Below are 57,671 nucleotides of genomic sequence, written 5' to 3'. Positions count from 1 at the left end.
GCATCTAAGAAATTAATTGACGGATTATCCGCCCATCTTGCATATAAAGTTAAATTCTTATCAACGGCACTTTCATCAGAAATCCGGTCAGTAGAAAAATCCCATAAATCTTCTTCATTAAAATTATAAACCGTTCCATTCTGTGTTTCTTCTGTTGTATACTTGGTATACCATCCAACTAATGACTTATCACCATTCTTGGGCTGTACCAGCATACCAGAAGTTCCGCTTGGCTCAAATAATAAAGAATTGTCTGCATAATAAACGACTCGCTTCTTTTCTTGATTGATGTGACCACCTAAAGTATCGTATGTAACTACATATTCATAACCCTGTTCTTCCGGATGTACGAACAGAGAACTGGTCCCCACACTACAACCGCCAAGCAGTAATGTTGAAGCGGCCAACGCCAATACCATAATTCCTTTTTTCACCTTGTACATATGTCCTCCCAAAATTATCCAAAATCTCCGAATGTAAAAAAAGAGAAACCACCCCCATACCCAAATATAAGAATGCTTCTTCGCAGATTTATTTATGTAAATTTTACTAATTCAACTGATTATAGCAACTTTAGATGGAAAAGTCAATATTATATACCAAGAAGAATAATATTTTCCAATAAGAATTTTTGACTTATAAAGCAAATAATTTTTGCTTGACTTTTTTTCTAAAAAGTATCATAATGTCTTTGGCAAGGTTGATAGTTATTAGTTCTTTGTCATTAAATTCGAGGTGTGGCTCAGATGGTAGAGCGCTGCGTTCGGGACGCAGAGGCCGTGGGTTCGAATCCCGTCACCTCGATCTTTATTTTATTATATCATGAACGAAAAAACCGTTCATGATCTTGGCACTCCACTCAGAAAATACAAGCAAGCTTGCATTTTCTTCATTACGTTTTTATTATATCATATTAGTAAGAATCTACTTCTTAAATCTTTAAGAAGCAAATTTGTACCAGATATATTCTGCTGGAATAGCTCAGTTGGTAGAGCAACTGATTCGTAATCAGTAGGTCGTCGGTTCAAGTCCGATTTTCAGCTTACAGAAGGCTCTTAGGCCTTTTTTTATTGCAAAAATATAAGTCATTAAAATAAATATCATTCTAAATCTTTATATTAAACTAAATTTGATAAAAGTTCAATGTAATTATATCCAAAAAACGTCATTCAGAGCCATACATCCCTATTCCCACATTCAAAAGATTCTTTTAAATTCAACTTGGTTGAACTTATGCTCAGAATGACAATTTTTTGTTTTATAAAAGCATCTTTATTTATAAATACTATTTTAATATATTTTAGTTTATACAATTTTTTCTTAGTGGACTATTCTCTGGTTTCTCCCATAAAACATATTCCTACTGCACCTGGACCGGAGTGCGCTCCTATACTTGGACTTACGGTATTCACTATCACATTGTCAGTGTGTAGTCTTTCTTTTATTAATTTTACTATGTACTGAGCATCCTCCAGAGCATCTCCATGAACAACACAGATTACATTGTCTTCTTCTTTATATTTACCCATTTGTTTTTCCATATTGTCTACAATCGTAGTTAAGGATTTTTTACGCCCTCTGGCAGTACCGGAAGAGACTAAGGCTCCTTCTTTATTTACAATTAACATTGGTTTTATATTAATAATACTTCCCACGATGGCAGTCATCTTAGATACTCTTCCTCCTCTTTGAAGATGGAATAAATCATTTACAGTAAACTGGACGCAAAAGTTTAATTTGTTAGCTTCAATCCACTCTGCTATCTCTTCCAAGGTCTTGCCCTGTTCTTTTAACTGAACAGCCTTCATAACCACCATGCCCTCACCCATGGATACATTTAGAGAATCTAATACTACAATTTTTACACCGGGATTTTCTTCGGATATTTCTCTCGCACCGGTTACAACGTTACTGTGGCCTCCGCTAAGAGCAGAAGAAAAGCTAATATGTAATACATCCAAACCCTGATCCGCATATTTTTGAAATGTTTCCCTTATTACAGCCGGATTACTTGCCATAGTGGTAGGCATTAGACCTCCACGCATCTTATCATAGAATTCTTTTGGGGTCAGGTTGATTTCATCACCATAAGTAATACCTTCCAAATCATAATAATGAGGTATGATACCAATCTTTTTTTCTTTTATGTAATCAGGTAATAAATCGCAATTAGAATCTGCAGTAATAACAAAATCTCTCATTTACAACTTCTCCTTCTATATGTTTTTTTCAGCCTTCCACAAGCAAAATGTTACTTCGTCCCATCTTAAATAATGGATGCTTTGCTTCACACTTCTGGTATATTGCATTATAAAAATTCTATCCCATAATATTAGACCTTCTTTATGACAAAATATAAGAAATCAGGCCTTATAGTTATATTTTAACCGATTTAACACTATTAAGCTACTATTATCTTATATTTTTTTTATTTAAATTTTATTTATTTTTAAGTATTTTAATAATCATAACGAATATGTTTATATTTTCAGGAAAGTAACCTAACAATTTTGCCTTCATATAATACTATATAACTAAATATGGAGGAATATATGGGCGAATTTTTAAGAATTGACCACGTCAGTTATAACTACCATAATCTTGAGAGTGAAACTCCTGCATTAGATGATATTTCCCTTTATGTAAATGAAGGTGAATTTCTTGCAATTGTGGGACCTAGCGGATGTGGAAAATCGACTCTTCTATCGCTGATTGCCGGACTTATTACTCCTGACAGCGGGGATATCTATATAAATGGTAAAGATATTAAATCATCTGGGAAAAATATTGGTTACATGCTGCAAAAGGATCATTTGTTAGAATGGCGTTCTACTCTTAGAAACCTTACTTTAGGCCTGGAGATTCAACATAAACTGACAGATCAGAGTTATTTGTTGATTAATGACATGTTAACAACTTATGGGCTAATTACATTTAAAAATGCAAAACCATCAGAACTTTCCGGAGGTATGAGACAAAGAGCAGCTTTAATTCGAACTTTATTATTAGAGCCTGATATTCTGCTCTTGGATGAACCATTTTCTGCTTTGGATTATCAAACCAGAATTGAAGTATCTGACGATATCTGGAGTATTATACGCAAAGAAAAGAAAACTGCCATATTGATTACACACGATATATCTGAGGCAGTCTCCATGGCCGACCGGATTATAGTGCTAAGCCACCGCCCGGGAACCGTAAAACGTGTTATCCCTATAAATTTAACCGTGGAAGACAAAACTCCTTTTCGTTCAAGAAGTGCTCCTGAATTCAGGGATTACTTTAATTTAATATGGAAGGAGCTAAATAAAAATGAGGAAGAATAAAAGCAAATTAAATGCTACTGAACTGGCTATTTCCGCTTCCCATCAGGCCTTTGTAAAACGACATATGAAGAAAATGCGCATTATACGAATCTATCAGATTCTCATTATCACTTGTTTCATTGCATTATGGGAATTAGCGACTCGGGCAAAAATACTTAACTCTTTTATTTTCAGTAGTCCCTCAAGGGTTGTAAAAACATTTCTGGATATGGCTTCTGACGGAAGTGTATTTTATCATATGGGTATTACTTTAATGGAAACCTTCATCAGCTTTGCTTTGGTGATTATCATCGGCTTTCTGGCTGCAACTTTATTATGGTGGAATGACAGTGTGGCAAAGGTATTAGAGCCCTATCTCGTAGTGCTTAACAGTCTTCCTAAGTCAGCATTAGCACCGGTTTTTATCGTATGGCTTGGAAATAACGTCAAAACTATTATTATAGCAGCAATTTCTGTAGCAGTATTTGGTACCATTATTACTTTATATACCAGCTTTACTACTGTAGAAGAAGATAAAATTAAGCTAATCCGAACATTAGGAGGCAGTAAGAAAGATATACTGCTGAAGGTTATTATACCAAGTAACATTCCCGCCTTGATAAGCATCATGAAGGTTAATATCGGATTGTCTTTGGTTGGTGTCATTATTGGAGAATTTCTGGCAGCAAAAGCCGGACTGGGATACCTGATTATTTATGGAAGTCAAGTATTTAAGCTGGATTGGGTTATAATGTCCATTGTTATACTTTGTATTATGGCAACATCTCTTTATCAGTTATTAGCTTTCGTGGAAAAAAAATACAAATAGAATATAAGCCTTAGTCCACCATAAGCCTATTTATTAAAGCTATTCTTATAGCAATTTGATAAATAGGCTTTTTTATTACATCAATAACGTTCTACAGGTGCAGCCAGAACTGCTGTTTCTAAAGCACCTTCTAAATTCAAAATACCATATCCCCATTCCTGATTTGGATATGTCACATTAGGATCCCTATATGCCCCCCTGATTAACAATCTGTTTACATCAATACCATTCATAGTAAGATGATTTCCTCTTATAATTCCCCATTCAAGAAGCTGTGCAACTGTTCCCGCTGCATATGCGGCAGCTATTCCCGTGCCGGATGCATTAATGAAAGTCCCTGCTACACTGGGTGCATAAATATTTTGACCGGGTGCTGATACATTAGGTTTAATAAGATCGACCTTGGTAAATCCTCTGCTTGAAACCGGATATATATTTAAATCTACGGGGTTATAAGCAGTTACTGCAAATAACCATTCTGCATTAGCAGGAGCTGATAAAGTTGTGAAAGGGTTTGGAAGTATAAAGCGGGTTTCTCTTGATATAAACTTTTCCATTGGAAGCCAAATGTGATAGTGCATGTTTAAAAAACCTTCCTCAAATACATGCAGCTGCCATACTCCTTGCTGTGGACTTCGAAAACGGAATAATAAGAAACTATCTCCTATTCTGGGAACCCTCACTTCATTATCTACAAATATGACTGTTTCACCATACTCCAGCCGAATAGTTTCCTGTTTTAATATTGTGGCAGGTATTCGGGCTATAAACGTACCGTCCGGTGCAATAATTTCGGCTCCAAATATACTTGGAGAATCTCCCCAAAGTTCCATGGAAAATCCATATTCGTTTGGAGCAACATTAAGCTCTACTATTTGGTAACCAACTTCCGGATCAACTACACCAAAGAAATGATGCTCTGAAATCCCTTCGTTTCCTGCTCCTACTACTACAGAAAAACCAATCGCTTCATTTACCTGCATTAAATAACTACTTAAAATATCTAATCCCATATGTGGTCCCTGGGATGTCCCAATTCCCAGACATATTACCATCGGTTTTCTTAGATTAATTGCAACCTGCTGCAGAAATGCAATAGCCATCATAATATCATTTTCCTGATAACATATAGCTGATTCAGGTATGCAAAAGAATTCTTTTAGATAGGGTTTAGCAGGTTTTAATTTCACAACAGCAAATTCAGCCAAAGTTGCTACACCGGTAAAATCCGGATTGTTAGGATCATATCCCCCTGCAATTCCTGCTAACATAGTTCCATGTCCAATTTCATCTACACTAGGTACAACAGAAAATGGGTCTTCACTTAATAGAGCATCATTAATCTCTTCTCTTCTGTACTCAGTGCCATAAAATAATTCTGCAGGATATCTGCCTGTTTCTATAGTTTGATCCCATATGGTGACAATCCTGCTTGTATTGTTCTCATTTTTAAATAATGGATTCGTATAATCAATTCCTGTATCTATCATTCCAATTAATACCCCTTCACCATGAAGAGTGTTGGCTTGTAAAGCATTAAGAGTAGTATTATTTTCCATTTCCATCTTGCCTGATGAAAGCAGACCATAACATTTTGGAATTGCTTCATAAGAAAATTTATATACACTATTATAAGTCATATAGGAAACCGGTATAAAGATTGTTGAATATTGATTATTTATCCTGTTAATAGAATAGGGAATATCTATTACAATAGGCTGATCATTATCTATTATTAGGTCTGCATAATCGTTACTGGTTATTTTAAATCTTTCATTGTCAGTCATCTTAAAACCTTTATTTTCTTTTTACTAATATATATGTATTATAATGAAAAAAATTAACATTAATAAGAACTATTCCTAAAACTTTTACCCTCCTATTCCTTTACTGAAACTGTGCAAGTATCTTACCGTCTAAATCAGCCACATACCAGGTGACACTACATCTGCCTCTCCATCCATAGCTGGTATCATTATAATCCATACAGGTCACAGGAATTAACAGATAATTACCATATTTTTTTACACTTGCACTATAGTCAAATTCCTTTTTTTGTTTATAAGAAAGATTAATAAAGGATTTGATCAAATTCTTCTTATTAGTTCCAGAGGTAAAGCGGGATACTGTAATTAAATCAGACACCGCCGGAGAGGTTCCCTCCGTTTCACTCAACTTAGTCTTATCTGTGGTCAGAACAGTTAACTTTTTCTGCCCCGGCAGCAGTAACGAATAATACTACTTTCGAAGAGGCTTCATTAAATTGACTAAAATACAAGGTGTTATCCAAGTTTTTCACAAAACTTTAGGTCATGTAACAAAAAACAGATCTGAGACAGAGCATTAAAACGCCCTATCCAGATCTGTTTTTGACGATACTTTCCCATTATTCTATTATGGCAATGAGGATAAATGATGTTACCTCAACGTTAATACAGTGTACATGCACATATTTTGAACTAATAACTAACAATTACTCCTCCGCGATTGGCATACATGGTACTGATACCTGCTGTATTGACTATAAACCAGTCTTTAAAGGGTAATCTTTTTAATATCTCATCTTTAACAAATATTGCTCTTTCTAAATTATTACAATGAGCAATACCCAATGTTTTATTAATGACACTTCCTGCATCTTCTTCTATAAGTTTTGCCATTAAACTCAACGCCTTTAGAATACCTCTTGCCTGACCCAATTTGTTGATAGTTCCTTCCGGTGTTGATCCCATAACAGGTTTTATATTCAAAGCACTTACCAGTATGGCTTGCAAACTGGTTAATCTTCCATTCTTACGTAAGGTATCCAAATTCTCAAGTACAAATTTAGTATTCTGTTCATCCCGGTATTGTTCTACTAATTTAACAATCTCCTCAAAACTTTTTCCTTCTTCAGCATATTCATAAATCTTCTTAACAATTAGTGTCTGCCCAACAGAGGCACTTCGGGAATCAAATACTGCGATATTCTTATTAGGATGTTCTTCCAAATATAATCTTTTTGCAAGTAAAGCGCTATTGTAAGAACCGCTTAAACTTGAAGAAAGAGTAACCACATATATATCTTCTTCCCCTTCATATAATTTCATATAAGTATCAGGTGATGGGCAGGATGATTTAGGACAGTTAGGGCTCTTTTCTAACTTGTTCAAAAAATCCTCTTGGTTAAAATTAATATCGTCATAAATGGTCTCTCCATCTATTTCTATGGATAAAGGCACTAATTGAACCTTCATTTGATTTTTCATTTCCTCTGTTAGATCAGTGCAGCTGTCTCCTATAATTCTATATGCCATATCCTATTCCTCCTAAAGTCTATATCATAATTATTCCACTAAATTTTAAGTATAGTATTCCATATTATAGTTTTTATCTCCAAAAAGTTTACAAAATCCCATATATTAGAAACATTAACCATATAGCATTTGCTTCCTCACTATATCATATGGTTTTTATTACTACTAATCATAGCACAAAATATTACATTTGAAAAGACTTTTTTTATAATTATAGGATGTCTTTGCTTGAACAAATAAAAGAGATGCTGCATATTTAAATTGCTAAAAACCAGTCCGTATTTTACTGATTTATAAATTTAAATATACAGCATCCCTTAAAATCTGCCTTAGGCAGTTATTTCTATTTTGCTAAAAGCATCATGATTTCATTGCTTCTTGCTATAAATTTAGTCATAGACTCACCATCCAACGGTTTGTGACTTAGCATAGCCAAATCATATAGTTGTTGGCAAATCATTGGTACATTTTTACTGTCTGTATTTTCAAAAATATATTGTACTAATTTGTTGTTTGCATTTAGAACCAGAGTTTGCTCATTACCAAACATGTCGGGATTCATTCCATACATGTTATACATTTTCATCATTTCCTGCATTCTTCTTCCTTCCTCTGAAAGAGTGATCATTGAGGAAACTTTATCATTCTTTAATTTCATGACTTTCACTTCTAGTTTGTCATTGTTTAAAACTTTTCGGAATAGTTCAGACAATTTGTCATGTTGTGCTTTTAATCCTTCTTCATCATTGTCCTCTTTAAAACTGTCTGTAATATCCGCATCAATTCTTTGGAAACGATATGACCTTTCATGTTGTTCCAATTGTGTGATGAATGGCTGGTCAATATTATGTGTTAAAATAAGTGCATCAATGCCTTCTTCTTTAAACATGTTAATGTACTGGCTCTGTTGCTGTTCGTTGGTAACATAATAAATAACATGCTTTTCTTCATCCTCTTTTTTATCTGAAGCCTCTTCTGACTTCTCTTTAGAGGAAGTATCTTCTGCTTTATCCTGTGCTGCATTCTCTTCAGCTGTTTCGTCTGTATCTGCTTTCTCACTTGCTTTAACATACTCAGGCAATGTTATATATTTGCCTTCTAAGTTCTTAAAGATTATAAAATCTTTCATTTTTTCTCTGAATTTATCATCTTTTAAGCAGCCAAATTTAATAAATGGACTGATATCATCCCAGAAATTTTCATAGCTTTCCTTTTCAAGTTTATACATCCCAGAAAGCTTGTCTGCAACTTTCTTGGTAATATAGTCAGAGATTTTTTTAACAAATCCATCATTTTGCAAAGCACTTCTGGATACATTCAATGGCAGATCCGGACAATCGATGGTACCTTTCAAAAGCATTAAAAATTCCGGAATTACTTCTTTAATATTATCTGCTATAAACACCTGATTGCAATATAGCTTAATGGTTCCTTCCAAAGAATCATATTCTGTATTGATTTTAGGAAAATATAGAATACCTTTTAAGTTAAATGGGTAATCCATATTTAAGTGAATCCAGAACAACGGTTCTTTATAGTCATGGAATACATTCCGGTAAAACTCTTTATATTCCTCTTCGGTACAATCATTTGGATGTTTCATCCATAAAGGAGTAGTATTATTAATAGGCTCCGGCTGCTTTGGAACTTTCTTATCAACCGCCGTACCATCTTCTTTTACTTCTGCGTCAATGATATTATCATCTGCTGCATTTTCTTCTGGGTCTGTAGTTTCTACACTTTCTTCAAACTCTTCCGGGGCATTGGCATTTTTAAAATATATTTCTACCGGCATAAAGGAACAATATTTATTTATTACTTCTTTTGCTCTGTATTCGTTAGAGAATTCATAGCTTTCTTCATTCAGATACAGAGTAATCTCTGTTCCTCTTGTATCTCTGGTTCCCTGGGTCATTGTAAATTCCGTACCGCCTTCTGACTCCCAATGAACACTTTCCGCTCCTTCCTGCCAGGATAAGGTGTCAATGGTAACTTTGTCAGCAACCATAAAAGCAGAATAGAAGCCTAAACCAAAATGTCCGATAATTTGATCTTCGTTGGCTTTGTCTTTGTACTTATTTAAGAAATCTGTTGCACCGGAGAATGCAATCTGGTTAATGTATTCTTTTACTTCATCAGCAGTCATACCAACACCGTTATCAATGAATTTCAGTGTCTTTTCTTCCGGATTAACGATTACATCAATTCTGAATTTATTATCATCCGGAAGTGTTGCCTCTCCCATTAATTCTAGTTTTTTTAATTTAGTAATTGCATCACTGCCATTTGAAATTAACTCTCTTATAAAAATGTCATGATCAGAATATAACCATTTTTTAATAATAGGAAATATATTCTCTGAATTAATAGACAAACTACCATGTTCTTTATTCATTTAAATCGCTCCTTTTATGTTAATGTTTTTTATTTATATAACCATGCTCTCTTCAAAGTCTGAAGACTTTTTATGTAGCATTATTTCCGGTTGAAATTCTTTCAACCTTTGAAAGGATTCCAACCTTTCGACATGATGTCGCTTTGGAAACATACTTTTCTTTCCTCGTTAGTAATTATATTAATACTGTAACTTTTATTTGTCAAGAGAAAATTAGCACTCATCAAAAGAGAGTGCTAGTAATTTGTAAATTATATTATATTTTCATGTTATAAATTTGCTTTACCGGATAATTTTTCTATTTACATTCAGATTTCTTCCACTGCAATTTCATAGTATTTCAGGAAGTCCTTCACATAACCGTCCCATACTTGATCTAAGGTTTTATCTAAGGTAAAGGTTTTTATTGATGTTCCTGTAATGATGTTGAGATTTTCTTTTTCGTATCTAAGGTTCATAAACAATCCGTTTATTTCCTCTTTCTTCATGGGTATGCCTGATTTCTGAATTACTTTTTCAATATTTTCAGGAGATAACGCAAATACTGCTTTTATGAATATTGGCAGTTTATTGCCTTTTATTATAGTAAATGCAAAGGGTTTTATTTCACTCCACTTGGAATAATTTCTTTCACCTAGTATCTCTAACTCATCCTTAGAATAAAACTCTTTATTTAATTTTCCATCAATGTGAAAATGTGTAAAGGTATTTATATCTAATTCGTTTATTAAAAAATTATCGAAAACATTGGATATTAAAAATTTAGACATAAAGTCCTTCACATCAATTATTTTTAAAGAAATCATGTATATTTCCCTCCATTTTGCAAAAACTAGTATAGCATGATATCACCCTGGTTCCAATGCATTGTATGCAATTTTATGCATTAACCGTTATTGCATAGAACGCTGTCAGATGGATACTTCGTATCCTAAGATCATGCAATAAGATTTTGACATCAAGGAGGGATATTTATCATGTATTTTGATCATTCCAAGAGAAGCTACTATCGCTTCCCAAGTAAAAATAGTGTTGTAGACTTCGATGAACCGACTTCTTATTATTTTCCTGATAAGAATTCGATTTCAGCCGAAGACTTAACCGGCAGCTTCTTAAACTCAAATTACAATTATTATGATGATCTCCATGATTATTCTCATGGGAAAGGAGAAACCTTATGAGAGCTAGTAATAAAGCTTATGAAGATGTAGCAATACATTGCAGCGGCTATGAAAAAACATCTGATAATTCATTCACAAATAAAACAGATGATGAGGATTCTGTATCCTGCTTAAATTGTAAACATTTTGATGAGGATGAACACTGTGTTCTGGATTTATATGATAAAGTAGCTGAAAGCAGGGGCATTAGTCCTCGTAATTCAGAAGAGTAATTTCCTTCTTTCATGATGTCATTCTGAATTTATTTTTGTCTCATACCAAGTAGTCTTTTCCCATTTGGTTATATTGGACGAATTAGTTCAGAATGACATTTTCATTTATATTACTGTGCTGATCCAATGTAATATAAGTATGTGCACCGGATAAAAAGCGTAAAATATATATTTGTTGAGTTTAGGTCCTCTTTCTCCATTATAAAGCCATATAAACAATAAAGAAATAGTACCGAATCCCTGAATGGATAAAATAGTTTGATTTACTAGAAAGATTGTCAGTAATAGTAACCATTTATTATTACGGAATAAATAAAAGCATACAATCATTAATATACCCATTGCACCATAGTCAGTTCTTAAAAACTCAGCCATTTGACATCCTGTTAGAATAATAACTATTGTTAAAATGAATGTCATTGTACTGCTGTATCTATATTTATTTTCAACCAATTGAATAAGAAGTATTACAAATAAACCAATAAATAAAGTAAAATAAATATTTTGACCGCTTAAATTATCTATAAAATTTTCACCTTTTATAAATGCTATATCAAAAGGTATTTCTGATATCAGAGCAAAGATTCCAAGCCGGATCAGATAATTTCTTACACTCCTTGTATGTAAAAATCCCTCTACCAACAAGAAACAAAAGATAGGAAATGCAAGCCTGCCAATGCTTCTTCCAATAAACCAAAGAGGTGAACTGCCGGGTATTAATTGAGCTGTTGCATGATCAATCAACATGGTAAACATTGCAATTAATTTCAAACTCAAACCATTCATGAAATATATTTCTCCCGTTTTATATCTTAATTTAATCTATATTACTGCTATTTCCCAATTAAAACAACAATGGATCTTTCTTTCACCTTACATTCCTTTTGGCTGTTGGAAAGTACCAGTTCTTTCTCTTCTGGTTCCTTATCAACTGTTTTTTTATCTGCTGATAAAGAGCTGACTGTTCCCTTCTCTTCCGCTGTATCAAACAATACATACCACTTCATATTTTTAGGAAGACCGGGCAAATCAAAAACATGCTCCTCCCAGTGCATATTACATGCTATATATAAATTCACATCATTTTCTGCCGGACTTACCTTTGCATATTGTCCTGCCAGCATAATGCCCAACATTCTGCTATAAAAAGAATAATCCGGATACCAGGCTTTAATCCCATGATAAGACAGGTCAGGATAACCACTTGAAATGTAATCCATGCTTTTTAACGGATAATCCATATGCAGGATAGGATGGCATTGTCGAATTGAAATAAGAAATTTTACAAATTCAAAAATGTCTTTATTGGTATCTATGTCATCCCAGTTTAGCCAGGATATCTCATTATCCTGACAGTAGGGATTATTATTGCCCCATTGGGAGTTTCCAAATTCATCTCCGGCTAATATAAGGGGCGTACCCTGGCTTAATAAAAGAACAGTAAAAGCATTTCGTATTTGTTTTCTTCTAAGGCTTAAAACTTTTTTATCCTTTGTTTTTCCTTCCCTGCCACAATTCCAACTGTAGTTATATTCCAAACCGTCACGGTTGTGCTCACCATTTGCTTCATTATGTTTTACATCATAAGAATACAGATCCATTAAAGTAAAACCATCATGATTGGTAATATAATTAATGGCACCCCACTTATCCGGATTATATTTAAATCGGGAAGCGAAAGAGGAAATTTTAGATTCATCTCCTCTTAAAAAACCTTTTATGTCGACGGAATACCCATCATTATATTCTGCCAGATTCTTAAAAGAAGGTACAAATCCTCTGCTGTATACCTGCTCCTTATCCCATCCTGCTGCAAACAATTTGGTTCTTCCTAATATGGGCTCCATTGCTATGGTTGTTCCCGGAACCCTTTCACCCATTAAGCAAAAACCATCTATGTGATATTCCATAACCCAATATTTTAAACAATCCAAAATTAGGATGTGGTTTGTTCCATAGGGAAAATACATCTCCATTATAACTTCTATCTTTTCTTCATGGAGCTTCTTAATCATTGTCTTACACTCTGTATCTGCTTGTACTGGATTTGCTGCATACGATGCCTTAGGTGCAAAATAAAAATTGTCTTCACTATAACCCCAGTAATTAACTTTAGTTCCTTGTTCTCCGATTCCTTTAAAACGTATATTTTCGTTGAATTCATATATTGGCATAAACTGAATGCTATTAATACCCAGTTGCTTAAAATAGGGAATTTTTTCTGTTACCCCTTGAAAGGTTCCGGGATTTTGTACTTTTGAAGATGGGTGTTTGGTAAAACCTCGTAAATGTAACTTGTAAATAATTAACTGTGAATAGGGGATATATAGAGGTTTATCCTCCTTCCAAAGATATTCCTTTGGAAGTAAACCACCCCTTAATTTGTGTTTGCCGCTTAAGGTTCCTTCTCCGTAGATTTCTCTGCCATAAATCAATTTGGCATAGGGATCTGCAAGTTCTCTGCCATTTACTTCATAGCCATAGGTATATTCATAGGGTTTTTCAAATAAATAAATTAATTTCTGATTCTTTTTTACCATCGATTCGGACAGAATACAGGAGAAAACATTACCTGTTTTATATTCAGAAGTAAGAAGAAAAGATACCGCCATTTCACCTGTTTCTTTGTGGAATAATTTTAGTATACATTCTTCTTCATTGGGTATGGATACAGCAAAATTTATTCCATTAATAAGCCTGGTAACGCCTAAAGGTACAGGCAGCCCCTTTGATAAAGTTGATTTAAGATTCATCCTTCTTCACCCATTGCATACATATCTGTTTGCTGACGCCATAATTTTTCAGATATCTTACTGCCACAAAAACATAACTTAAAGAAGCGGCAGGCAAATTGATCCTTTCTTCTTATTTTTTCATACTTTCCAACTTAGTTCCCCCGAAAGCCGTAAAGGCTGGTAAATCCAAGGCCATTGTTAAGCATCCTCGGCTTAATTAATATTTGCGCTTCAACTATAAATGCATTCTTTTATTCAGCTCTTCCTTTATATTCTCACCTTCAAATATTATAATTGCCGCTAAAGATATGATACTGACTGTGGTACAAACGATGGAAGGATACCGGTATTTTAAAATATCTAACAATAAAAATGCAAAAGGAATAATACCAAAGATTCCGTCCATTAACATATATATGAGAAAATTTCTCACACTTAAATGCATGATCTTTGCTGTAACATACATTACGATCATAGCCACTACACAGGCAATAGGAATAACAAAATCAATTGACCATCCCTTCCAGCCTGTACGCCAGTCCCATACCACTGCCAATATTGAGATAATAGCAACCTGCCAAACAATACTTTTAGGGATGTTATTTCTCTTTTTAATAACAACTCCCAAACTAATCCACATACAAAAAATACCCGAAATAACCAGCATGGACCAGTTAACTTCTGTTGGAAACATAGCATTAACTGCAAAACTCATAACAATTATGCTGATAGACAGAAATATTAACATTCTAAAGATAACGTTATTCTGATAGGTTACCGGTATCTCCGGAAATACTTCTTCACTGTCATTACCATTCATCTTTAATGAGTTCTGGCATAAGGGACATTTTTTTCTATTTCCACGTAAATAAACTTTACAATGTTCACAATATTGCATATTCTTTACTCCTCTCAAGTCTATTGATTTCCTTCAAATCCATAGATTTGCTACTATTCGTTAGATTTGTCACAATCGTTAGATTCGTTACGTTCCTTATAGATTTGTTACAATCTTTACATCTATTCCTTTATGAGAAAGGGTCTGAAAGAATGTTTTCTGAATATCTGTTTCGTTATAAGGTGACGTAAAACTAACTACCAGCTTATCTTCAAAGGAACAAATAGTGATCTGAGGTCTCCTTGCACTTGTAAAAACAGAAAACTGTTTGATAAAGGGTTTTAATTCTTCTGCCACAGTAATCTTTCCAACATTGGAAATAGAAGAAGTAATGCCCCTTTCAGCTACTTGATTGGCAATTTTAAGAACCATATCCTTTATGGGTAAGGGAACAATTCGAATTAGTCCGTTTTGTTCTAAGGAAGCCAGACGATTCAGATGAATTAATAATCTTTCTTCCTCCAATTCCCGTTTAAAACTTTCACTGACACTTTCGATAACCTCATTAAGACTAATATTCTTTTTTCCAAAATGGAATCCAACATTGACGGTACTGAAAAAGTTTCTGGCAGATTCTGATTCAAAATAATTCCTTAAATTAACCGGAACTGACAAAACTACCGGACGGTTCTTTCTTCTTGCAGGCATACCTTTATAGATGGAATACATAAACAGTGCCGTTAAATAAACCGTTAAAGTAGTACCATATTCATGTGCAGCATCTAATACCTCTTTAACGGACATAGTACCTTCCACCAACTTATAACGATTCTCTTCTCTTCTGGTTTCATGTATATGATAGGCTTTAGGATGCTTCTCCCTTTTGGGCAGTTTTCTTTTGGTATAGTGCTTTAAAAAGCTGTCGTCCATCTTCTGGCTTAAGGAAGCATCATAGTCCAGCTTAAAGTTTTTATCACCTAATATATCCTTATACTTTTTCATTAAATAATAATACACCAGAGTTTTTACAAACCACAATGCACCGGTTCCATCGGAAAGAGCATGAAATATTTCTACGTTGATTCTGTTTTTATAATATAAAACCCGAAATAACAGATTTCTCTGACCTTCAAAATAGATACGGTCACAGATAGGTGTTGATTCTAATTCTACAACAGGATGTATATTACTGGTTTCAAAATAATACCAAAATACTCCTTTTCGAAGTACGGAGTTATATAAAGGAAAGTTTTCTATTGTTTCATCTAAAGCCAACTGAAGAATATCAGGGCTTACATCCTCCTGTAATTCACAAACAAATCGAAATACTTTCGTATCTTTGTCATTACTGGTCGGTGGAAATATTTTTGCAGCGTTATCAAGTCTGGTCCACTCTACCCTTTTACCACGTTTCATCTGAAGTCTCCTTTAATTTCAATAAAACTAAGATAACATATACTATTTATTTTTTAAAAATTCATTCACTATTTTATAACATGCAGTAATATAGGCATCTTGCCTTGGCAGCGTAAGGAACCCATGAAGGGCATCTTTGATCCGGTTTACAACTACATCATTGCCCCATTCTTTTAACCTCATACCATAGGCTTCTCCCTCGTCTCTTAGAGGGTCATACTCAGCTGTTATAATTAAGGTTTTTGGCTGATTACTTAAATCTTTTGCCAAAAGTGGCGCAACATAAGGATTAAACCTATCTTCTTCCTTGCTGATGTATAAATCCATATAATCCTGAATTCGTTTAGAAGTCAGTATATAATCTGTCCCATTCTCCAATATAGAAGGAAATTCTGATCTGGAATCATGATAATTATTAGTAGCAGGATACAATAATATCTGCTTGCCCGGTAAGAACTCCCCTTTATCTCTAGCCATTAAGGATACTGCCGCAGCCAGGTTAGCTCCTGCGCTATCGCCGATTAAGACTATTTCTTCCGGCTTACTTGAAAAGAACAGTTGATTTTTATATAACCGTTCCGCAACATGATAACAATCCATTAACCCGGAAGGAAAGGGATGCTCCGGTGCCAGACGGTAATCTACAGAGACCACTGCATATCCGGTCTGGTTTGCCATATTGGCACACATATTGGTATAACTGTCAATATTGCCGATAACCCAGCCCCCTCCATGAAAGAAAAGCAACACTTTAAAACCTTCTGCTTTTTTCGGCTTAAAAATCCGCACAGGGATTTCATGGTTTTCAAAAATAATCTTATGATCCAATAAATTATAAAGGGGTTTAAAAAATGGATGAAAAGCTACCAACACCTTACGGTGTATTTTGTAATTCTTCTTCACATTTAACTTAGGATAGGACAAAGCTTTTAAAGCCATTTTTCGTAAAGGGCTAATTGCCATGGAAGTCTCCTTCTAAACTATAATAATTCTCGTTTTTTATAGTAATTTCATTGTATTCTAGTTGCCTATAAATGTCAACGTATGAAATTACCGGGCAGTCAGTAAGAAAGCTAACTCTCATACGTTCAAAGCGGATATCAATCCCCTTACGCTACTTGCTTATAACCTCATTGCCACTACGTGGCATTTCACCAGTAGCTTGAACTCCTGCTGAAACAAGCAAGGATTTACATATGAGGTTAAATTACAAAATTTAGCTTGCAAAATAGACAATATACTGTAAAATAGATATGAATGTTAAAATGACTATTTTTTGATAGAGAGGTAAATCATGATACAAGCAAGCAACGTAACTTTAAGGCTTGGTAAAAGAGCCTTATTTGAGGATGTTAATATTAAATTTACAGAAGGTAACTGTTATGGTTTAATCGGTGCCAATGGTGCAGGTAAATCTACATTTCTTAAAATTTTATCCGGACAGATAGAAGCAACCAAAGGTGATATTATTATAACTCCCGGACAAAGATTATCCTTCCTGCAACAGGATCATTTTAAATATGACCAATACGATGTACTCAGTACTGTAATTATGGGTAATCAACGCCTATACGATATAATGAAAGAAAAAGATGCCATTTATGCAAAAGAAGATTTCACAGAGGAAGACGGAATCAAAGCCAGTGAACTGGAAGCTGAGTTTGCAACTTTAAATGGTTGGGAAGCAGAATCTGATGCTGCCACTTTACTAAACGGCCTTGGAATTGATACAGCCATTCACTACAAACAAATGAGTGAATTAAATGGTAGTGAAAAGGTAAAAGTTCTTCTTGCACAAGCATTATTCGGTAACCCCGATGTTCTCCTTCTGGACGAGCCTACTAACCATTTGGATCTGGAAGCTATCCGCTGGTTGGAAGAATTCTTAATTAACTTTGATAATACCGTTATCGTAGTATCCCATGACAGATACTTCTTAAATAAAGTATGTACCCATATTGCGGATATCGACTATGCTAAGATTCAGCTTTATGCAGGTAACTATGACTTCTGGTATGAATCCAGCCAGTTAATGATTAAACAAATGAAGGAAGCCAACAAGAAGAAAGAAGATAAAATTAAGGAACTACAGGAATTTATCCAAAGGTTTAGTGCCAATGCCTCTAAATCCAAACAAGCTACTTCCCGTAAAAGAGCCTTGGAGAAAATTGAATTGGATGAGATCAGACCATCCAGCAGAAAGTATCCTTACATCGACTTCCGACCAAATCGTGAAATTGGAAATGAGGTTCTTACTGTTACAAACCTGTCAAAAACAATTGATGGTGTAAAAGTACTGGATAATATCTCATTTACCGTTAACCGTGAAGATAAAATTGCTTTTGTAGGTCCTGATACTTTGGCAACCACTACATTATTTAAGATTCTTGCCGGAGAAATGGAACCGGATGAAGGAAATTATAAATGGGGTGTAACAACCACAACTTCTTACTTCCCGAAGGATAACACAAAGGAATTCTCCGGTGATGAAATAATTGTAGATTGGTTAATGCCATACTCCCCTGAAAAAGATGTTACTTATGTACGTGGATTCCTTGGAAGAATGTTATTTGCCGGTGAAGAAGGCGTAAAGAAAGTAAATGTTTTATCCGGTGGAGAAAGAGTTAGAGTTATGCTGTCTAAGATGATGATTGTTGGCGCTAATGTTTTAGTAATGGATGAACCTACTAACCACTTAGACATGGAATCCATAACTGCCCTTAACAACGGATTAATCAAGTTCTCCGGTGTTGTGTTATTCACTTCACAAGATCACCAGTTTATACAGACCATTGCAAACCGTATTATGGAATTAACTCCAAATGGATTAATTGATAAAATCTCAACCTACGACGAATATCTGGATAATGATGAATTTGCCCGTAAGAGACAGGTTATGCAGATTGATCGCAGTGAGGATGATATGTAATATTCAGACCATCCAACTATAATGGCAATGACATTATAGAACGTAAAAAATCTTCGCAAAAGCTTTGTTATATGCAGCTTTGCGAAGATTTTTTTAATCTACATTAACGATTAGTTTACCTATGGTTATGGATTTCTAATAAACTTTCTATAGCTATATAAAAAGCAGGTACTGTATTTAGTTGTTTTATACAGTACCTGCTTTTTCTTATATTAATTTATAGTTTATACTGAGATTAAAAATCATCACTTATTCTAATTTTAAACTTCTTGAAATCAAGCAGAAAAATAAAGGATGTTTATGCGCTTGTTCTGGATTTTTGCGTTGATCTTTTGGAACTTTTTAATGAGGGATTAATTAATACTGATAATGTATAACATCCTTATATTCATTAAATATTTTCTTATTCAATTCATCTCCCCCGTCAATGTTCGCACTATAGAATATAGGTGGTGGATTCATCCCTTCCTTAACTAACTCTTGGGCAGTGGCTGCTACTATAGAATTCATAATTGTTGCTGCTATTACGGTTGAGGTTGGGCTGACTTTTTGATCAATTCCATCTATCTCTACACAAGCATCTCCTTTTTCCCCGTGATTATCAATAACTAAATCACTAACCTGATATAAATTCATACCGGAGGGATGCCTTGAAGATACCGTTTTTGAGTAGCTTAAGTTTGTAATGCAAATTACTGTTGCCCCCCTTTTCTTGGATTCCATAGCAAACTCAATACTTACAGGGTTTCTGCCTGAAACTGAGTGAATTATAACTACGTCTCCTTCTTTAATTGGAGTTTTCTGTACTAAGGCTGTTCCATACCCTACTAACCTTTCCATTTGGCTTGTATGTGTAATTGGAGTTGTATCCAGCATTAATGATCTTGCAAATACAGGATTTATAACAACTAATCCTCCTGCTCTATAATAAAGCTCTTCACTTAGAATTCCTGCATGGGATGCTCCAAAGGAGAATATGGCATTCTTTTTTTTAACCGCTTCCATCAATATATTAGTTGCTTTTTGCATTGATTCTTTTTCTTCTACTTCTATTGTATTAATAAGTTCTTTTATCTTGTCAATATACTTAAAATACATAAATTAAAATCCTCCAAATAATGATGCTATTAATTTTGCAATTATTCCGAATAGTGATAAATCATTTCCTCCGAATATTAATATCCAGTTTTGAATTGTTCCAGAGAAAATCACTGCGGAGAAACCAACCAAAGCTACCATTATGACTGCTGATGTTGCCGTTCCGACTATCGCACCTCTTAATCCTCCCTGGCCTTCACCGATTACAGCAGCTGTACCACATTCAAAGAATGAAGTGATTACAAGAGGAATTAATAATATACTAAATACATTAAAGTAATTACAAATTAGAATAATAGCTGTTGATGTTATCATCGCTGTTAGAAATCCAATTAAAACAGCATTGGGTTTGTAGTTAAATAAAATTGGACAATCAAATGCCGGTAATGCATTTGGAACTATCTTTTCTGAAATTCCCTTAAATGCTGGTACAATTTGATTAATTAACATTCTAACACCTTGCAGCATTACTATAAGTCCTGCTCCAAACATAAAACCTTGCTTAATTCCATATATAATCAGGTTTTCGCCGGTTCCTTCAAAAGCCCCCGGTATGAATAGACCTACTACTACAAACATTAAAAATATAACTATTCCGCCACTAATTGATATTTCTCTAAAGAATGACAATCCTGAAGGTAATTTTAGATCCTCACTAGATTTTTCTTTATTTCCAAATTTACTTGCAACAAATCCTGATATTAATGCTAAAATTCCGGATGGATGTCCTAATGTAAATGAATCATCATCAGTAACTGCTGTCACATACTTTCTTAATAACCAAGGCATAATTGACCAATATAGTGCAGAAGATATAGCTGCAAAACCAATTAACAGGCCACCGGTCAGCCCTGCCTCAACACCGGCTGCTACAAATATAAATGGGAACCACCATAGCATGTGTCCAGTTAGAAATATTGTTTTAATAGGAGTAAATCTTGCAATTAATAAGTGTAAAATTAATGCAATAAACATTGCAATACCAATTGTTCCACCGTGGGTGGCTGTAAAGGTAACATCATTTAATCCCTCTGTTGGAACCGCACCGCTTAAAGCTTGAAAGGCATTATTAATTGGTGCTATAGCTCCAACCAGCATTCCTGTTCCCTGTTCCAGAATAACCATGCCAAAGGCTGCTAAAAGCGCTCCTTTTATAACATCAGCTAATTTTTTCTTCTGTAAAAGTAATCCTATAACAGCTATAATTCCAAGTAACATAGGTGGATTACGTAAAATATTGTTTGTAATAAATTCCATCATATGTTTGTCCCCCTTAAATTTTTATTTTTTATCATTTAAAAATTGTTGAACTACTTCTTTAACTTCTGCTAAATCCATATACTTCTTTACCGGGTATACAGGTACATTACATGTTCCTTTCAATTCTTCATGTAATTCAGCACTGGTAAATATAGCATCACAATCAGTTCCTCTTGCTGAATTAATATCCGTGTTATCTACCTCTGCATCTACTCCAAGTTCTCTTAAAACCCTTTCCAATGACATTTTCAAGACCATTGATGACCCTACACCAAAACCACAAACCGCTAAAATTTTCATAATTCTAAATATTCTCCTTTCACACTACTTCCTAATCCTGCTTATTAATAAGTTCTAATATTGATTCTTCATTACCGGTTATTAATATATCTATATTACTTGTGTCATATAACATCTCTGATAAGGATGCTAAAGCTTTTATATGGGAATTGTTATCGGTTGCTGCTAATACCATAAATATATTAACAGGCTTTCCTAACAGATCCACCTCTTCTTCTACTACTAAAAGAGACATTGAAAGCTTATTTACTCCATTTTTTGAACTGGCATGTGGTAATGCAAATCTATCTGCCAGTACTATATATGGACCATGCTCAATTATACTTTCAATCATATTATCAATATATATTGTTTCAATTGATCCATCATCTAATAAAGGTTTCGCAGCTAATTTTACTGCCTCCTTCCAATTATCTACTCTTTTTACTTTTCTTATTCTATCTGCTGTCACTAGTTCTTTAAGCATTGGCTGATAAATCTCCTTTTCTTCAAATTTATACATTATTTTTAGCAACTCATCCTTAAGCCTTTTCTCATCTATTATCTTTGTATGCTTCTTGATAACTTGCATTATTAACTCTAAATCAAAATTTAAATCATTATAATTAAAATTTATTAATTTACTCATAAGCAGCTGGATATCAAGTTTTGTTAACAAAGGATTGACTACAATTACATTTTCCTTATCAGGAATTTCTACAGTAGATATTATATAATCATAATAAATATTAGTTTCTGATAATTCCTTTAAGGAAAGAACCCCTGCTATATCAATTGTTGGAATATACTTATATAATTGAATTTCTAGAGTTTTTGAAACCATAAGCCCATTCGGACAAACAACTAAAACTTTATTTCTTCTTGCTCCACTGTCTCTTTCTCCTCTTAAATATCCTCCAAAATAAGCCGCAATAAATCCTATTTCTTCTTCCCTTATTCCAATAAAATCCGGAAAATCTTTTTCATTTTCTATGATGGATTTTATAATTTTATATAAAGATTCATGTTTAAATTTTATTTCTTCTAATGAAGGATTGCTAATTGGGAATTTAAACTTAATTCTGTTGTATGCTGACAACAGATGCCTCTTCATATTACTTTTAAATTCTTCTTTACTGTCCAATGTTATAGCTGTTTTAGCTTCAAATTTTTGAATCAGCTTATCTATATAATTACTTATTAAGTCTTCATCTACCTTACTGTTAAGACTTGATAATGTACTTATATAAGCAGATAAATATGATATTTCATCTTCATTGACCTTAGGAGGCAACAAATATTTTACAAAAGGATAGTAGTTAAATTTCTTAGAGTCGTTTTTATATTTGTATGTTGTTAAAGTACAATTCTCATTAATTCTTCTACAAATAAACTCTGCAAACCTAGTTAAATTTCCCAAAGAATAATCTGTTAGTCCCATTGAACAGTATTCATCAAAATTTGATACCTCTTCACTGATATTTCTAAGTAAAAACTCATCATCTTGCATTAATAACAGATAAAGTTCCCTTATCTTATATTCATTTCCAACTATCTCATATTTCCTTTTATAGGCTAGAGCTAGTTGTATGTCCTTTAAGTCCTTTTTGATTTCATCCATCGTCTGTACTATTGTATTTCTAGATAAGATCATTTCATCTGCTAATTTATCAATAGTTAACTTTTCACCATTTAAGATTTTATATAAAATATAATTTTTACGATATTCTATATTTAAGAACTTACTTTCTTGAATTTTTATAGTAGAATGCAATTTGCTGTAATCACCAATAAAAGAAAATTCATGATTTATATTTTTTATTTCCCCTGCTGACTTTATATAGTAATTTATGGACTGAATGTCATAATATAAAGTTCTTTTAGAAATATCAAATTGTTTAACTAACTGGTCAAGCTTAACTCTTCTGTTTTCAATTATGAATTCTAATATTTGTTTTTCTCTCTCCTTCATAGCTCCTCCACAATTTCATTATCTATCTTTTCCTTCTTTGCAACAATACCAATTAGTTGCACAAAAAAAACTGCAAAAAACTTATTTTGCACAGATTATTTCAGTTTTTAGGAATTATCATGAATTTAGCAAATATAATATCTACTTTTTTGTTACTATTGAATTGAAACAGGAACTTCTATCAACTCCCTAAAATCACTATTACCAATACTATAACCAAAATTTAAATATTCAATGACATAACCGCTTTATTGAGTACGACTGAAAACTATTTATTACAAAAGCATGGTTCATACTTTACAGCAGATTTGTTCCAAATAAAGACCGGTGTAGAATTTATGCCAGCTGAAATCTGGTAGCTATACCGTAAAGTAGGGCGTGCTATTGAGACAATGACATTTCAGAAACCCCTATGCAGAATAATTAAGCCATTATATGTTTTTTATATGTATAATAGTAATCATAAGATAAAGAAATTAAGGAATGATTATAAGAAGTTTAAGACAAAATATGAGATTACAAGAATAGGTGTCTTATTACCTATAAGAGTCTTTTTAATATTGAAATAAACCAAATAGTCCGGTAAACTTTCTTAGCATTGGTAATGAAGTCTGGACTGTGTTTCATTACCAATGCCGATTTATTTTTTTTAAACTAAATTGCCTGCACCAAATTGTTTGAAGCAAAGCTTATTTTAAATATCATTAGTATTGCCTCAACTACTCGCTGACACAACTTTACGATATACATACAATCCATTTTAATAGCTTTCATAGCTTTTAAATATTCAGCATGCATTTCTTTAATAAAATTACAGATTTCATCTACAGTCTTAAATCTCTCTTTTCTATCATAAATTTGCTGTACAGCTTCACTATTTACATAGGATTTTAAAGCAAATTTCAATTCCTTTTCATAACTGCAGTGTTCTCTCATAGTACCGGTAAATAATTTAGTATGGGGGAATGTAAAATAATCTGCTATGTAGTGCGTGATTACCCCAAGATGTCTGCAATAATATCCGGTTATTCCTTTATTCATATCATAATCATCTGTTATTTTAATTATTTCTTCTTTCAGTAAATCAAAAGTTTCCTCAATATTATGTCTTCTGGTTACAAAAGACGGTACACAATCCGGTAAAATGCTACCGATATAGAAAGCCTTTTTATGATTTCTTAATTCCTCTGTATTCATGCTTTCCATTAAATAACTAGCTAAAGAAATGTGTGATTTTTTTCTCATAATACCCCCGAATTTCAGTAAATTATCTGACTTGGCAAAAGCCTTATTCTATCTGATTTTAGTATTCATTTTCAATATCAATAAATAAAACGCCTTAACTCATAGATGTATCAATCCCATCCAATAAAACCTTATACAATTAGACCTTTATATTATAAACATGAAAATGTTGTATTCATATTAGATGATTTATTTAGTAAACATTGTGAAATTAATAAAAATATTATACTGCTTCTAAATAATACATTACAATAACTATATTTATATAAATTTAAGCCAATGTAAAATGTACAATAATAATTCCAATAAAAAAGGATATTTTTCGTCATTTTTTTAACTCTGTTTTCTATTTTACTCTCAATCACCAATATTTTCAATAGTCAAATGACGGAAATTCCATGTTTATTCATAATATTTTATAGGCTATTCCCTTCATCCTATCCTTATTCCTTGACATTTCCAAGTATTTCATGTAATATTATAATACTTGTATTATAATATTACATGAAATACTTTTAACTAAGTGGCAATCTAACAGTTACTTGTATAGTTTTACACATATACACATTGTAACATGACTGGGATGAAAGTCAATTTGTTTTTAACATTATATATTAATATTTCATAATTATATATCATGAACATAGAGGGTATTCATGATGTTAACACTGAACTTGATTGGTTTTTACTATCATAGATTGTTATATTGCCATCCATTAAGAATTAGGAGATGATACTTTGGACTCGAGTGAAGTCACGCAACTGATTATAATTGGTATTCTATTGCTACTATCCGCTTTTTTCTCATCAGCAGAAACAGCATTTACCACGGTAAATAAATTAAGAATTCGGAGCCTGGCAGAAGAAAATAACAGAAAGGCTAAACTTATTAATAAGCTGATTGAGAATCCGTCAAAGATGTTAAGTGCAATAGTAATTGGCAACACACTTGTCAATTTGTCTGCCGTTTCAATTGCCACTGCATTCGCCGTAAATCGTTTTCACAGTGTAGGTGCCGTTATAGTAATCGGCATTCTGGTTTTATTTATATTAATATTTTGTGAAGTGATACCAAAATCTATAGCAACCATACATTCGGAGAAGTTATCCTTTCGCTACGTAAAAGTAATTAATTTCTTAATCAAATTATTAACTCCTTTGATATTTGTTATGAATAAAATATCCCAAGGAATTCTTCTGTTAATTCATATTAATCCAGGCGAAAAAGTGTCAACCATCACAGAGGATGAACTAAGATCCATTGTTGACGTAAGCCATGAAGAAGGGGTTATTGAAAGCGAAGAACGAAGAATGATTAATAATGTAGTGGATTTCGGGGATTCTCTTGCAAAAGATGTTATGGTTCCAAGAATTGACATGGTGTTAGTGGAAGACTCTTTAACTTATGATGAAGTGGTTGAACTTTATTCCGTTGATAAATACACAAGAATGCCTGTATATGATGAAACCATTGATAATATCATTGGAATTATTAACATAAAGGACTTGTTCTTCTTTTCCGGTAAGAAAGAAAATTTCTCAATTCAAAATATTATGCGGGAGCCTTACTATACTTATGAGTATAAGAAAACCTCCGAATTATTCCTTGAGATGCGTAAAGATTCCATTCCAATGGCCATTGTGCTGGATGAATATGGATCCACAGCAGGGCTTATTACCCTGGAAGATTTACTGGAAGAAATCGTTGGAGAGATTCGTGATGAATACGATTTTGATGAAGAAGATTGTATAAAATGTATCGGTGAAAACGAGTATATTGTAGATGGTAATACCAAATTAGATGATATAAACGAGGCTTTTCACTTAGATATAGAGTCCGACGATTATGATTCTATTGCTGGTCATATAATATTCCTGTTAGATCACCTGCCTGAGGTTGGTGAAACCATAACAGACCAGAATGTAGTATATACAATACAGTCTCTGGAAAAGAACCGCATTGATAAAATACATGTTCTGATCACTGCGGAAAATGAAGCTGATGAAGAAGAAATTCTATGAGAAACTGTATTTATAATAAAACAATAATATAATAAAACAATAATATAATAAAATAATAATATTATTCTTATAAAACTAATAGCAATATGTAAACTAATAGCAATATGTATATTTTTAACAGATTCTTACAACTGTTAAAAATATAAATGCACCTTTCCAGCAGTTTTTATATTAATTTTAAAATAATCACAACTCTAAATTAATTATATAGTATATTCCGGCCTTATACACTATATAATTAATTTAGAGTTATTTTATATTACAATTTCATTAAAAAAGATAAGATAAGGCAGCTTACATTTTAATATTTCCTTTACAAAGCATTCACATTTATATTAGAATGACATAAGATGTATTACATGCTATAATCTGATAAGCAATCAGTACTGGGGAATTAGTTATCAAGTGTAGGAAATTAAAAAGTAATCACAACTTCTTCGGTGAAATGATTATCTTTTTTGCTTTCGTATTCCTTTGTCCTTATAGTTTAATATAACAAATATAAGTCCGGTTAAACTAATGATTAGCATTAACTCTTCATATGTCGTCATAAACCATCACCCCTTTTAAGGAGAGAAAATCACCCAGTATCTGATTGCTTATGTTAATTATAGCAAATATTTGGCAAATTTGGAAGTAGTTTTTACATTTATTCTCAATCTTAAGTATTTCGTCACCAAAGATTAAGAGTAACTTAAGGAATATTTTTACTATTGTTGAATATGATTTTATATTGGGGAGTGTAATTGAAAAAGGGACAAACTTAGATTGGTTGAATCAATGTGTTCCTGAAGATATATAATCTTTTGCCGCAGATTTATTTGTATAATACATAATATAATCGCCATCTGAAAATTGAAATAGGTTGCCTTTATAATCTTTCTTTTCATACTGATAACCTTCTTTTTTCCACATATTACAGTAACCCTGAGCTGCGTTATCAGCATTGATGTAGCTTAAGTGTTTCTTCCCCTTCTGTATGGTTTCAATATCGAAATTAACAATAACATACCCATTCTTTAACCAAAAATCCTCCTTATAGGTAATAGGCCCATTTTTTTTAATATGCTCCAAAATGTCAAAGCCTTTTGGTACAATATAAACTTCACTAGGTAAATAATATTCCCCATACCAGTTTTGGACACTTTTTGCCACCATTTCTTCTGTTACTGTAGAAGGAAGACTTTTTACATACCCTACAAAGGTTCTAAGACTTGGAGGAATCGTAATATTTTTATAAGTAAACAGATTTTCTTTTTGAGCTTTCCATTTCTTTAGTGATATTCCTTCAAAATAAGCTGTTTGCTTTAATTCTTGTTCCGGAATAGAAAGATATTTATCACCGGTATATAATGATTTATTGTTTTTTAAATCCAAAGTGCTTCCTGTTTTAACCATTACATTCTTTTTGCCATTAAAGGTTTCAGTATAGTAAATATCTACTTCCTGCCTGTTTTTACCCTTGCCATCTACATAATAGAAAGTTGGTTTAATACGGATATAATCATTCTTACCGTACATGGTTCCTACTGTTTTAAGTGAAAACCTGGTTGCATATCCGGTCTTTATAACTCCAAGATTTTTAATCTCCGGATGCGATCCATTTACTAAAGTCAGAGTATATTTTTTATTTTGACCATTACTGTTACCATTTTGATCCTTATCACCTACCCTATATTTAAAACCACTAAGCTTTAATGAACCGGTAGAGCGAAATACATTTTCCCATATTGGATAATCCGATATGTCATAGAGATATAAACCATAGATTCTTCCTGACACTTCCACATCTACAGTATCGGTTGCCAAATAATTATTTAATTGTAGATTGGCCAGTGTTTCCGTTTTATTCGTTCCGGAATTGGTATAAGCATTAATAGCAGTACTTCTAAAGTCTATGGTATATTTTCCTTCTGTTACCCAGGTAGGTAAATAAAATAGTGTGTTTTCTCCGACACCTGTCCAGGTGTTTTTCGGAACAAAGGTTCCATTAACAGAAGAACCACGGTACACGTCAAATGGAAACTTTACTTCTCTATCTGCTATATACTTTCCATAGTCTCTATACTGATAGCCTTTTATAAATCTATGTGAGCCGGTTGTTGGTAAAGTAACATAAAAGGGTCTGTCTAGGACTAAAGATGCCCTTACTCTGTCCGGATTTATCATCTGATTGTCTTTATACTTATCTTCTATTTGAGCATCACATACAGTAGGGGTATGTACAACAACATTGTTTACGTAATCTACCTCGTATGTAGTTTCTACTTCATCCGGGTTCAATTCTGTAATCGGTTTATAGGTTACTGTAGCCGAAGAATAATAATCACCGTTGGCTTTTGTACCCGGTATTACAATATTAGATTTAAACAAAACATTCTCTCCGACATGCTCTAATCCAGAAGGTATGTCTTTGGGTTCATCTGTCTTTTCCTCTTTTACTGAAGGAGACATGATAGTTTCACCATTAAATACCAAACTGTCATTTTTACATTTGATTTTATCTACGCTTTTCTCTGCCTCTGCCTTAAAATTCTCTGAAGGAATGGAAGGCTCTACACTGTCACCGGATATTGTTTGAGACGGTACCGTAACAACCTTTATATTAGGTTCTACTATATGGTCAGATTCACTTCCACTATGATTATAGGATACTGTAGGAGGACTATAACCACTTGGGGTTAGAGTTACACTTCCTCCCGGTAATGCAGTATTTTCAATTACAGCATTATTAATCCCATATACACCAAGAGCTGATATTATCCAATAGGAATATTCCCTTTGCACCGGGTATTGATAAGTTACTGTTCGTACTGATTCTTTCGGAATTGGTTCCTTTGTCTTTGTATCAGTCTCTGTCCATGTTAAAGTGTAGGTCTTTTTAACACTTACATTGTAAGTCTTTTTTCCGTATTTTCTTATAAATGTGGAACCTGCTATGTACTTACTTGTAAAGGCATTCACATACACGGATTCTGTTCCCGGTATACCATCCGTTACTTCATATTGTTCATTTCTCCTGCTATCAGCAGCTATTACCGCTGTAGGATCAACAACTTCGTATTGTTTTATTTTGGTATCTGTACCTCCGGGATCTGGATTTTCTTTAGGCATTCGCCTGTACATGGCAACTACTTTAAGTCCACCGGCTCTAACTAAGAATTCTCTATTCCTAACATAGGACAGTTCCGATACCCAGCCATTATAATCAAAATTTGGATTAATGGCAGCCTTTCGGTTACCAAGTACTTTTCGTGGTGGAGCGTCTCCCATATTATGATAGTAAACACGATAGAGATAATGAGTTTCACCATTGTATTCAATCTTACCATCAATTGTTGCTGTTTCTCTCCCATTACTATCTAAACCACCGGAATAATTTGTTGAAAATAGAGTACGTTCCGGTCGTGCCTCATAATCTTTTGTATCATAAGATATATGGTTACCATCGCTACGATATAGTAAACGTTCTATTTTAACTGGTTGCGGCGTTGGATCTGGATCGAATTCTACAGGTACATTAAATCTATCAGCAAAATCATCAGTATTTTTCCAATCTTCTGCAGCTTCAATGGAAAACCTTGTTTCATGCTCTTCCCCTACAGGTTTAGTTCCATGATATACCTGAATGATTCCATTAAAGTATAGCAAATCTTTTTCTTTTATTGGATCGTAATCAAATTTTTCTAAAGCCTGATTAACAAGTTCTTTGGGTATAGTAAAAGTAACCTCTATTTTACCATCACCTGTTGGCTCTTCATTTTTATATTTATCGTCTAACATCATCCGTGCATGTGGTACGCTTAGGGGATCTGCTGTTTTAACTCTACAAATATTAAACCCAACCGTTTTCCATGTGATAGATGTTGTGGCTTTTGTATCCGTGGTAGTGAACTTAAACATGCCATCTACAATTTCAACCGGTGGTTTACTTTCTACTGCCATAATTTTATTACTTGGCAGTACCATTATTACAATGCATAGTAAAGTAAATATTCTAGTAAACAAATTTCTTTTATTCATATTATCCCTCTTAATCTGCGTATACGACTATATTCTCTGCTCGGACTGCGTAATCCCTACCATTACTGCTACCATTTCTAGTAGCTATTCTAACATCAAAAACGCACTCCATCCATTTACCTTCTACTAGTGGTTTGGTATCAGATACATAATTATAAAATATGATATCCTTTTTGACTTTATCAAAATTAGGTGAAGTAACTTTAAACTTTGCGTAAACCCTCATGTAATAATAGTCTGAATAATATAACGTTGATGGTTCCACAGCAATTATTTCGCTCTCAATTTTCACTTTGTTCTTTTTAACAAAGGCAATATATTCCTTGATGTCATCGAATAATGGTTTATCCAAATCAGCCTTTTCAAAAAGGTAATAAGTACTGCTAAGATTATTTAACCAAGTATTATCAATAGTCCTATAATCCACATTCAAACGTGTGGAAAGATTTAATCTTACCTTATCAGTCCAATCATTTAAATAAATCATCTTTCCATCTACAACCGTCAAACTACGCATTGTTCCAACCACTTTAACAGGGCTAGCATAATCTACTAGTTCCTTGGGTTCGTAATAATATTTTTTACGTTGGTAACTAAACTTCTTTTCATAAAAAGAATTTGGAAAACTCTCCAGGATATATTCATAATCTTTTGCATTTTTAGGAAGATTAGTAGTTCTTATTAATCGGCCATCCGGACTAAGCTTTGCCCTTTTAGATGGATTCATTAGCCGGATTAATGTTACCTTTGCATCTGTTTTTGTAAAGTATTCATTCCCCTTAAAGGATCTGTTCTGTATGTATTTACCGTTGCTATATCCCTTAATAATGCCTTTCGCAACAACTTTGGCAACATCCCCTCTTTTCTCTTTGGGAATCTGTTTAATGTCAGAAATACGGTTTTCTAAAACCGCTTTGTAAAGTTTTTCATCTAATGAGCTTTTATTTAGATATTCATCTGCTCTATTAAGAAGAACAGCTGCATCCGTAGTAGTAATATATCCTTCATAGTCAGTAAATTGATCTGATTTTAATATACCTGCTTTTAGTGCTGCGTCAATATATGGCTCTTTGACGGTAGAATCTACATCTAACTTCATAGCTTGTACCAATTGTCTTATGAAAGTCTCTATTTTTACATAATTTGTTTCAGCTTTTACCTTAAATGGACTTAATAAAGTGGTTGTTAAAATAATTAGAATTAATAATAGTTTCATCCCTTTGTTCTTCATTTTATTTATCTCCCTTCAAAAAATATATCCATATTATAACATTTATATTATCCAAAATCTAGGATTCTTTTACATGAATACATTTGTAAACCTTACTGATAATAAAAACATTCTATGGGATTCTTCCACCGTATTCATTCCTGTTAAGTATTGCTGCGCAAGGATATGCCCCTTCAAATGCACATTCTTCACAAGTAAAATAAGCTGTTGTATTAGCGCTATTACTTATATGAGCACAATCAGATCTGTGATAAAGCTTCCTTCCATCCTCCTCTGTTATATAGTAAACTCTAGACTTTTTTATTCTGGCTCCACCTATAGCATAACGGTTATAGGTATCTGTGCCGGCAAAATGATAGGGATATCCTTGAAACAATACCAACATGCTAATGTCGTCTATGGTTCTATACCAATCCGTTTTATCTATCTCCGGCAGCCAAAATTGATAGGTGATTCCAAATTGCTTGGCTATGTTATTATAGTTATTAATATATTTGTCCATTTTTTCTTCAATAGATGAAATAATGGTATTTCTTCTAACTATGTGGAAGGTTTCTTCTTCTGCTAAAAAGGTATCTTGAAACAGGCCCTCTAGATCTTTATATTCTCCCTCATATAGCTGATGGGTATTTTTATCATATACAGTAAGATAGGTATCTAAAGTAAAATTAATAATATAGTTACTTATTTCATATGCATAAGGTTGTTTTTCACTCCAACGTTGTGTGAGATAAGTTTCTTTTCCTGATTGATAAGAGTCAAAATAAAAAAGATAAAATCCCTCCTTATCTGTTACAAGGATAACAGGTACATATCCTTTCAATGTTTTCTCCAGGCTGGGATTTCCCATGGCTCCGAAATTAGCATACAAAGATTGATAGAATTGTTCTACTGCTTTTTCTTTATTTAGTACCAGTTTTCTTTGCCTGTCCACTTCTACCAAATTTATTACACTATCATCAATTGCACTATCCAATGCTTTGTTATATTCCACTTTCTGATTTACAACCGCCGTTAGATTGAAAACTCTCATATCCAGAATGATAAATAAAGAAATTTCTAAGAGGAAGAAAACTATTGCAAGATTAGTCCATTTCATCACGGATCACTCCTCCATATGTAATTAATATCTGTTCATCAGGAATATCAGATGAATAGAAAAGTTCCATCAGCCTGGTGGCTATTGTCTTGGTACGATTCTTAACAATAATGGATATATAATCCCCTTGAAAGAATTCATAGTCTTTTCCTTGATCAAATACTTCTAATATTTCATCTTGATAGGTATTATAATAGTATGTATCATAGTCTTCCAGGAAAGTACCTGTATTTTCATCATATAGAGGCTCTACCACCTTATGTGAATGTACTATTTCTATATTATACAGGTTATTCGTAGCGTCTATTTTCTTCACGAAATCCATATATATCTCCGGGCTTATGTACCCACTATTTTTGATGCTGTCAATAAACTTTGTTGTTTCATTAGAAACATAACTTTGGCTGATAATATCCTGCTTTTGAGCCATATATAACACAGGAGTTAGGAACAAGAGAATAACAGTTATTATAATTGCTATTATCTTACTAAATGCATTCATGTTTTCCCTCTTTTCAATATTACCTATCCCTATGTTCATAAGGATAGGTAAAGTCTTGCTTTTATAAAATAAGATAGTCACTTACAGTTGTATCAGCGGTTCCGTCATCTACTCTAACAATTAAAATATAATTATATATTTTATTGTTTTGCACAATAGTTGCAGTAATCGTTGCCTTTCCTTTTTTAATTCCTGTAATCATACCCTCTTGGTTTACTGTGGCAATTGTTGAATCAGAACTAATGTAAGATATAACTGCTTCATCTGCATATCCATTTATATTTACCTTGATAGTACTATCCTTATAGACTAATTTATAAACTACCAGCACTGGTTCGGAAGAGGCTGTTTGAATTGTTTGTTCTTTTAGATTGGAAGTTACTCTTTCTTGGTCTTTTACTGTTACCTTAATGGTAAATCGATATGGAACACCTTTCTTATATACTGTACCAATAATTGTTGTTCTACCGGATTTTTTAGGTGTAATAATACCCTTGCTGTTAACCGCAGCTATGCTATCATCTAATGTTTTATATACGACCTTTGTATTTTCTGTAACATTCGTTACATTTAGTTTAAAATTGTTTCCTAAATATATTACTTTCTCCATTGTAAAATTAGGAATGGCTGAAGGTTTCTTTGCCATTACTGAGTAATTATAAACCTGCTCCGGTTTCTCTTCTTTACGTGCATAAAAGTTAAAGTCAATAATGTCATTTTCTGTGTTGGAGGTTCCTATGACCTGAATAAGATTAATTTCCTTCGTCCATTCATCTTCCAAGGCAGGGGCTATCTCCCAGCCTTCTTGGGCAACTATTTTATCTTGGGCAATAAGGTTATCTGCGTATTCTTTTATTACAGGTTCCTTTACCTCTTCTTTGGGTAATACTATTACGGCATTTTCAGGAATCTTAATACCTGTTTTTCCGGAACTTGTTTCATCTGAGCCTTTTTCTGCAGCGGCATCATCTTTTATTTTTTTTAAATCTTCCAATTCGTTCTTCACATTTTCCAGTTCCTTAAAAGCTTCATCCAACTTATTCTGCAATTCCTTTTCTTTTTTTGAGCTGCTTGAATTAACACAACTGCTTTCGCTTCTTGAGATTCCACTTCCTGAATTACTGCTTCCTTCTGAATTGCTTCCTGAATTGCTGCTGCCTCCTGAATTGCTTCCGCTTCCTGAATTGCTATTGCCTCCTGAACTACTATTGTTTGCTAACAACTGTTTCAGTCTCTCAATTTCTTTTTTTAATGCAGTGTTCTCATTTTCCAGGATTGTCTTACCGGCGGCCAGATCCGCCAGCTGCTCTCTTAGTTCATCTATGGTACTGTTGGCAGTGTCTAAAAGAGTTTCTAATCTTACAATTTTACTCTCTAAGGTAGACTTTTCAGCGTTCAACTCGGAAATCTTGGAATTTAAATTTTTTATAGAGTTTTGTAGGTTATTATTACTTTCCATCATCTTATTGATCTGACTGGTTATATCCAGAATCTGTTTTTTTAATTCTGCCCCATCTTCACCAGATATTATTAACAATTCATCAATTCTTTGCTGTAATTCCTTATTTAGGTTCTCCGTTTCATGAAGTCTGGTAAGTAGATCATTCTTCTCTTTTTGTAGTTTAGTTATTGTTACTTCCGACTCTAAAAGCGTAACCTGTAACTCATTAATTTTCTCTTTTATTCCATCTTCATCCTTTGAACCAACTAACTTCACTAATTCCTGCAATTTTTCAACCAGAACTGAATTATTCTCTCTTGCCGTAATAAGCTCTTTATCTAATTCCTTCACCTGCTGCCGGAGTAAAATATTATTGCCTTCTTCCTGTAGTAACTGAGCTTTTAACTGCTTTATAGCCGGAATAATTTCATCATCATCAACCACTCCTAATTCACTTTTGATTAAGAACAAGAATGAATTTAATGTTGTTATAGAATTCTTGGCTATATCAAGTTGTTCCTGTAAGACTCTATTACTGTCATTCAAAGCTTCTATTCCCTTTTCAAGATCTGTAATATTATTTTCCAAGCCAAATATGGTATTCTGGAGATCAGTTATTTGAATTAGCAACTGTGTATTTTCTTCCTGGCAGGCTGAAAGTTTTTCTTCCAAAAGACTGACCTGACTATTTAAATTAATAATTTCGTAGTTTAAATCTATAATGGTAATTTGTAGAACAGACTTTTCTGAATTGGCATCCTCTAAGTCTGATTGCAAGGATACAATCTGTTGGTTTAAGAGGTTAATCTGATTATTCAGCTCTTGAATAGTCAGAATCAAGATTTCATTGTTCCCATTAGCCTGTTTAAGTTCTTGTTCTAAATCAATAATATTACTCTGTAACTCCGTAATTTGATTTTGATAATTTGTTATTTGGTTATATAATCCGTCAATAGTATTTTGTAATTCTATTTTATCTCCATTTGCAGTATTTAATTGCTCTGTTAGTACTCTCACCTGCCTGGTTAAATCATTCACCAGATTATTCAGGTTTGTAATATCATCTTCCAGTGGATTGTTTTCTACCATAACCATAATTGGATCTGAATCAATATAAGCTGTACCTTCATATACCCGGCATATGTAAGATCCTGAATCATCTAAATCTACTGAATTTAAAACTACTCTGCTTTGCGTTTCTCCAATGAGTTCTGCTCCATCTTTATACCATTTAAAGGTTAATTCCCTTGTGCTTAAGGATGCTCTTGCATTTACATATAGTTCTGTAGAATATCCTTTTATTAATATTTTTCCAGCAGATTGAGAAAGAATCGCTAACTCTTTTTCCTTTTCCAACTGTCCGGATTCAACTGTTACAGTAATCGGATTTGACATAATAGAATTACCGTCTTTTTCTGCAATGATACAGGTATAGGTACCGGCATCTGAATCCTGTACCATTGGTATATTTAATACCGGTGAGGTTTTCCCGGTAAGTATTTCTCCATTTTTGTACCATTGGTGGTTTAAGGAATTTCCCTGTGTAAAAGGTTTTGCAGTAACGTAGATTGTTCCCTGCTTACCCTTTACAAAAATAAGTTCCCAATTACTTTGATCTGTTATAATAGGATCCTCATCATAAAATGATCCTACTACTCCATCAATTATTACGGCATATTTAGTCTTGTCTAATAACTTAATATAAATAGTGTTTGCATCATCTGGAATAACTGCCTTAAAGTAGCCTGCAGCATCTGTAGTTGCATTGTTCCAATTACTTTTGTCATAAGAATACTGAATTTCTGAATCAGTATAGGGTGTAGCTATATCTGTTGGCTCTTTTGTAGCTACTGGTTCATAAGAGTTAACAGTATCATCTCCACTAACTGAATCATACTCAACTTCATAATTACCATAATTAGCAGAACCTGTCTCATCTGTTACCTGAAATGATAACTTTGTACTTCCATAAGGAACATATAAATATAAATACCCATTATCATCCGTAAGTAATTTAGAAACTGTACCGTCTTCAAATGTAGTTAATATATAGGTATTTACAAAGTTTCTAAATCTTATCTTCTTCAAATAAATGTCACTGGTATTATTGTCAACCGGTGTGCCTCCTATGTTATAGTTCCCATGTATATTACCAACGCTGCTGTGATTAATATAATTAACTGTTGAAGTAAAACTTAGCGCATATGACTCTTTATTTAATGGTGCAATAAATGTACTATTGGTTGCAGTAAATCTAGCCATATACATACCTTTTGCCCCACCAAAATAAGCACCAATACTCTTGACATTAACTACATGAGAGTTCTCTAAACAAACATCAAGTTTTCGGATATCTCCGTCATTTCCCTCTGCAAGCCTAAATGTCATACCATTTACATAGGAGTTACTTATATTTAAATATTTATCCTTAAAATAAGATGCAGATCCCCGTTGATAAACTAATCCTAAATCATAAATTTTACTATTTGCAATATTTAAATTACTTATTACATTATTATTAAAATGAATATTTAATTTTGAAGCTTTTGAATTAAATATATTAATATCTTTAACTGTATTATCTTTTATATCAGTATCGCCTATAACATTTACTGTACTATCTTCAATAGTTACATTCCCACTACCACCTATACCCAACCCATTTTGAGTGTTTACAATTATGTTTTTAATATATACCTGATTAAAGGTATAGCCACCAGTTTTTATTTTATTTGTATTATATATAGCATTACAACTAAGGGTATCAAATCCATCAAGCCCGCTAATATTTATGTTTGCTCCCGTAACTTGTACTGTTGTTACTTCATTGTTAACAGACACATCACCAACTATAATCAGATTTACATTCCCTCTTATCTCTATATAGCCACTCCAAATCAAGTCAACTAAGTATACAGTAATTGGTGTACTGGATGAAGTGATGCTGATTGTATTCGTACTGGCGCCTTGTCCTTTTATTACATAAGCATCTGTACTGGCATCCCAAGCTTCAGAATTACCATTTACCTGTGTATAGCTTGTATCATTAATACTTATATTTCCTGTATTTATGTTCAACTGTTTAATATACTCATGATTCAAAGTATACTGTTTACCCTCAGCGCCAGTAACAACCGCTCCACCTAATGATTTAGCTGTTACTCCTTTAATAGCACTTCCACTAACAGCTTCAGGTCCCTCTAAAATATCAGCGGCTTCTACTTTTACAGCCGGCATGGCAGGTAATATTAAAGATAATATTAGAATTATGGATAAAATCTTATGTATATTTGCCTTTAATTTCATTTATACCTCTCTTTTATCTTAGGCTTTTTAGAAGCCCGTTTCTATAAACTGTTATAAGTTACTTTAGTTATATTTCCAGATGAATCCACTTCATAAGTCTTTATATAATCAGTATTTGGTACAACTGAAAAGTCGAATTCCATAGGATTAAAAGAATCTTTCTGTAAATAGATCCTATTAACTTGTACATCATACTCAAGATCACAAATCAAAGCTGCTATAACTTCCTTATAAGATACCTTATTGTCTTGTATTTTATATATTGGCTGCTCATAAAGAACACCCTGCTTACTAAGGTTCACTCTTATTGTTGAGATTAATTTGTACTGTTCTTTATATTGAATTAATAATAAGGTGCCTGCTATACAAAACATAAATATAGCTGCTGATTTTTCTACTAGCTCTTTTATATTTTCCATATCATTCTACTTTACTTTTGGACAAAGGAAATTCCGATAATGGTATCGTTTTTATCCCTTAGAATCGTTCCTGTAAACTGTACTTTCTGATTAATGTAATTGGTACTGGTAATTGTTTGTGCATCCTTTACTGAAGCATTACTCACTCCCCCAATTTCAATCTCACCGTTTGTTGAATAATTCAAGTTGCGGTTATAATATATTGTAGATTTTTTTGTGGATACAACTACAGCAATATCTTCTGTTTTATACTTATTGATTGCATTAATTACTTCACTGCCGGTTACATCCAATCCATCATACATTACCTTATCCTGTTCGCTGAACTCTTTGTTCATTCGGCTGATTTGCCCTATCCCATTTGTTGCTGCTGCATTGGCCTCTCTGGATATGTAAAATCCCAATCCAATTACTACACATGTAATAATTACACCTGCTGCTAAAATCAATCCTTTTAATGCATTACTCATATGATCATTCTCCTTAATTCTGTAAGTATATTTTTTAAAAGTGAACTACCCTAGGCTAAACCCCATTGTTTCTTACTTCAACGTCCTGGTAACCTACCAACTTAACAAAGGCGAATTCGGGTAATCCCTACTAGTTATGAAATTGTGTTAACTACTTTTCATAATGATTACACAAAATTACGTATTGTTCATCTGATCCAAATATGTGATCAGCTGGGTAAAACCTTCTACCATGAAAGGTATGATTAGATACAGTCCAATTGTCGTAATAAAAGGCATCCATGCCATTATAGTTGCATAATTTGTTTTATTACTTGTATATATTTCATTTTCAAGCTTTCTCTTTTCTTGGTAATTAATACGTTCTATCCCAATTTCGTTAAATGCTTTTTCAATTCCAATTTTGTCGCAGATTTGGAGTTTTTCAATTATATTTACAAATGGCTCAAAGGGCTCTTGCTTCTTTAACTCTTCCAAGGCTTCCAATTCTCCGGATTGTAAATTGTTAATGCAGCTTTGTATGGATTTTTTAAATACATTTGCAAAGTTCTCCATCCATTCCAATAGGGTTTCCACTGACATCTGATCTATAAACATGATCATTAGTATGATGCTTTGGAACTGCATAACTTCATCATCCATAACCATCTGACGCATTTTCTTAAGTAGGATAAGTTGAAAATACGGAATGTAATAAGTGATAATTGCTATTAATAACCCAATTAGCAATTCATACCATTTGAAATGCTCCACTTGGTATGCTCTAATTCTATAAAACACTTCCTCCGCTGTTAAGGTGGCTAGTTGTTTACTTTTTAGTACCCCTTCCTCTAATAAACTATATTCAACTTCCCCTAAGGTAACGGTTTGATTCTTAAAACGGTCTGTATAAATAACCACAGCTTCTTTCATATCTCTGGCCTGTCTTTCTGATAACATGGAACTTATATAAGAAATATTGTCCGTACCTGTAAGAAGTTGATTTCTTTTCCCTTTATGGATACTAAAAGATAGGATAATACAGCATAAGAAGGTGATTAAGCTATAAAGAATACGTTTAAAGAGAAACTGAATAGGGGTAATGGATTCTCCTGCTCTATTAAGCAATTTCTGCAATCTCAAAGTTTTCCCATAATTTTTATTTAAGATATTCTCTAAATGTTTTTTAACAATAGGCACTTGGGTAAAATAATCAATGATGACATAACTCTTTACTTCTATTCTAAGATTTTCTTTCAGGTGAGTGATTGTTTTATAAGAAATGATTGTAATGATAAATATAAGAACCATGGTTAGAATGCCAAATGCACCATAATAAAAGTACTTTAGGCCTGAAAAGCTGGATATAGCCCAATTCTGTATTGCTTGTAGAAACAGAATTGGCATAAGGGCAATAAATACTAAACCGGAAAATAAAAAGTTTATTTTTTCTCTGTTCACAATCTCTATATTTATTTCCTGTCTCAAATACTTTAGATTCGTCATGAACAAAGATTGATTATCTACTTTTTTATCTCCATATTTCATTATAATTACACTTAAGGCCAGAAAAGTTTTTATAAATCGATTAGGTATATTCTCCTTATATTTAGCAGCCTCTTCTTCAATATCTTCATTAGTAAGAATTTTATGTATTTTTGAAATATGAAGCTTAATTGGATGCTCTGCATGTTCCAAAGTTTCATGAATTGCCTCATCTATCATTCCATGTTCTTGATAATAGCGCCTTACATTCCTAAAAAACTTATCGAATTGTTTTAATAGTTTTAAATCACTTTTATCCAAAGCAAGATAAACAATTTGGTTATTAATAAAATACAAATAGGTAATAGAAAGAATAGCGTTATACAAGCTTGGTTTTCGAAAAAATATAAAAAATATAGCTGCTCCATCTATAAGCCAGGATAACATAATGGTTTTTGCAGTCTTTATTTCTATCTGCTTTGTATCATCGGGCATCAATATTTCAAACTGCCTTTGAACTTTATTAAAATACCCTTTCGTAATAGGCATTTGAACAAAAAAATCGTATACTTTATAATAAAAGGAACCACTCCACCGTTTTCTTCCTATATTATAGATAGAATACTCCTGTCTCGCCATTATCTGCTTTCTTCCAATATATAACAAATAAAAAAACAACAAAATAAAAACCATCAGCAAAGCAAATAAAACTTGAATCATTTGAATATTACTCATATATAACCATGCTCCTTTCACAGGTTGCCTTCTGCTGCTTTATAAAAGAACTAAAAAGATGCAAAGAAACTATTACATTCTGCTTGTTCTTTCTCCGTTAAATTATAATACATGGCTTTCATTACTCTTTTACTCGGCTTATTCTTTAACCGGTATTTACCCCCTTCCAGTACTACAATATCAACTGTTTGAAACCTATGCTTTCGATTTTTTTTCTTATAATATTCACACATATTCTCTCTTAAATTATCAGAATCAAAATCTTCATCAGCTATGGGTAGTATCTCCGTAATTCTTTCAATACATCGGTGGCCCTCCGGGGTTTTTATCATATGTATGTCAAATTTCACCGTATCCACAACCTGTTCTTCTGCTATAATTTCATTGGTAAATCCTCCTTCCTGAAGTAAAGCATTTCTCAAATAGATCACCAATCCTTCTGTGGTTTTAGCATGATGGGTAAATAAAGTAAATTTACTGGCAACCTGACTTAACTGAACCAGCCATCTGGCCACCGGTGCCGATGCAACTTCTCCAAGAATAGTAACTGCACCATCGGTTTTCTTTTGAATATCCAGAGCATCTTGCCCGCTTACCGTAGCCGTTTCTTTAAAGGAGAGTATATTTCTGTAAGGATACAGTTTTCTTAAATTTAATTCGAATATTAATTCTTGAATACGTAAAGTAAAGATTGGGTTTATAAATTCCACCAAAGTTTTCAGTAGAGTAGTCTTCCCGCAGCCTTGTTCACCGGTTATTGCCATTACCTGACACCCCTTTATTAACCACTTCATAGTTTCAATTGGTATATGACTTTCCTTATCTGTAATTAGAGCTTCTATATTAACTTTTTTAATACTATCAAACTTTCTTACAAAAAATGCCCAGTTTTCCGCAAAGGGTGGCCTGACTACAATTACTCTGGAACCATCTTTCATTTCGTTAACAATATATCCTTTGGCTGCACTAAGATGTCCCGGATTATCATAGCGGTAAATATTCTTGCACACTCTTTCCAGTTCCTTCTGACTTCCAAAGCTTAGGAAAGACATATGAACTGTCTTACCTTGAAAGAAAATCCATATCCCATCATAGGCATTAGGAGGTACAACAAATTCTTCTGAGAACATATCCTCTGAAAAGTGATAAAAGATGTTGGATATTCCGGATACGCCTCCGCTGACTCCGTCAATCGCCATGTCCCTGATTTCATCAATCGCCCCGTGTCCTTTATACAATTGGTAGATACGCTGCGTCACAATCTCTAACTTATCAATGTAACCTAAGGTACCTATCTCATTCATATAGGCTCTTTCAATATGTTCTTCCCTCATTTCATACCCTATCTTTTCATCCCTGTCGGAGATGTGCTGATTATAATTTTCTATAAATGTTTCTAATGCACCCATTCCATATTCTTTCTTATAACTGTACAGTAAAATATCGAATTTATCCTGAAGGGTTAATAGGTTATATTCTTGAAAAGGAATTATCTGATTGATGTTCTTTTCATTTACCTGATACTTTAACTGAATCAAATCCTTTATATATTCTTTGATGTATTCTTTTGCACCAATATCACCATAACTACAGTTTCTTAAGGCCTTTCTTAATGCTGCTCTTCTTTTCTCTCTTTTTAAGGTTTCGGTTTTATTCAGATTCCATTGTGCAGCATCCGTATTTAGAATTATATTAAATGTTTCTCTAACACCTTCTATAAGATACTGGATGCTTAATTCCTGGGGACGATTTAGATTAGATGAATTCTTATCTTTCTTAAATGCAAGATAGAAGAAAATAACCAGAATAATGAGAATTACAATAATAATTAATAAATTCATAAAATAACTCAACTAGCTACCGCCTTTCTATTTCTAAATATTTCATAAGTTTATTGACGGCAAGTTTTACTTGTTTGATAAAGTAACCATTGTTATCATCTTTATCGCAATCCATATTTTTTAGCATGAATTGAATTACCTGCCCATCTGATTGGGCATCCATATATTCTGTATTATATGGTATGATCGCTGAATTGCTATTTTTTAGCCACGAAAAAGATTTGCGCAAATTATACAGATTATAGCGGGAATAATAATCATAATTTCCAATTAAATAGAACACTTTTTTACCCCTGAATATGCTGATATTAGCGTAATCTTCTAATATAGTTTTATTTTGATTGAGACAAACTACGACTAAATCAGAATCCTTTATTATCTTCATCGATAAGTCGTTAATACCTGAATTGGTATCAATAAAAACAAAGTCATGGTATTTTGACGCAGCATGAAGAATACCCTTAATGGTCTTGTTCATATCATTCTCGTATATTTTACGATTGTCTTTAAGTGTACCCGGAAGCAAATTCAAATGTTTATTCAGCAGAGAAATAGAGCAGCTCTCAATTACCTCTTTGTCTAAAGGAGCAGATTTAATATACCGGGTCAGGGCATCAATGCCCAGGTCCATAAAAATTTCCCGATCTCCCCTTAGAGTAGAAACCAAAGATGTCTCCAAATTATTCAGATTAAAATGAGTTTGGATTACCATAATTTTGTATTGATACAAAAGGGTACTCATAACTGCAACGGCCAGTAAATTACTTGTGTTTCCTCCCTGACCGCGCACATTACTCCAAAAAGTAACTTTCACGGCTATTTCCCCCTTTCTGCCTTACTATATGCAACTCTTAATTGCTTCCCACTTATATTTTCATTCAGCCTAATAATTAGGTCCTGCAGAAAAGTTTTTACCGGCTTTGACAACTTAGGAAAAGAAAACTTATGGTCATACTGGCTTTGTATCCGGTATTTCATATCAATAGAATCCTGATATAGAATATAAACCTGCTGTTCCTCTATCATAAGGTTGCTTAGTTGTTCCTTAATATATTCCGGTTTTATCTTACATGGAAATACATCCTTTATTATTAGATATTTTTCTCCATTCCCATTATAAAAAATATTTTTTAACCGTTTTAAATTATGAAGCTGCAGATCAGTAATAAATAACACTTTCTCACATTTGGATAATATTATATTCGAAGTATCATAGCCGAAATCAATTAATGTGTAGTCATACTCTTCTTTTTTATTTCTTTCGTAATATTTACCCTGTATAAAATCAATGCCGCTATAATGAATATAATTATTTTCTTCTTTTAATGTATCCGGTACCGGTATGCTCTGGCAAAGAGCTTCCGTCTCAGCATAATCTACCAATAAAACTTTTTTCCCTAAATGATATAAAATTCTTGATAAATACAATATAATTTCGTATTTATCACATCCAAGAAAACCGATTAACTTATCCCCCATATATTATTTTTTCATCCTCCTGAATTTCATCTGTATCGGTAATATAATATTCTTTTTGCTCCTTTGCCTCCACTTTCAATTCTTTATTAGAAATTTCCTGCCGGTTTGAAATCTCTTGCCCCATTTCCTTATCCAAAGTCCAATTTACATTGGAAATATCAAGATTCATATACTCAGTCAATCTATTTTCCATAGCCTTTCTTAGTTGTCTATTTACTTCCATAGACGCTTTGTCCAATATATTCTTATCCTGTTCCATTAAGGTCAGGGATGCCAGACTTGGTTGGTATGTGGGTATGGATTCTTCTTGTAAATTTGGTTCGATATACTTTGTGGTATATAGAATAGTGCCGGAATAAAGATATGCATCAACAATTGCACTTGACATACTCAGAATTTCTTCTTCCTTTAACCAAAGAAAACATTGAAAAGATTCTATATTGGGAGAAAGAATTCTTTTTTTACTTAAAACGATGTAATCTTCACCATTAGGAAAACGGATCCGTACATCCACATAATCATTTTGAACCACATTGTTATTAATGTAAAATATATTGTATTCTACTTCCCTTAGATTACTGTCTACCCTATCCTCAGTTAACATTCCCTTTATGACCTGGGTACCTGCCCTAATATCCATTAAAACAGTCATACCAATACCTTCTTTTGTCATAAAGTATTTCTGTGGTTTGTCCGAGCAGGACACACGATAAATTAGATCCTCTTCTTTAATCTGGCTGCCTGCCGGAATGTCAACCTTTGCTTCATATACATAAATTTCTTTTTCTTCTAATTGTTCTTTTAAAACATCTATATTATGTTGGTATTCGTTTTTTATACCCTTGATTATTGTAAAATAAAATAAAATTAAACCAATGAAAATAAGGATTAAGCTTACCAAAATAATAACAACATGGCGATGTGGCGTTCTTTTTAGCCTTCTTCTTATCATAAGTATTCCTCCTTATGATTTAGTTCCATATTTCTCATTATCATTTCAACCGCTTTTTTTACTTCTTTTATGAAAGTATAGTTTGGATGGCTGGGCTTGCATGAAAAATTGCGCATTAAGAATTCCACAATATTCCCATGAGAAACCGCTTCATGATACTCAACATTGTAGGGAATCATTGCTATATTAGATTTGTCAATTAAATGTGTTTTGGAAATTTTATTGATGGTAAGCTTAGCTTTTTTCCGGTAACTGCTGATAATAAATACACACTTGTGTAATATAGAAGAATAATTATCAAAGAAGTTCTGAATCATAGAATTATTTTGAGCTAGATTTACAACCACTAAATCGGCTTCATCTAATATAACTTTTGAACTAAGATTATTTCCATTAGAAGTATCAATATATATAATGTCTGCAAATGTTTCAAATATATCCAATATATACTCAATCTTATCATACAGATCAAAGTCAAATGTCCTTATATTCGTAATTTTTGCAGGCGGAATATAGTATAAGCTGCTATTTAAGATTTCCATGGAGGCCTTTCTAATCACATTGGATAGTTCTGTTGTGACTTGGTAAGCTTCCTGATATACATTATATGCCTCTTCTATAGCTTGCCCCAATACTACCTCGCCTATATTATAATTATAATCTTCTTTTAAACGGTAATTGGAATTGTGATATCTTAAAATATTTTCAAGTCTGTTTTTCTGACAATGATTCTCGAATAAAATTACTTTAAATGAATGCTCCAATACTGATGCAACACTAATACAAGCCAAATTACTGGTAACACCAATTTTCTCTTTGGCACTGCTCCAAAAAGCTATTTTCAATAATATATACCCCTTTCCTGTATGTGCTCTTACTTACGAAAAATTAAATTAAACAAATCATTTTGTTTAAAAAGTTAAATATATACACCTCCATATATATCATTAAAATTGGAATTAAAAATTGAAATAAAAGAATTTAAGAATCTAGAAACTTAAGATAACTATATAATACACCATTATACTTTATTAGTAAAGTATATTTTTTCATAAATTACATTATTTTACCTAAATAATGCTTATGTTGTCGTTTTTTGTAATATTACGGCGAATAAAAAAGAGCATAGATTACCAACCCCATTTCAGTAGCCATCAATATGATGGCTAATCTGTTGGTATACTATGCTGCTCAATTTTTCTTTGTTTTTTATAAACATTATTACTGTAACTAAGAACAGTCTAACTCTGATTCATTACTCCAGAATTGTTCCATCATTTCTCCATCTGCTAAATGCAGAGTCTCTCTCAGCGCACAGAACTTGTCGGCCATACATACAATCCAGCTTTCTAAGTATGCAGGAGGAATGGGAGTCAAAGGGAACATATGCCTTAGAATGATATTGGTTTCTATAGATGTAAGGTTAAAATCTTCACGGGCATTTCCCAAAGCCCTCCGTGGATGATGAAAACCATGAAGCCGATGTTCTGGGTTATGCTCATGCCAATCGTATAAAAAATAGTCATGGAGCAGTGCTCCTCGAATTAATATCCCATAATCCACTTTAAGGCGAAACTTCCATGCAATCCAACAACTCATAAGTGCCACTGCGATGCAATGTTGATACACGGTGACTTTACCGTGCTGGGGATATTGATTCATCTGCATAAATCGGGAATGCATGCACATTCTTCTAAGTTCATTTGCAATCAATAATTTATAACCTGCTTTGCTCATCTTTTTCGGAATCGGACCTCCATTTTTATTGATCTAGGCCAAAAGTTATTACCACGCAAAAATTTAAGCAGAAAACCTCCAAACCAATAAACTGCCATTTTGAGAGCATAATTATAGCATGGCTGAATATAAATCCGGCATAGCAGTATTTACACTCAGAATGACAGTTTTTCAACAACACATTAACTTTATCTATATCCTTTTAATTTTACCAATTAAAACAGAATATCCGATTTTTTCTTAAGGAGTTTGCCACCGCTTATTATCATTAAAACTCCACTTGCAATACCAGCCACAATAAGTAAAATCCCCATGACTAAATTACCGATACCTACTGATTTCATAGTTGTATAGATTTTCTCACTCATATTTTTTACCAGCCTTTCTAGAATTTTGCGTTTACTAGCTAGCTTTTGTTTGAGTCACATTAAAGCAATCCATGCCTTAACCTGTGAATCTGACCCGCCGTTTTCATTCATTATTATTCTGCACCGTACTGTTTATAATACATGTCAATAGCAGTTTTTAATGTATCATCTATTACGATATTTCCATTATAAGGCTTATTATATAAATGTTCAACTACTTCTTCCATGGTAACAATAGCAGTTGTTTTTATTCCATAAGTATCTTCAATTTCAGCTAATGCACTTTTATTTCCCTGACCTTTTTCCATACGGTCTACAGAAACCACAAGTCCAATTACATCCACATCCCCCTGTGCCTTTAATATTGGCATTGTTTCTCCTATGGAAGTTCCTGCTGTAGTTACGTCTTCAATTATAATAATTCTGTCTTTATCTTTAATAGGGCTTCCCAGAAGGATTCCCTTATCACCATGATCTTTTACTTCTTTACGGTTGGAACAGTATCCGATTTCTTTTCCATAGAATTCACTGATTGCCATGGAAGCTGCAACACTTAAGGGAATACCTTTATAAGCCGGTCCAAATAATATATCAAAATCAAGTCCAAAGCGTTCTTTAATTGCTTTACTATAATATTCACCTAATTTTCTTAACTGGGAACCGGTACGGTAAAAGCCTGCATTAATGAAGAAAGGTGTCTTTCTTCCGCTCTTTGTTGTAAAATCACCAAATTTTAATACTCCACAATCTACCATGAATTCTATAAACTCTTTTTTATATTGTTCCATTTTTTCCTCCTGGTTATATTGATTTTCTAAGTTCAGTAAACTGAAATATCTTGTGAGAATCAACATGATTTTATTTCACTCTGTGTTTCGTTTATGCTATTTCTTGTCGCATTCCTCTATTACTTTACACAACCAATCAAGTCATTAATATCTTCTACATGATATTTCTTCATATATTCTTCGATACCGGTAATCACATCCTCAGTGGCCATAGGATTTGTAAAATTAGCGGTTCCTACCGCAACAGCAGTTGCTCCTGCCATTATGAACTCAATGGCATCTTCACCGGTCATAATTCCTCCCATTCCTATAATGGGAATCTTCACTGCATTGGCTACCTGATATACCATACGTACAGCAATAGGCTTTATTGCAGGACCGGATAGTCCACCGGTTTTATTGGCTAGTTGAAAAGCTTTTTTATGAATATCAATTTTCATTCCGGTAAGAGTATTGATTAACGACAATGCATCAGCACCTGCCGCTTCTGCTGCTTTGGCTGTTTCTGTAATATCCGTTACATTTGGGCTAAGCTTCATTATAATTGGCTGTTTAGCCCGTTTCTTTAATTCTCTTGTAATATTCTCAACGGCTGCACAGTTCTGGCCAAATGCAATTCCCCCTTCTTTTACGTTGGGACAGGATATATTAATTTCTAACATATCCACTTCATAATCTGCCAGTTTTTCCACAACTTCACAGTAATCTTCCAAAGTTTTTCCACAAACATTTACGATTACATTTGTATCATAATCAAACAGGAAGGGTAAATCCCTTTTTGCAAATATATCAATTCCTGGATTTTGCAGACCAATTGCATTTAACATGCCACTATGGGTTTCTGCAATTCTAGGGGTTGGGTTTCCCAGCCAGGGTATATTGGATACACCTTTTGTTGTTACAGCGCCCAGTTTACTTAAGTCTACAAACTGGCTGTATTCCATACCAGAACCAAAAGTACCGGAAGCAGTTGTTACCGGATTCCTCCATTCCACACCTGCTATGTTTATTTTAGTATTCATTCTCTTAATTTCTCTCCTATCTATTCTGAGGATAATAAATCTTTCTAGTCTATACTATATTTATTTATATAGATTATTGTGAAAATGTACTTGCCCTATTCTTTCATTTTAATCTTATTATCGGTTACAATTCCACTTCTTCTGCATAAAATACCGGCCCGTCTTTACATATTCTCTTATTCTTAACCTGAGTATGATGGTCAATTTCTTTTGACTTACAAACACAAGCTAAGCATGCACCAATACCGCAAGCCATCTTTTCTTCCATGGATATTTGCCCTTTGATACCTTTTTCTAAAGCAAATGCTTTTACACCACGAAGCATTGGAGTAGGACCGCAGGCATATATAATATCACCTTCCAGATGATTCGCCTTTATGGCATCTATTACATTTCCTTTCGTTCCTGCATTGCCATCTTCTGTGGCTATATAGACTTGTCCATATGGCTTAAAATCTTCATTTAAGAAAGTCACATCCCTATAACCCAGTACTATCTGCTTTTCACAAGATAATTGCTTTGCCAGTTCTAACATTGGGGGTATACCGATTCCTCCGCCGATAAGTATTGCTTTCTTTCCTTCCGGATGGAAGCCATTGCCTAAAGGTCCCATTACTTCTATCCTATCAGATACCTTATATTCTGAGAATTCTTCAGTTCCTTTACCAACTACACGGTAGACCAATCGCAGCAATCCATTCTCTTTGTCTATTTCACATATGCTGATTGGCCTTGGAAGTAAACGGTTCTCACTTTTACAATACAAGGATATAAACTGACCCGGTTTTGCACTGGCCGCAATATCCTTCTCTTCAATCCACATGCTATAGATATCCTCTGTCAACTTTTCAATTGAAGTTATCAAAGCCGCTTTCTTAAAGGTCTCTGCCATAGCTTCTCATCTCCTTATTTCCTTCTTATAAATATTTATTTTAATCATTCTGTTTCATGATTACGTTCCCTGAAATCTTACTTATTATAATCGAAATGCATTGATTACACAAGTCTTTCCCAGATATTTTCTAATGTTAAATAGCCTGGCATTAAGGATACTCAATTAAATACTTATTTCAGTAATACATTTTTCACCTTGACTAGCTTAGTCAAACATTTATTTTTTAGCATTGACTAATCTGGTCTAAAGTGATAGTCTATTTTTGACCAGATTAGTCAATCCAATAAACTACCAAATTAAGAATATATAATTTATTATTTTCCCATTTATTTTACCTAAATCAGAAAGGAGTTACTAATCTTGTATGATCGTTTTGAAAAGTTAGAAGAAGATAAAAAAATGAAAATTATCAATGCCGGTCTTTCCGTTTTCAGTGAAAATGGTTACGTAAAAACATCCATTGATAAAATTGTGGAACTTGCAGATATATCTAAAGGCAGTTTATTCTATTATTTTGAATCAAAGAAAAACTTCTTTATATTCTTGTATGCATACTGTACCAAAAAAATGGAGCAGTTAGCTATGGAAAATGAAACTAATTTTATGGCTTACACTGATTTCTTTGAACGGTTAAAAAAAATAGAAGCCATCAAAACTGACTTGACTGTAAAATATCCCTATATGTATTCCTTTCTAATGAAAGCATATGTAGAAACCGCTCCAGCCGTACAAAAGGAGATACAGAAAATAAATCAGAAATACACCAATACAGAAACTCTGAAAATTTATGAGAATCTGGATTATTCCAAATTCAAAGAGGGCATAAATCCTCAAATGGTAATCCAATTAGTAATATGGTGTTCTGAAGGCTGTATGAATCAACTGCTTATGAAAAGAAAAATGAATCCGTCCTCTGCTGTTTCATCGGAGGAATTAACTGAAATATTTCAAGTCTTTGACTCCTACATGGAATTATTACAAAAAAACTTTTATAAAGTTGAATATTTATAATCATTTAAATGAATGAAAGGGGAATCTGCAATATGTCAATCATTGAAATCAATGGTATAACAAAGGATTATGGAAACCGCAAAGGCATATTTAACTTATTATTTGCAGTAGAAAAAGGAGAAGTATTCGGTTATCTTGGCCCAAATGGAGCAGGGAAAACAACAACTATAAGGCATCTGTTGGGCTTTCTTACACCGGATACCGGATCTGCAAAAATTCTTGGAATGGATTGCAGAAAAGATTCTGCTGAAATTATGAAACATCTGGGTTACCTGCCGGCAGAGATAGCATTTTTTGATGGCATGAAAGGTATGGACTTTTTAAAATTTATGGGTGAAATGAGGGGCCTGGCCAATACCTCCTACCGTGATGCATTAATTGAAAAGTTCCAACTGGATACCAAAGGAACCATCCGCAAAATGTCAAAAGGTATGAAGCAAAAACTAGGAATTATCTGTGCATTTATGCACGATCCCCAAGTCCTTATATTAGATGAACCAACCAGCGGATTAGACCCCCTGATGCAAAATATTTTTGCCGGTTTAATATTAGAGGAAAAAGCAAAAGGCAAAACCATTCTTATGTCCTCCCATAGCTTTGAAGAAATAGAAAAGACCTGTGACCGGATCGGTATTATCCGGGCAGGCGAATTAGTTACTACGGAAGACATACATGTGCTGAAAACAAAGCGGAGAAAATCCTATCTAATCACCTTTGACAGTCCTGCTACTGCCAGTGCATTTGCCAAAACCGATAGTTTTGATAATATTACCTTGGATGGAGCCTCCGCAAAAGTTGATGTATTGGGAAGTGTTACAAGATTAATGGAAGCCTTAAGCGGCTTTACCGTAATTGATTTTGATACACAAAAAAATAGTCTGGAAGAGGTCTTTATGCAATATTACGGCTCAACAATCACAGAGGAAAATGCCACAAAACAGGGAGGTGTAAGATAATGTTCAGCAAACCTTTATTCAAAGCAACCTTAAAACAAAACTATGTTGTGTTTATTATAATACTTGCTGTATTAATGCTTTATTTGCCAATAATTATCCAGATGTTTGACCCCAGTACGCAGGATACATTAGATGAAATGTTAAAAGTACTGCCACAGGGATTAATTTCTGCAATGGGTTTTTCTAATGTAGGTTCTACCTTGTTGGGATTTGTGGCATCTTATTTTTATGGATTTTTAATACTGTTACTGCCGATGATTTATGTAATCATTGTTGCAAACCGCAGCATTGCCTCCCATGTAGATAAAGGCTCTATGGCTTATTTGCTCTCTACACCCAATACCAGAGGAAAAATAGCAAGAACCCAGGCAGGCTTTCTGCTTATAAGTATTACCTTATTACTTGGAATCGTTACAATAGTAGGAATACTGGTAAGTGAAAACCTCTTTCCTAATGAACTGGATATTAAAGGATTTTTATTATTAAATCTCAATACATTACTGCTATACTTTGCCTTAACCGGAATTGGCTTCTTTGCTTCCTGTTTATTTAACGATACAAAGAATTCACTGGCACTTGGCGCAGGTTTACCGGTCGCTTTTCTAGTAGTGCAAATGTTATCCAATACCGGTGAATCCGTTGAATTTTTAAAATATTTTACCCTATTTACCTTATTAGACTCAGATAAGATTATAAACGGTGAGGGATATGGAATAAATTTTGTTATTCTTATTATATTAGCGATTATTCTATATGCCTCGGGATTGTATGTTTTTAAGAACAGAGACTTACCTCTATAATATATGAAATGTATAGCATAATCTACGGTCAAGGGGGGATTGTTCTTAAAATGATTACTGATATTTTCATTTTAAGGGCGTCCTCTATACAATGGATGATGAAAAGGCGGTGACAAAAACGTATGAGGATTTGTTTTACCAGCGTTTAGCACAGCTTCGTCAAAGTAAAGGTGTGTCACAAAGGGAAATAAGTTTATACATGGGACAAAAGACGCTTTGCCCTACAAATAGTTATCCGGCAAAGCGTCTTTATAAACTGATTATAATTTTTTAACATTTAATGCCCTAAAGGAGTTTATAATAGCAATTACCGTAACTCCTACATCTGCAAAAACTGCAGCCCACATGGTGGCGAATCCAAGAGCACTTAATATAAGTACAATTATTTTTATTCCTATTGCAAACATGGTATTCTGATTTGCAATCGTTAATGTTTTCTTGGAGATTTTCATTGCAGTTGCTATTTTGGAAGGTTCATCTGTCATAATAACAATATCTGCCGCCTCTATGGCTGCATCAGAACCCAGACCACCCATAGCCATGCCAATATCCGCACGGGCCAGTACAGGGGCATCATTAATTCCATCACCTACAAAACTTAACTTTCCTTTTTGGGATTTTGAATGGAATATCTCTTCCAGCTTCTCAACTTTATTTGTTGGAAGTAATTCAGAATATACTTTGTCTATTCCAAGCTCTTTTGCTACTTTATCCGCAACTATTTTATTATCTCCGGTTAACATGACCAGCTCTTTGATTCCGGCTGATTTTAAGTCCTGTATAGCTTTCTTAGCATCCGGTTTTAATTCATCTGCAATAAGGATATAGCCCATATATTGGTGGTCTGCTGCAACATGGACAACAGTACCAATTAATTCTTCTTTAGAATATGAAACATTTTGTTTATCCATTAATTTGGCATTACCTACTGCTACTGACTTTCCATCAATCTCTGCAACCACACCATGGCCTGATACTTCCTCTACATTAGCAATCCTCGTATTATCTATATCTTTTCCATAAGCATTTTTTAAGGATAGAGAAATAGGATGATTGGAGTAGCTTTCTGCAAAGGCGGCTAATTCCAGCAGTTCTTCTTTGGAAATATTCTGTGGCTTCACTTCTTGTACGGTAAATACACCTTTAGTTAAAGTTCCGGTTTTATCAAACACAACTATTTCTGTCTGGGCTAAGGCTTCCAGATAATTGCTTCCCTTAACCAGAATGCCCTTTTTCGAAGCACCTCCAATTCCTCCAAAGAAACTAAGGGGAATGGAAATAACAAGGGCACAAGGACAGGATACTACAAGGAAGCTTAATGCTCTGTAAATCCAGTCACTAAATTCCTGGCCTTTTATTAACAGCGGCGGTGCAAATGCAAGAACTACCGCAATAATTACTACAATTGGTGTATAATATCTGGCAAATCTGGTAATGAACCGTTCGGAATTAGATTTTTTGCTGCTTGCATTCTCTACTAAATCCAATATTTTACTCACAGTGGATTCCCCGAATTCTTTCGTAACTTTAACTGTTAGTACACCATTCATATTGATGCATCCGCTTAAAATGTCATCTCCGGTTTCTATTTCACGGGGAACGGATTCTCCGGTTAAAGCTGTAGTATCCAGCATAGAATTTCCTTCTATAACCTTACCGTCCAGCGGAACTTTTTCTCCCGGCTTAATTAGTATAACATCACCGATTTGTACTTCCTCCGGATCTACAGTTGCAATTTCATCTCCTCGTTTTACATTTGCATAATCCGGTCTAATATCCATTAAACTGGATATAGATTTTCTGGACTGGGCAACTGCGTAACTTTGAAACAATTCACCAACCTGATAAAACAACATAACTGCAACAGCTTCCGGATATTCTCCCACAAAAAAGGCTCCAATGGTTGCAAGGCTCATTAAGAAGTTCTCGTCAAATACATTACCTTTGATGATATTTCTTAAAGCCATTAATACAACATCCCCGCCTACAATGATATAACTTATGATAAATAATCCAAGATTTACCCATGGATTATTGATCGGAAGCAAAGCTGCCCCAAGTAAGACAACTCCCCCAATTATAATACGCCAAAGTCTTTTTTTCATATTAACCTCCCTGCTTCCATTGCCTACGAATTTGGACGTAAGCTTTATATACTATGCTTTTTTCATAGTCACAGAAGGCTCAATTTTTTTAATGATCTTTTCTGCTGCCGGTACTATAGTCTCCAATTTATCATCTTCACATTCAAGTACCATTTTTGTAGTCATAAAATTTACAGTAGCGGATTGTACTCCATCTAATTTATTAATTTCTCTTTCCATTTTTGCTGCACAATTGGCACATCCTAAACCTTCTAAACGAAATGTCTTCTTCATAATATCCTCGATTCCGGCCCCTTTAACGCCTTATTTTTATAATATTTTTATTACACTTTTGGAAAAACAGAAACGATTCTTAAGTTTCTGTCTACCCTTCGTTCTCTTCTTCTCTTATATGTTCTAAGCCTTTTTCAAATATTTGTTTTACATGATCATCAGAAAGTGAATAATACACTACTTTTCCATCTCTTCTGAATTTCACTAAATTCGCTTGTTTCAGAGATCTTAGCTGGTGTGATATTGCTGACTTTGTCATATTTAAAAGAACCGCTAAGTCGCAAACACACATTTCACTTTCATCTAAGGCCCACATGATTTTAACTCTTGTACTGTCACCTAAAACCTTGAAAAAATCCGATAGATCATAAAGTATATCTTCCTCAGGCATTTTCTTTTTTACAGCTTCAACTACATCGCCGTGGATTACATCACAATCACAGAAAATAGTATCGTTTTTCGCCATAGAGACACCCCTTTCTTCTATTCACATTAATTGAATAGTTGTTCAACTGTTAATTTTATTATAGTTGAGTACATGCTCAATTGTCAATACTTTTTTAAATAAAAATTTAGCTTACTAATGCACGTACGCTTTGCCCTGAAGCTTGTGAAGAACTCAGAAAGTGCTTTATAAACTTTATAATGACTCAATTTATATTGTTCAAGGATAACAGGGTGTATAGGATTGATTTTGCTACCTTACCCTGTCGGCCGGATTACGCAAAATCAATCCTATACACCCTGTTATCCTAATTTAAAGTTTATGAGAGTCATTACGAAAGCTTATAAAGCACTTTCTGAGTTCAATTTATGTTGTCAGCAAAGCTGTTACTACCGATTATTTTACAAACCAGTAAATAAAATGTACATACTAATTCATGATATTAATTTTATGTTGTTATATAATGGGTGGTGTTAGTATATAAGTATGGATACAAAAAGTTTAACACGATAAAATGTTTCATAGAAAGGTGTGTGTTAAACAATGTCCAAGAACGGTACTCGTTATTCGGAAGAATTCAAACAACAGATTGTTGATCTGTATAATTCAGGTAGTTCAGTTTCCTACTTGAGCAGTGAATATGGCGTCACAAATGTAACGATTTATAGTTGGATTAAGCAGCTATCTCCAGTTAAAGTATCAGAAAAAGAAGAAATCAACTCTATTGGTTATGCCTATGATACTTCCATGACAGCCGAATTGGCTATGCAGGCAGCTAAAAATGCATGTTTAAATGTAAAGGTTATTGAAGGCATCATTCTGCACAGCGATTTGGGCACACAGTATACCAGTAGGATATTTGAGGATTACCTGTCTTTCAAAGGTATTATTCATTCTTTTAGCCGAAAAGGAAATCCTTATGATAATGCATGTATTGAATCCTTCCATTCCATGCTAAAGAAGGAAGAGATCAATCATCATAAATACAATGATTTCAATGCTGCCCGTAAGGCTGTATTTGAATATATTGAATCCTGGTACAACAGAAAAAGGATTCATGATACCATTAATTATTTGACTCCGAAGGCTGCTAATGAAGCAGCATAAGCGGCATCAAAAGTTAAACTTTTTGTGTCTACGTTATTGACACAAGTCCATGGGTATACTAAATGAATCGTTAATATTAATTAAAGCACTAAATTAAATACAAGTTTCAATACACAACTTTACCTCAATGTATAAATTGAACTTTGGAGGTTTCGAAAAGGCTTTTAATTCTTTTGGAATAGATATTTAA

The 57,671-nt window shown here is 33.5% G+C and carries 48 protein-coding genes and 2 tRNA genes (1 of these 50 running past the window's edge); 12 read left to right on the top strand and 38 right to left on the bottom strand.

Annotation, left to right across the window (positions count from 1 at the left end):
* Positions 1-443, bottom strand: the 5' portion of a protein-coding gene (locus BM183_RS11780) for an InlB B-repeat-containing protein (protein ID WP_091687081.1). It extends 772 nt beyond the left edge of the window; only the first 443 of its 1,215 coding nucleotides appear in the window; the start codon lies at positions 441-443; its stop codon lies beyond the left edge, outside the window.
* A 288-nt stretch (positions 444-731) separates the two neighbouring features.
* On the opposite strand from BM183_RS11780, the gene BM183_RS11775 reads away from it, so the two are divergent.
* Positions 732-804: transfer RNA gene (locus BM183_RS11775), tRNA-Pro, on the top strand.
* 166 nt (positions 805-970) lie between these two features.
* Positions 971-1,043 (top strand) — tRNA-Thr (locus BM183_RS11770).
* A gap of 285 nt (positions 1,044-1,328) precedes the next feature.
* Here the strand turns inward: BM183_RS11770 and BM183_RS11765 are convergent.
* Complete coding sequence (locus BM183_RS11765) at positions 1,329-2,201, bottom strand: DegV family protein (RefSeq protein WP_091687080.1); 873 nt, start codon at positions 2,199-2,201, stop codon at positions 1,329-1,331.
* Between the two features lie 351 nt (positions 2,202-2,552).
* Between BM183_RS11765 and BM183_RS11760 the strand changes: the two genes are divergently transcribed.
* Positions 2,553-3,326, top strand: coding sequence for an ABC transporter ATP-binding protein (locus BM183_RS11760; protein ID WP_091687079.1), 774 nt, complete (start codon positions 2,553-2,555; stop codon positions 3,324-3,326).
* Positions 3,313-4,134 carry an ABC transporter permease gene (locus BM183_RS11755; RefSeq protein WP_091687078.1) on the top strand — a complete coding sequence of 274 codons (822 nt, stop codon included), beginning with the start codon at positions 3,313-3,315 and terminating at the stop codon, positions 4,132-4,134. The genes BM183_RS11760 and BM183_RS11755 overlap by 14 nt, the downstream gene beginning before the upstream one ends.
* Positions 4,135-4,214: 80 nt before the next feature.
* Here BM183_RS11755 and BM183_RS11750 read toward each other — a convergent pair whose 3' ends face one another.
* The 5 genes from BM183_RS11750 to BM183_RS11730 all read right to left on the bottom strand — a co-directional run bounded on the left by BM183_RS11750 (position 4,215) and on the right by BM183_RS11730 (position 10,631).
* Complete coding sequence (locus BM183_RS11750; protein ID WP_091687077.1) at positions 4,215-5,921, bottom strand: S8 family peptidase; 1,707 nt, start codon at positions 5,919-5,921, stop codon at positions 4,215-4,217.
* Positions 5,922-6,021: 100 nt separating this feature from the next.
* Positions 6,022-6,309, bottom strand: a complete 288-nt coding sequence (locus tag BM183_RS11745) for a hypothetical protein (protein WP_091687076.1) — start codon at positions 6,307-6,309, stop codon at positions 6,022-6,024.
* Between the two features lie 284 nt (positions 6,310-6,593).
* Complete coding sequence (locus BM183_RS11740) at positions 6,594-7,430, bottom strand: DegV family protein (protein ID WP_091687075.1); 837 nt, start codon at positions 7,428-7,430, stop codon at positions 6,594-6,596.
* A gap of 343 nt (positions 7,431-7,773) precedes the next feature.
* Positions 7,774-9,825 carry a molecular chaperone HtpG gene (htpG, locus tag BM183_RS11735; protein ID WP_091687074.1) on the bottom strand — a complete coding sequence of 684 codons (2,052 nt, stop codon included), beginning with the start codon at positions 9,823-9,825 and terminating at the stop codon, positions 7,774-7,776.
* Between the two features lie 308 nt (positions 9,826-10,133).
* Positions 10,134-10,631, bottom strand: coding sequence for a DUF5721 family protein (locus BM183_RS11730; RefSeq protein WP_091687073.1), 498 nt, complete (start codon positions 10,629-10,631; stop codon positions 10,134-10,136).
* 171 nt (positions 10,632-10,802) lie between these two features.
* Here BM183_RS11730 and BM183_RS11725 point away from each other — a divergent pair, with 171 nt between their 5' ends.
* The gene (locus BM183_RS11725; protein WP_091687072.1) at positions 10,803-11,006 is read left to right on the top strand and encodes a hypothetical protein; all 204 of its coding nucleotides are present in this window, start codon (positions 10,803-10,805) and stop codon (positions 11,004-11,006) included.
* Entirely contained in the window at positions 11,003-11,218 is a 216-nt protein-coding gene (locus BM183_RS11720; RefSeq protein ID WP_091687071.1) for a hypothetical protein, read from the top strand. The genes BM183_RS11725 and BM183_RS11720 overlap by 4 nt, the downstream gene beginning before the upstream one ends.
* A 105-nt stretch (positions 11,219-11,323) precedes the next feature.
* Here the strand turns inward: BM183_RS11720 and BM183_RS11715 are convergent, their stop codons facing one another.
* The 5 genes from BM183_RS11715 to BM183_RS11695 form a co-directional block, all read right to left on the bottom strand.
* Positions 11,324-12,004, bottom strand: coding sequence for a TraX family protein (locus BM183_RS11715; protein ID WP_091687070.1), 681 nt, complete (start codon positions 12,002-12,004; stop codon positions 11,324-11,326).
* 47 nt (positions 12,005-12,051) lie between these two features.
* The gene (locus tag BM183_RS11710; protein ID WP_091687069.1) at positions 12,052-13,971 is read right to left on the bottom strand and encodes an alpha-amylase family glycosyl hydrolase; all 1,920 of its coding nucleotides are present in this window, start codon (positions 13,969-13,971) and stop codon (positions 12,052-12,054) included.
* A 217-nt stretch (positions 13,972-14,188) separates the two neighbouring features.
* On the bottom strand, positions 14,189-14,851 hold the full coding sequence (locus BM183_RS11705; protein WP_091687068.1) for a DUF6320 domain-containing protein: 663 nt from the start codon (positions 14,849-14,851) through the stop codon (positions 14,189-14,191).
* A 96-nt stretch (positions 14,852-14,947) separates the two neighbouring features.
* Positions 14,948-16,207, bottom strand: coding sequence for a condensation domain-containing protein (locus BM183_RS11700; protein WP_091687067.1), 1,260 nt, complete (start codon positions 16,205-16,207; stop codon positions 14,948-14,950).
* A gap of 42 nt (positions 16,208-16,249) precedes the next feature.
* Positions 16,250-17,170, bottom strand: a complete 921-nt coding sequence (locus BM183_RS11695; RefSeq protein WP_330392418.1) for an alpha/beta hydrolase — start codon at positions 17,168-17,170, stop codon at positions 16,250-16,252.
* A 331-nt stretch (positions 17,171-17,501) separates the two neighbouring features.
* Between BM183_RS11695 and BM183_RS11690 the strand changes: the two genes are divergently transcribed.
* Positions 17,502-19,136, top strand: coding sequence for an ABC-F family ATP-binding cassette domain-containing protein (locus tag BM183_RS11690; RefSeq protein ID WP_091687066.1), 1,635 nt, complete (start codon positions 17,502-17,504; stop codon positions 19,134-19,136).
* A 357-nt stretch (positions 19,137-19,493) separates the two neighbouring features.
* On the opposite strand, the gene BM183_RS11685 is transcribed toward BM183_RS11690, so the two are convergent.
* The 5 genes from BM183_RS11685 to BM183_RS11665 form a co-directional block, all read right to left on the bottom strand.
* Positions 19,494-20,234: an SIS domain-containing protein gene (locus tag BM183_RS11685; RefSeq protein ID WP_091687065.1), complete on the bottom strand. Its 741-nt coding sequence runs from the start codon at positions 20,232-20,234 to the stop codon at positions 19,494-19,496.
* Between the two features lie 3 nt (positions 20,235-20,237).
* Positions 20,238-21,494, bottom strand: coding sequence for a PTS ascorbate transporter subunit IIC (locus tag BM183_RS11680; RefSeq protein WP_091687064.1), 1,257 nt, complete (start codon positions 21,492-21,494; stop codon positions 20,238-20,240).
* 21 nt (positions 21,495-21,515) lie between these two features.
* On the bottom strand, positions 21,516-21,794 hold the full coding sequence (locus BM183_RS11675) for a PTS sugar transporter subunit IIB (protein ID WP_091687063.1): 279 nt from the start codon (positions 21,792-21,794) through the stop codon (positions 21,516-21,518).
* 31 nt (positions 21,795-21,825) lie between these two features.
* On the bottom strand, positions 21,826-23,745 hold the full coding sequence (locus BM183_RS11670) for a BglG family transcription antiterminator (RefSeq protein ID WP_091687062.1): 1,920 nt from the start codon (positions 23,743-23,745) through the stop codon (positions 21,826-21,828).
* A 654-nt stretch (positions 23,746-24,399) separates the two neighbouring features.
* Positions 24,400-24,990, bottom strand: coding sequence for a zinc dependent phospholipase C family protein (locus tag BM183_RS11665; protein WP_091687061.1), 591 nt, complete (start codon positions 24,988-24,990; stop codon positions 24,400-24,402).
* Between the two features lie 738 nt (positions 24,991-25,728).
* Between BM183_RS11665 and BM183_RS11660 the strand changes: the two genes are divergently transcribed.
* On the top strand, positions 25,729-27,012 hold the full coding sequence (locus tag BM183_RS11660; RefSeq protein ID WP_091687060.1) for a hemolysin family protein: 1,284 nt from the start codon (positions 25,729-25,731) through the stop codon (positions 27,010-27,012).
* A 777-nt stretch (positions 27,013-27,789) separates the two neighbouring features.
* On the opposite strand, the gene BM183_RS11655 is transcribed toward BM183_RS11660, so the two are convergent.
* The 18 genes from BM183_RS11655 to BM183_RS11575 form a co-directional block, all read right to left on the bottom strand.
* A complete protein-coding gene (locus BM183_RS11655; protein WP_091687059.1) occupies positions 27,790-31,035 on the bottom strand; it encodes a DUF5704 domain-containing protein in 3,246 nt (1,081 codons plus the stop codon).
* A 10-nt stretch (positions 31,036-31,045) separates the two neighbouring features.
* Positions 31,046-32,266, bottom strand: coding sequence for an S-layer homology domain-containing protein (locus BM183_RS11650; protein WP_091687058.1), 1,221 nt, complete (start codon positions 32,264-32,266; stop codon positions 31,046-31,048).
* Positions 32,267-32,378: 112 nt separating this feature from the next.
* On the bottom strand, positions 32,379-33,365 hold the full coding sequence (locus BM183_RS11645; RefSeq protein ID WP_091687057.1) for a hypothetical protein: 987 nt from the start codon (positions 33,363-33,365) through the stop codon (positions 32,379-32,381).
* Positions 33,352-33,867, bottom strand: coding sequence for a hypothetical protein (locus BM183_RS11640; protein WP_091687056.1), 516 nt, complete (start codon positions 33,865-33,867; stop codon positions 33,352-33,354). The genes BM183_RS11645 and BM183_RS11640 overlap by 14 nt, the downstream gene beginning before the upstream one ends.
* A gap of 61 nt (positions 33,868-33,928) precedes the next feature.
* The gene (locus tag BM183_RS11635) at positions 33,929-38,614 is read right to left on the bottom strand and encodes an Ig-like domain-containing protein (RefSeq protein WP_091687055.1); all 4,686 of its coding nucleotides are present in this window, start codon (positions 38,612-38,614) and stop codon (positions 33,929-33,931) included.
* A gap of 41 nt (positions 38,615-38,655) precedes the next feature.
* On the bottom strand, positions 38,656-39,033 hold the full coding sequence (locus BM183_RS11630) for a hypothetical protein (RefSeq protein WP_091687054.1): 378 nt from the start codon (positions 39,031-39,033) through the stop codon (positions 38,656-38,658).
* An 11-nt stretch (positions 39,034-39,044) separates the two neighbouring features.
* On the bottom strand, positions 39,045-39,503 hold the full coding sequence (locus BM183_RS11625) for a hypothetical protein (protein WP_091687053.1): 459 nt from the start codon (positions 39,501-39,503) through the stop codon (positions 39,045-39,047).
* A 177-nt stretch (positions 39,504-39,680) separates the two neighbouring features.
* Positions 39,681-41,702 carry a hypothetical protein gene (locus BM183_RS11620; RefSeq protein WP_091687052.1) on the bottom strand — a complete coding sequence of 674 codons (2,022 nt, stop codon included), beginning with the start codon at positions 41,700-41,702 and terminating at the stop codon, positions 39,681-39,683.
* Between the two features lie 50 nt (positions 41,703-41,752).
* Positions 41,753-43,543, bottom strand: a complete 1,791-nt coding sequence (locus BM183_RS11615; protein ID WP_139221521.1) for an ATPase, T2SS/T4P/T4SS family — start codon at positions 43,541-43,543, stop codon at positions 41,753-41,755.
* 16 nt (positions 43,544-43,559) lie between these two features.
* Complete coding sequence (locus BM183_RS11610; protein WP_091687050.1) at positions 43,560-44,357, bottom strand: hypothetical protein; 798 nt, start codon at positions 44,355-44,357, stop codon at positions 43,560-43,562.
* 2 nt (positions 44,358-44,359) lie between these two features.
* Positions 44,360-45,022, bottom strand: a complete 663-nt coding sequence (locus BM183_RS11605) for a hypothetical protein (protein WP_091687049.1) — start codon at positions 45,020-45,022, stop codon at positions 44,360-44,362.
* Entirely contained in the window at positions 45,012-45,974 is a 963-nt protein-coding gene (locus BM183_RS11600; RefSeq protein WP_091687048.1) for an SAF domain-containing protein, read from the bottom strand. Before BM183_RS11600 ends, BM183_RS11605 begins: the two co-directional genes overlap by 11 nt.
* A complete protein-coding gene (locus BM183_RS11595; RefSeq protein WP_091687047.1) occupies positions 45,971-46,819 on the bottom strand; it encodes a hypothetical protein in 849 nt (282 codons plus the stop codon). Before BM183_RS11595 ends, BM183_RS11600 begins: the two co-directional genes overlap by 4 nt.
* 385 nt (positions 46,820-47,204) lie before the next feature.
* On the bottom strand, positions 47,205-47,687 hold the full coding sequence (locus tag BM183_RS11590) for an HD domain-containing protein (RefSeq protein WP_242960978.1): 483 nt from the start codon (positions 47,685-47,687) through the stop codon (positions 47,205-47,207).
* A gap of 239 nt (positions 47,688-47,926) precedes the next feature.
* Positions 47,927-48,079 carry a hypothetical protein gene (locus BM183_RS20725; RefSeq protein WP_170847980.1) on the bottom strand — a complete coding sequence of 51 codons (153 nt, stop codon included), beginning with the start codon at positions 48,077-48,079 and terminating at the stop codon, positions 47,927-47,929.
* Between the two features lie 113 nt (positions 48,080-48,192).
* On the bottom strand, positions 48,193-48,867 hold the full coding sequence (pyrE, locus tag BM183_RS11585; protein ID WP_091687045.1) for an orotate phosphoribosyltransferase: 675 nt from the start codon (positions 48,865-48,867) through the stop codon (positions 48,193-48,195).
* Positions 48,868-48,986: 119 nt separating this feature from the next.
* On the bottom strand, positions 48,987-49,889 hold the full coding sequence (locus BM183_RS11580; RefSeq protein ID WP_091687044.1) for a dihydroorotate dehydrogenase: 903 nt from the start codon (positions 49,887-49,889) through the stop codon (positions 48,987-48,989).
* 124 nt (positions 49,890-50,013) lie between these two features.
* Complete coding sequence (locus tag BM183_RS11575; protein WP_091687043.1) at positions 50,014-50,781, bottom strand: dihydroorotate dehydrogenase electron transfer subunit; 768 nt, start codon at positions 50,779-50,781, stop codon at positions 50,014-50,016.
* Positions 50,782-51,144: 363 nt separating this feature from the next.
* Between BM183_RS11575 and BM183_RS11570 the strand changes: the two genes are divergently transcribed.
* Genes BM183_RS11570 through BM183_RS11560 form a run of 3 tightly spaced genes read left to right on the top strand, consistent with a single transcriptional unit; the run spans position 51,145 to position 53,551 of the window.
* On the top strand, positions 51,145-51,795 hold the full coding sequence (locus tag BM183_RS11570; protein ID WP_091687042.1) for a TetR/AcrR family transcriptional regulator: 651 nt from the start codon (positions 51,145-51,147) through the stop codon (positions 51,793-51,795).
* A 32-nt stretch (positions 51,796-51,827) separates the two neighbouring features.
* Entirely contained in the window at positions 51,828-52,751 is a 924-nt protein-coding gene (locus BM183_RS11565) for an ABC transporter ATP-binding protein (protein WP_091687041.1), read from the top strand.
* Complete coding sequence (locus tag BM183_RS11560) at positions 52,751-53,551, top strand: ABC transporter permease subunit (protein WP_091687040.1); 801 nt, start codon at positions 52,751-52,753, stop codon at positions 53,549-53,551. Before BM183_RS11565 ends, BM183_RS11560 begins: the two co-directional genes overlap by 1 nt.
* A gap of 260 nt (positions 53,552-53,811) precedes the next feature.
* On the opposite strand, the gene BM183_RS11550 is transcribed toward BM183_RS11560, so the two are convergent.
* The 3 genes from BM183_RS11550 to BM183_RS11540 form a co-directional block, all read right to left on the bottom strand.
* Positions 53,812-55,656: a heavy metal translocating P-type ATPase gene (locus tag BM183_RS11550; protein WP_091687038.1), complete on the bottom strand. Its 1,845-nt coding sequence runs from the start codon at positions 55,654-55,656 to the stop codon at positions 53,812-53,814.
* Positions 55,657-55,707: 51 nt separating this feature from the next.
* Positions 55,708-55,929 carry a cation transporter gene (locus BM183_RS11545; protein WP_091687037.1) on the bottom strand — a complete coding sequence of 74 codons (222 nt, stop codon included), beginning with the start codon at positions 55,927-55,929 and terminating at the stop codon, positions 55,708-55,710.
* A 91-nt stretch (positions 55,930-56,020) separates the two neighbouring features.
* A complete protein-coding gene (locus tag BM183_RS11540) occupies positions 56,021-56,395 on the bottom strand; it encodes an ArsR/SmtB family transcription factor (protein WP_091687036.1) in 375 nt (124 codons plus the stop codon).
* 522 nt (positions 56,396-56,917) lie between these two features.
* Between BM183_RS11540 and BM183_RS11535 the strand changes: the two genes are divergently transcribed.
* Positions 56,918-57,481 (top strand): integrase core domain-containing protein, encoded by a 564-nt coding sequence (locus tag BM183_RS11535; RefSeq protein WP_091687035.1) that lies wholly within the window; start codon positions 56,918-56,920, stop codon positions 57,479-57,481.
* Positions 57,482-57,671: the final 190 nt, after the last annotated feature.

Source organism: Anaerocolumna aminovalerica (assembly GCF_900115365.1).
GTDB lineage: Bacteria > Bacillota > Clostridia > Lachnospirales > Lachnospiraceae > Anaerocolumna > Anaerocolumna aminovalerica.
This window is presented reverse-complemented; position numbering and strand designations above follow the sequence as displayed.

Excerpts from the sequence above, each read along its gene's own strand:
- BM183_RS11765 (WP_091687080.1), bottom strand. The coding sequence starts at position 2,201 with ATGAGAGATTTTGTTATTACTGCAGATTCTAATTGCGATTTATTACCT.
- BM183_RS11760 (WP_091687079.1), top strand. The coding sequence starts at position 2,553 with ATGGGCGAATTTTTAAGAATTGACCACGTCAGTTATAACTACCATAAT.
- BM183_RS11755 (WP_091687078.1), top strand. The coding sequence starts at position 3,313 with ATGAGGAAGAATAAAAGCAAATTAAATGCTACTGAACTGGCTATTTCC.
- BM183_RS11750 (WP_091687077.1), bottom strand. The coding sequence starts at position 5,921 with ATGACTGACAATGAAAGATTTAAAATAACCAGTAACGATTATGCAGAC.
- BM183_RS11740 (WP_091687075.1), bottom strand. The coding sequence starts at position 7,430 with ATGGCATATAGAATTATAGGAGACAGCTGCACTGATCTAACAGAGGAA.
- htpG (WP_091687074.1), bottom strand. The coding sequence starts at position 9,825 with ATGAATAAAGAACATGGTAGTTTGTCTATTAATTCAGAGAATATATTT.
- BM183_RS11730 (WP_091687073.1), bottom strand. The coding sequence starts at position 10,631 with ATGATTTCTTTAAAAATAATTGATGTGAAGGACTTTATGTCTAAATTT.
- BM183_RS11725 (WP_091687072.1), top strand. The coding sequence starts at position 10,803 with ATGTATTTTGATCATTCCAAGAGAAGCTACTATCGCTTCCCAAGTAAA.
- BM183_RS11720 (WP_091687071.1), top strand. The coding sequence starts at position 11,003 with ATGAGAGCTAGTAATAAAGCTTATGAAGATGTAGCAATACATTGCAGC.
- BM183_RS11715 (WP_091687070.1), bottom strand. The coding sequence starts at position 12,004 with ATGAATGGTTTGAGTTTGAAATTAATTGCAATGTTTACCATGTTGATT.
- BM183_RS11710 (WP_091687069.1), bottom strand. The coding sequence starts at position 13,971 with ATGAATCTTAAATCAACTTTATCAAAGGGGCTGCCTGTACCTTTAGGC.
- BM183_RS11705 (WP_091687068.1), bottom strand. The coding sequence starts at position 14,851 with ATGCAATATTGTGAACATTGTAAAGTTTATTTACGTGGAAATAGAAAA.
- BM183_RS11700 (WP_091687067.1), bottom strand. The coding sequence starts at position 16,207 with ATGAAACGTGGTAAAAGGGTAGAGTGGACCAGACTTGATAACGCTGCA.
- BM183_RS11695 (WP_330392418.1), bottom strand. The coding sequence starts at position 17,170 with ATGGCAATTAGCCCTTTACGAAAAATGGCTTTAAAAGCTTTGTCCTAT.
- BM183_RS11690 (WP_091687066.1), top strand. The coding sequence starts at position 17,502 with ATGATACAAGCAAGCAACGTAACTTTAAGGCTTGGTAAAAGAGCCTTA.
- BM183_RS11685 (WP_091687065.1), bottom strand. The coding sequence starts at position 20,234 with ATGTATTTTAAGTATATTGACAAGATAAAAGAACTTATTAATACAATA.
- BM183_RS11680 (WP_091687064.1), bottom strand. The coding sequence starts at position 21,494 with ATGATGGAATTTATTACAAACAATATTTTACGTAATCCACCTATGTTA.
- BM183_RS11675 (WP_091687063.1), bottom strand. The coding sequence starts at position 21,794 with ATGAAAATTTTAGCGGTTTGTGGTTTTGGTGTAGGGTCATCAATGGTC.
- BM183_RS11670 (WP_091687062.1), bottom strand. The coding sequence starts at position 23,745 with ATGAAGGAGAGAGAAAAACAAATATTAGAATTCATAATTGAAAACAGA.
- BM183_RS11665 (WP_091687061.1), bottom strand. The coding sequence starts at position 24,990 with ATGAGAAAAAAATCACACATTTCTTTAGCTAGTTATTTAATGGAAAGC.
- BM183_RS11655 (WP_091687059.1), bottom strand. The coding sequence starts at position 31,035 with ATGAATAAAAGAAATTTGTTTACTAGAATATTTACTTTACTATGCATT.
- BM183_RS11650 (WP_091687058.1), bottom strand. The coding sequence starts at position 32,266 with ATGAAGAACAAAGGGATGAAACTATTATTAATTCTAATTATTTTAACA.
- BM183_RS11645 (WP_091687057.1), bottom strand. The coding sequence starts at position 33,365 with ATGAAATGGACTAATCTTGCAATAGTTTTCTTCCTCTTAGAAATTTCT.
- BM183_RS11640 (WP_091687056.1), bottom strand. The coding sequence starts at position 33,867 with ATGAATGCATTTAGTAAGATAATAGCAATTATAATAACTGTTATTCTC.
- BM183_RS11635 (WP_091687055.1), bottom strand. The coding sequence starts at position 38,614 with ATGAAATTAAAGGCAAATATACATAAGATTTTATCCATAATTCTAATA.
- BM183_RS11630 (WP_091687054.1), bottom strand. The coding sequence starts at position 39,033 with ATGGAAAATATAAAAGAGCTAGTAGAAAAATCAGCAGCTATATTTATG.
- BM183_RS11625 (WP_091687053.1), bottom strand. The coding sequence starts at position 39,503 with ATGAGTAATGCATTAAAAGGATTGATTTTAGCAGCAGGTGTAATTATT.
- BM183_RS11620 (WP_091687052.1), bottom strand. The coding sequence starts at position 41,702 with ATGAGTAATATTCAAATGATTCAAGTTTTATTTGCTTTGCTGATGGTT.
- BM183_RS11615 (WP_139221521.1), bottom strand. The coding sequence starts at position 43,543 with ATGAATTTATTAATTATTATTGTAATTCTCATTATTCTGGTTATTTTC.
- BM183_RS11605 (WP_091687049.1), bottom strand. The coding sequence starts at position 45,022 with ATGGGGGATAAGTTAATCGGTTTTCTTGGATGTGATAAATACGAAATT.
- BM183_RS11600 (WP_091687048.1), bottom strand. The coding sequence starts at position 45,974 with ATGATAAGAAGAAGGCTAAAAAGAACGCCACATCGCCATGTTGTTATT.
- BM183_RS20725 (WP_170847980.1), bottom strand. The coding sequence starts at position 48,079 with ATGAGTGAGAAAATCTATACAACTATGAAATCAGTAGGTATCGGTAAT.
- pyrE (WP_091687045.1), bottom strand. The coding sequence starts at position 48,867 with ATGGAACAATATAAAAAAGAGTTTATAGAATTCATGGTAGATTGTGGA.
- BM183_RS11580 (WP_091687044.1), bottom strand. The coding sequence starts at position 49,889 with ATGAATACTAAAATAAACATAGCAGGTGTGGAATGGAGGAATCCGGTA.
- BM183_RS11575 (WP_091687043.1), bottom strand. The coding sequence starts at position 50,781 with ATGGCAGAGACCTTTAAGAAAGCGGCTTTGATAACTTCAATTGAAAAG.
- BM183_RS11565 (WP_091687041.1), top strand. The coding sequence starts at position 51,828 with ATGTCAATCATTGAAATCAATGGTATAACAAAGGATTATGGAAACCGC.
- BM183_RS11560 (WP_091687040.1), top strand. The coding sequence starts at position 52,751 with ATGTTCAGCAAACCTTTATTCAAAGCAACCTTAAAACAAAACTATGTT.
- BM183_RS11550 (WP_091687038.1), bottom strand. The coding sequence starts at position 55,656 with ATGAAAAAAAGACTTTGGCGTATTATAATTGGGGGAGTTGTCTTACTT.
- BM183_RS11545 (WP_091687037.1), bottom strand. The coding sequence starts at position 55,929 with ATGAAGAAGACATTTCGTTTAGAAGGTTTAGGATGTGCCAATTGTGCA.
- BM183_RS11540 (WP_091687036.1), bottom strand. The coding sequence starts at position 56,395 with ATGGCGAAAAACGATACTATTTTCTGTGATTGTGATGTAATCCACGGC.
- BM183_RS11535 (WP_091687035.1), top strand. The coding sequence starts at position 56,918 with ATGTCCAAGAACGGTACTCGTTATTCGGAAGAATTCAAACAACAGATT.